We start from the raw sequence: 57,671 nt of genomic DNA on the forward strand, positions 1-57,671 counted from the left end.
TCCTCAATCAGCGCGATCTGTTTTTCCATTTTAAGAATCACGCGTCCTGCATCGGCTTGTCCCATTGCCTGCAGCATCAGCGTTAACATGGCTTTCAGGCAGGTGACTTCATTAGCCAGTTCTTGATTATTCTCGGCAGTGGAAAAATCAGGCGTACTCATTTATTTTCCTCGTTATGTTTCAATGAAAAAGTGCGATGGCAAATCTTAAGGCGCCGGAGTATACCATAAGCTTTGCTAAAAATATCAGAGGTTGTTTTTTGCGCAAACGTCCGCTGGCGATATTAAAATAAACAATATGTTGCAGTGCATATATTTTCTCCATTCTTTGTATATTGCGAGTATTCGACTCGTTAATTATTGTTACAAGCTTGCTTTGCTATTTATCATTCAGCGTAAGAATATGAATTTTTTGTCACTATTCTGAAACAGCCAGACCGATATAACTGTCTCTGAAGGTTGTCCGCTGTGGAAGTTTCCACTCTTCGTACAATCTAATTTCCAAAAACGAGAGCAAAATCGAAAGTCGGGTGTTTTTTACATTTCAAAGTTGAGATAAAACCCGTTAACATAGGACCGATTAACTATCGGTAGCGTTATCCCTATTCTGGAGATATTCCTTTGATCAACGTTTTTCTTGTTGATGACCACGAACTGGTGCGCGCAGGGATACGACGCATTCTTGAAGATATAAAAGGCATAAAAGTTGTCGGCGAAGCGTGCTGCGGCGAGGATGCGGTGAAATGGTGCCGTTCAAACTCCGTCGACGTTGTGCTGATGGACATGAATATGCCCGGTATTGGCGGTCTTGAAGCAACCCGCAAAATTGCACGTTCAACAGCTGACATCAAAGTGATTATGCTGACAGTCCATACCGAAAACCCGTTGCCGGCAAAAGTCATGCAGGCTGGTGCCGCGGGGTATCTTAGCAAGGGGGCCGCGCCTCAGGAAGTTGTTAGTGCGATTCGTTCGGTTTTTTCCGGGCAGCGCTATATTGCCTCCGATATCGCTCAACAGATGGCACTTAGCCAGATTGAGCCTGAGAAAACGGAGACACCGTTTGCCAGTTTGTCTGAACGCGAGTTGCAGATTATGCTGATGATCACCAAAGGCCAGAAGGTCAATGAGATCTCAGAGCAGCTGAATCTCAGTCCTAAAACGGTGAACAGTTACCGCTATCGAATGTTCAGTAAATTAAACATTCACGGCGATGTAGAACTGACTCACCTGGCAATTCGCCATGGCCTGTGTAATGCGGAGACATTAACAAGCCAGTGACCGATCAGTTTGATGCAAAAGCGTTTCTGAAAACCGTGACCAGTCAGCCCGGTGTTTATCGTATGTACGATAGCGCCGGGACGGTTATCTATGTCGGTAAAGCGAAAGACCTGAAAAAGCGGCTTTCCAGCTATTTCCGCAGCAATCTCGCTTCACGTAAAACTGAAGCGCTGGTCGCGCAAATCCAGCAGATTGATGTTACGGTGACGCATACCGAGACCGAAGCATTATTGCTCGAACACAACTACATCAAGTTGTATCAGCCACGCTACAACGTGCTGCTGCGTGACGATAAATCCTATCCTTTTATTTTCCTTAGTGGTGACACTCATCCACGCCTGGCGATGCATCGTGGGGCCAAGCATGCAAAAGGTGAGTACTTTGGACCGTTCCCAAACGGTTATGCGGTACGTGAAACGCTGGCGCTATTGCAGAAAATATTCCCTATTCGCCAGTGTGAAAACAGTGTCTACCGCAACCGTTCGAGACCTTGCCTGCAATACCAGATTGGCCGCTGTCTTGGGCCGTGTGTGGCAGGTCTGGTGAGTGAAGAAGAGTATTCGCAGCAGGTTGATTACGTCCGGTTGTTCTTATCCGGCAAAGACGATCAGGTCCTGACACAATTGATCGCCCGGATGGAAAAAGCCAGCCAGAATCTGGAGTTTGAGGAAGCTGCTCGTATTCGTGACCAAATTCAGGCCGTACGCCGTGTGACCGAGAAACAGTTCGTTTCGAATACCGGTGATGATCTAGACGTCATCGGCGTAGCATTTGACGCCGGGATGGCTTGTGTACACGTTCTGTTTATTCGCCAGGGTAAGGTACTGGGCAGTCGCAGCTATTTCCCTAAAGTTCCGGGCGGAACAGAGTTGGGCGAAGTTGTTGAAACTTTTGTTGGGCAGTTCTATTTACAGGGCAGCCAGATGCGCACCTTACCCGGTGAGATCCTGCTCGACTTTAATCTTAGCGATAAGATGCTGTTGGCGGACTCCTTATCTGAGCTGGCCGGGCGACGAATTAATGTCCAGACGAAACCACGTGGAGATCGCGCGCGTTATCTGAAGCTGGCTCGTACCAATGCGGCAACGGCGCTTACCACAAAGCTTTCTCAGCAGTCCACCATTACTCAGCGTCTGACGGCTCTTGCATCGGTGCTGAAGTTACCTGCGGTGAAACGCATGGAGTGTTTTGACATCAGCCACACGATGGGCGAGCAGACGGTGGCCTCCTGCGTGGTTTTTGATGCTAACGGACCGCTGCGTGCGGAATATCGTCGCTATAACATCACCGGTATCACGCCGGGCGATGATTATGCGGCGATGAACCAGGTGCTGCGTCGACGCTACGGCAAGGCAATTGAAGAAAGTAAAATCCCGGATGTCATTCTGATCGACGGCGGCAAAGGTCAACTGGGGCAGGCGAAAGCCGTTTTTGCTGAGCTGGATGTACCCTGGGATAAACAACATCCGCTGTTGCTCGGGGTGGCGAAGGGTGCCGATCGCAAAGCCGGTCTGGAAACGCTGTTTTTTGAACCGGAAGGAGAGGGGTTCAGTCTGCCGCCTGACTCGCCAGCACTACACGTTATTCAGCATATTCGTGATGAGTCTCACGATCATGCCATCAGCGGACACCGTAAAAAACGCGCGAAGGTGAAAAGCACCAGTACGCTTGAAACTATTGAGGGCGTCGGACCTAAACGTCGACAGATGCTGTTAAAGTATATGGGCGGGTTGCAAGGGCTTCGTAACGCAAGTGTCGAAGAAATTGCAAAAGTGCCGGGTATTTCGCAAGGTCTGGCAGAAAAGATCTTCTACTCGTTGAAACATTAGGCCCTCTGTAGCAACATAGGGGTAATTTCACTGACAACAGATAGTTATCCGTCATATGCAATTTAATATCCCTACATTGCTCACGCTGTTTCGCGTCATTCTGATCCCTTTCTTTGTATTGGCATTTTACCTGCCATTCACCTGGGCTCCGTTTGTTTGCGCACTTATCTTCTGTATCGCGGCGGTTACCGACTGGTTTGACGGTTTTCTGGCGCGCCGCTGGAACCAAAGCACGCGTTTTGGTGCTTTCCTGGATCCGGTCGCGGATAAAGTGCTGGTGGCTATCGCGATGGTGCTGGTGACGGAGCACTATCACAGCTGGTGGGTGACATTACCCGCCGCCACGATGATAGCGCGTGAGATTATCATTTCTGCGCTGCGCGAATGGATGGCCGAACTCGGCAAGCGTAGCAGCGTGGCCGTTTCCTGGATCGGTAAAGTTAAAACCACGTCGCAGATGGCGGCACTGGCCTGGTTACTGTGGCGTCCAAACATCTGGGTTGAGTACGCCGGGATCGCACTTTTCTTTGTTGCCGCGATCCTGACATTATGGTCAATGTTCCAGTATTTGAGCGCCGCACGCGGAGATTTGCTTGATCAGTGATCGTTTCGCCGCAAATTTCAGCAAACGATCGTCAGTGGTGAAAAATATCGTTGACTCAGTGCGTCAGGTAAGTAGAATGCAACGCATCGAACGGCAGCACTGATTGCCAGACGATAGCAAAATCAAGTGATTAACAAAGTTACTTGATGATGCGGGAATAGCTCAGTTGGTAGAGCACGACCTTGCCAAGGTCGGGGTCGCGAGTTCGAGTCTCGTTTCCCGCTCCAAATTTTAAACATCGGCATTTGCGGATGTTGGCTGAAAAGCCTGAAGATTTCGGCGCGTTAGCAAAGCGGTTATGTAGCGGATTGCAAATCCGTCTAGTCCGGTTCGACTCCGGAACGCGCCTCCAATTTCTTCCCGAGCCCGGATGGTGGAATCGGTAGACACAAGGGATTTAAAATCCCTCGGCGTTCGCGCTGTGTGGGTTCAAGTCCCACTCCGGGTACCATGGGAAAGAACAGAATAATCAAAGCAATAAGCAGTGTCGTGAAACCACCTACGGGTGGTTTTTTTGTGCCTGAAATTTGATTTCCTAACATCTTTCCTAAGATGACTTTGTTACATGTGGGATTATTATTTTAATTTTGCACACCCAGAAATACAGACAACCGATCTACAGTTTAATTTTAACTGCGCAAATCTGAACATAACGAGAACCCCGCCTGCGCGGGGTTTTGGCTTTCCAGTGATACGGCAGGGGGGGCGCTACGGTGCATTGCAACAGTACCCCTGCCATAGCGCCAAATTGTAGGGGCTGTTTGTTTTACTGATTATCAGCAACCTGTATCACCGGGGGCGCAGGTGTCGATAATGCTTTTCAGCGTATCGCTGCTCTTTGTTACCGTACCTTTTGTAATATCAGCTCTGACATTTAGCTGTGCCTTGGGTTGCCCATCACCTCCTTCCACTTTCATCAGGTTATCCGACGGGATAGTCAACGCAATATTCTGGCCTACCTCTGAACTGGATACGATATGAATGGGTGAGGTATATGGGAGTGTTTTTCCAAATTCATCCCCTGAAATAACTGAGCTTACTGTTATTTGATCACCTGCTGCCATGTTGTTGTAGGCAGCCACCACAACATCAACCCCATCCAAAGCCAGGTTAACACTCACAATCGACGGATTACCGGCTTCAGGTATTGATATGGTTATTGGCCCAAAGTCTGTTGGTGTAAAGGTTGTTTGCACTGAGGTGCTGTTACTACCGTTCACCGTTGCTGTCACGGTGAATTGTTCTGCTGTCAGATCAGTCAACGAGAGTGTCGCGACACCCTGGGCATTCGTAGATGTTGCGGTCGCTGAAGCATATTGTGCATTCGCAGAAGATTTACTCCATTGTACGGATGCCCCTTCTACAGGATTGCCTGCACGGGTTACCGTGATTTGCGCGACGTTTTGTGTGCTACCGTCAGCTGGCGAATTATCTGGGCTCATTGTAATCGCCAGAATGGACGGCACCTCTGCAAATGTCGCAGTAGTATTGCCTGTTTTATCTCCAGCGCTTGCGGCCACATGAATATCCTGAGCCACCGTATCAGTGAGGTTTAACGTGGCAATTCCACTGGAATTGGTTATAACCGTCAGTGGCGAAACCGGTTTTGCGCTACCGACGCCAAGACTCCATGTCACACTGACGCCAGCCATTGGCTGGCCGTTAGAGTCTGTTACCACAGCCTGAGCTACGTTCGCAGTGTTGCCGTCAGCCGGGGCATTATTATTGTTCATACTGACAGTAACATTTGAAACAGCCTGGTTAATAAAGGCTGAGTTAACCGACTCTGTTTTTCCTCCTGCCGTAGCGCTTAATTTTACAGGGCCGACGGTTTTACTGGTGAAATTTATGGTTGCCTCACCGTCGCTGTCAGTAGCGCTTTCGCTACTGACGATAGTGGCTCCACTGTCTACCTGCCATGCAACTGCAACGCCGGAAAGAACTTTACCACTGGCATCTTTCAATACTACCTGGCCAATATTTTGATCATTACCGTCAGCCTGGCTGTTATTTTTAGTCAGGTTGAGATTTAGTGATGCCACTGACAGCGAAAATGAACTTGGCATTGTGCGCGTCAATGTTCCAGATGAAGCTGAGACGATAACCTGTTCGGCAGTTGTACTGGTCAGATTGACTGAGGCATTGCCATTGGCGTCGGTCATCGATGTGGTCGTACTAAGTTTTGCACTACCAGTGACGGCCCAGGTAATAGATGCATTTGATGCAGCTTTATTATCAGATGTAATAGCGTGAAGCGTCACTGTATTAGTAGCAATACCGTCTGCTGGGCTGTTGTCTTTAACGCTCGTTAGAGTCATGTCTGTGAGAACTGCGGTGTCATCTTTTTTCTTATACTGCAGGATGATTTCATTGTTACGTTCTACAAGGTCATAGCGGCTGCCAGCGAGACTACGGCGCAGGGCAACCTGGTCTGAGGACATCTGCGACTGCCAGGACTGACCTAAAGTGTAATGGAAGTTCAGACTGAAGCGGGTTTCATCCATAGAATCCTGACCGTGCTTATAATCAATACCAGCAGTAACCAGCGGAACTGGCGTGTAGTTCAGACCGACGGTTATAGCGGAAGGGTTGCTCTGCAGGTGGTCTTTGTCGAATAAGGCAACATCATTTCCATAATATTGTTCATACATAGCCCGGGCACCCAGCAGTGGATATGTAGGGAGATAGCCTTCGGCACGGATATCATAGCCGTCAGCCGGTTTTTCATTATAGTCCTCGAAGTCACGTGAACTATGCCATTCAGTTGTACCGATATAGGTGTTGGCGGAAAGCTTCAGATAATCTGTCCAGGCTTCTGCACCAATACCGACGCGGCGGTTTTTGCCTGTGAAATCGTCATCAAAAAAGACATTTCCGCCAAACATCCATTTGTCGGTGTAGAAAGTTCGTACACCCATGCCGATATTGCCGGTCGTGCGCCCGTCGGGAGCTCGCAGACCAAGCTGGGTAAACAGCACTGCGTTTTTATTGTCATACAGAGGGGCAAGGAAATCGACGGCGCTTTCGTCCCAGTTGCCGCTGTCGTCAATGTTGAGCTGAACGCGCGCGGTACCGAACTGGCTGAGCCACTGCTGAGTCGTTGAAGAGGTATAACCGGAGGCGGCTGATTTGGCACTGTTGACTACGCCGTTTTTTCCGCTGGAAGAGAGCGAACTGGCGACGGTGTTTAATGTTCCGGCATAAGGCAGCGTAGAGTCGGTTGATGTCGTGCTATGTACAGTCGAAAATGGAGAAGACGTAGCCGAAGAAAGAGATAAGCTGTCCGCCAGAACACTGTGGGGCATGATTGGAACCAGGGGAAATAATACTTGTACAAAAATTTGTAACCATGCAAAGAAGCAAAAGTGTCTGCTTCTTTCAGTACCCGAGATTTTATGCATTATCATTTCTTCTTTAATTAGTTGAACCTGATGAGCTCAGTTCAATGTAGTTCTTGTGTATTAAATGTTGCTTCCGTATGTTCACCATATTGAAAACAAGAACGCTCCCATTGCTCATAGTCAGAGTTTGAAGGGGCTGAATCATTTTCTTTTATTTGTTGTTTCAGTATGACAAACGGAAGATCACATTTCTTGAAATTTCAAAACTCCCAAACCACAGCGCAACTCAGTCTTGTCGAGTTGATAAGAAAGTTGCATGCATTTCGGTTTTTTTTACCTGTGCTGTTTCTGCTTATAGTTTTTCAATCCATTTTTGTAGTAATTCCATATGAGGCAGGATTAAGGGTGATTTTTTTATGATTACATTTGTTAAAATGATACATGTACGTAAATAATCATCCCCGTGAATGATTTGATTGAAAGTGATGTGGTTACTGATGCCTGTATCGCTATATACAAGACGTATATGCAGATTTCAGGTTCAGTATAATTTTGTATGAGTTCGTACAAATTATATAAGATCTAATTGAAAGTTGTTAATCCCATAACTAACTGTCATTAGGTTTTGTCCGCTCGCTAAGTACACTCAAACAACCTTTTTTATATCAGGAAGTTATCTCGGAATTTGCTCATTGCTTTCACCATTGGTTTTTATGCGACTACGCACTTACCAAATGGCATATATAAAATCGTGTAAACCGAACGGCAGGTACTGAGCAATAAAACAGGCCGATCGCCAGGTTGAACGGGCACAAACGGTTCTGGCGGCATTGACAGTGACGCCCGTAGCAGCGCATATTGCCGCTCCGGCATTAAGCTTAGATTGTTTTTCTATGGTTTTATGTAAACCCGATGAACTGTATGTACCCGCAGATTTCTTCACCGGCTTTTCCTTGCCTCTGGCAAAGTTATAAAGAATCAATAATAACGCAGATAAGAGCCCCAAAATTAATGATGGCGCTGGTGGGAAATTAACAGCAGCAATAGAGCCAGCTATTGAAAAATATTCTCTGTTTACAAAACAGCAATACATGATAAGTGTCAATATCACTGATTATTAATTATAAAGATGCTTCCGGCAGGGGGGAAGAACCATGTGGGATACGAGTCGCGGGGAACGACTCGTTTTCAGACTGTAAAAATTCGCCTAATGAATGTTAACCGCTGGCGGTAACTAGTTAAAAATCCTCCCGATCATAACTCGCTTCGGCGGTTTTTTTGTGCGTGTTTTCGCGAACTGTTCATTCTCATGCAGCACATGACCCGTTAATACAAAACCACCAGCAATCCCTCCTCGCTAGTGACTCGCCATGTATATCGCACTTAGCGACGAACAGGTGCGTTCAACATAAAACGTCCCCGGGCAGGATTATTCATAAATCCATCCCGTGCAGGGTTATAGTTGTGGTCCTGAAAACCGTTAATCATCACGGGATCGCCAATACCATCCTGGATAGCAAATGGTCTGTGGATCCTGTTTCTGGCTCTGAGCGTGAAACCGAAATTCTCCGTTCCACCAATAATAATGACGCTGTGTCCGGTTGCTAAAGCGGCACTTAACTCTCGCTCCAGTTCAGCCTGGTCTTGCAAAGTGCTGGCAGTGAGATGGGAGGAGGTCATTAACAGGATGGCGAGGGCAGCGCAGGAAAGCGCCCATGGCAGTTTCATGATTAGTACTCATAAAAAGTATGGCTATTAAAGTATAGCTTTTGGTTGCGACGATACCCGGTGCAGGACGAACAATTTAGCTGTTATGTCCCTGTTCATGATGACGGTACAGGAAGGTTAAAGGGGGGCATTAAGCACTATAATTGAACAGGTAACAGGCGATCACCCCTGTTTGCTCACCATGCAGATGCAGGAGGTTACATCAGAGACTTACTTTCTCCGACGGTAATGTTTGCAGCATTACTTGTCCTTAGCTGCATTATGTATCCGGTGGACAAAAGTTTGGCCGTTGCATCACTGCTGTCACAACGTTCCACAACTACAGACCACATCGTTATCGCCCGGCAGCATTTTGATAAGCTCCAGTCTTATCAGGTTCTTATTCGTTCCTCTTCCGTCCAGGCCGAAAGTAAAATCATTCGATATAGCTATAAAAAGCCAGGCTTTATAAGGATGGATTTTACTCAGCCGCATCCTGGGGCCGTTCTTACCTATAACCCGGTCAGTAATAACGTGAAGCTTTGGCCGTTTGGGTTGGGAACTTTGCCAGTATTAAACCTCTCCCCAACAAATTCTTTAATAAAAGACGAGCGTGGCCATCGGGTCGATCAGTCTGACATTGGCGCATTGTTGGACAATATTCGTCACCTGCAGCGAGAGGGGAAAACGGCGATAATCGGGGAGGAGAACGTATCGGGGCGTTCGACCACGCACGTCTGCGTGACTGGGCCGGGGACGATGGCCGTTGATGGTGTTCACCGGTATGACGTTTGGTTCGATAACTACCATCGACTACCCGTGAAAGTGCTCAGTTACGATGCTGGTGGAAAGTGGCTGGAAACCGTACTTATGGATGCCATGATCATCAATATTCGTTTCCCCGTGGATTTTTTCACACCTTAAGGGCGCGGAGTTTATGGCCGAATATCAGTTTTCCACCGTCTGGCGGGTTGAAGCTTCGATCCAGGATGTATGGGATGTTTTCTCTCACCCGGATCAGTGGCCTGAATGGTGGGGAAGCCTGGAGCGAATTATTGAAATAAAGAAAGGGGATATACAGGGCATTGGCGCGTTGCACCGCTATACCTGGAAAGGGGCGCTGCCTTATCGTCTAACCTTTGATATTAACGTACTGAATATACTGCCTTGTTGTCTGCTGGAAGGGGAGGCGAGTGGTGAAGTTGAAGGGCGAGGAGTATGGTCTTTTTCCGACAACGGCAAGGAAACTATCGTCAGGTATGACTGGCATGTACGGACCACTATTCGCTGGATGAACTACCTTGCTCCACTGGCAGCGCCCGTCTTTCGCTGGAATCACGATACGGTAATGCGTGAGGGAGCAAAAGGGTTAGCCCGTAAACTAGGAACCAACGTGTACATATTTTGATGTGGCCGGTTTTTAAGGATATGGAGCCTACCTGTTATTATGCGTTTTTCGTCTTTTTTAATGCTGCGCCTGTACTCTTGTGGTTGAAAATGGCTTAATTGTTTCTCTTTTCATTCACAGTTAACAGGTCTGTTATTGATGAATAAACTCCATCGACTCGCCTTTTTATGTCAGCGTCTGTCTGCTGTGATGATCGTGTACGGTCTCTGCTCGTTTAGCCGTCGCTCAACTCATACAACATGGACAGACAGCAATGCAACGTCGACAATTTCTTAAAAATAGTGTTCTCCTTTCTGCGGCCGGTTTAGTCGGTCCTTCCGTCGTTAGCCAGACGGTACAAGCCGCAGAGCCATTAGTTGCGCCTGTAGTACGTCGGCGCTTTGCCTTATCGCAAACCTATAAACTGAATCCGCCACAAGGGTCAAGCGGTGTGGTGAAGCTGTGGATCCCGTTGCCGGTAGATACAGCATTTCAGCAGATGACCGACCTTGTTTTTAGCGGCAACTATAAGCAGGCATATGTCACTACCAATAATGTTTATGGCGCGAAAACGTTGTTTGCCAGTTGGCCCAATTCACAAGGAGAGTTGTTAATTAAGGTTGATATTGACATTGAAACCGCCGATTGGGAGCCGCTGAAGCAGGATGCGCTAAAAACCTGGCAGGCGCCGGAGCAGATCGTTTATCCGTTGGATGTGAAACCCTATTTATTGCCGACTGCGCATACTCCCGTTGACGGGCTTGTGCAGGAAACTGCGCGTAGAATCACCGGCAACGAGCAGGACCCATTGAAAAAAGCACGCCTAATCTATGAGTGGGTCAGTAGCCATATGGAGCGTGATAATGACGTTATCGGCTGCGGAACGGGTGATGTGGCGGAGATTCTGAAGAGTGGCAAACTCAAAGGGAAATGCACCGATATGAGTTCCGTTTTCGTCGCTCTGGCACGTGCCAGCGGCATTCCGGCGCGTGAATTATTCGGGATTCGTCTGGGGAAAGCCAATAATCTTGAACGCTACTCGAAAAGCGCCTTTGGTAAAGCCGACGGTGCCGGGGTTGCTGATGTGAGTGGCGGTCAGCACTGTCGCGCAGAGTTTTATCTGGCTGGTTACGGCTGGTTGCCTTGCGACCCGGCGGACGTGACGAAAATGCGTCTGGCCGAGAAAAAAACGCATCAGGATGCTGATGTGCAGGCCGTTAACACCTACCTGTTCGGTAACTGGGAAATGAACTGGGTAGGGTTCAACTACGGACGTGATTTTGAACTGTACCCGGCCACAGAACAGGGGGCGATGAACAATTTTGGTTACCCCTATGCGGAAGTAGACGGCGATCCGATCAACTTCTATGACCCTAAAGCGTTCTCCTACAGCTATGTCGCAACAGAACAACGCTAAAGGTGCTGGCCTCACTCTGCTGACGGCCGCTGTGGCTGCCGTCACCGCAGGATTATGCTGCGTAGGGCCACTGTTATATCTGCTGTTTGGCATTTCGGCGGCAAGTTTTACGGTATTCGCTCGTTTCGAGTTTTTGCGTCTCCCCTTGATTCTGCTGACGCTTGGGCTGCTGTTGCGCCTCTTTTGGCGGCTCTATTTTTCCAAAAGGTTGTGGTGTACCGGCTGGCTGACCCTGAAACAGACGCGTATTCTCTACTGGTGTGCGCTGATAGTGATTTTACCGGTGTTATTTTATCCAACGCTGGTTGCCTGGTTTTATGAGGTATTTGAATGAAAATAGTCACTCTGATCGCTTGCTTATTGCTGCCGTTGTGGGCTCAGGCTGCTCATCAAAAAGTGGTGCTGGATATACAAAATATGACCTGCTCGCTGTGCGTCATTTCTGTTAATCAGGCGCTGCGTGAAACTGACGGCGTGATCAAGGCTAAATCGTCGCTGAAGACGCGCCAGGCTGAAGTGATCGTGCCTGAAGATTTCTCTACTGATACGCTACTCAAGGCGGTAGCAAAAACAGGATATACGGCCACGCTCAACCATATTGAACAACAATAAACCACCTGCGGGTGGTTTTCTGGCTATCAGAAGATGATGCCAGGTTTTTTGTGACCTCTTTTGTGCGTTAACTACCGGAATTACCCTCGTTTCCTGTTAACCTGAACAGGCGGTGTCAGTGAACCGCTCATGCCCATTTGTATCTGTTATCCCACCAGCCATGTAAGATAATCACAGGCAAGAATTTTTACTAAGGAAAAGCGTTATGAAAACGGGACCACTAAACGAAAGCGAACTGGAATGGCTGGATGATGTACTGACTAAGTACAATACGGACAAGGCAATTCTGGATGTGTCAGAGCTGGATGGCTTATTGACGGCGGTGCTCAGTTCACCTTATGAAATTGAGCCGGAGCAGTGGCTGGTCGCTATATGGGGAGGCGCGCAGTATGTCCCTCGCTGGTCCTCTGAGAAAGAAATGACGCGTTTCATGAACCTGACGTTTCAGCATATGGCTGATACAGCCGATCGCCTTGACGAATTTCCTGAGCAGTTTGAACCGCTGTTTGGCCTGCGCGAAATTGAAGAGCATGAGCTGACTATTGTTGAAGAGTGGTGCTTTGGCTATATGCGAGGTGTCGCGCTGTCTGACTGGTCTTCATTACCGGATTCGTTAAAGCCGGCGCTTGAAGCAATTGCGTTGCACGGTACGGAAGAGAACTTCGAGGTCGTTGAGAAACTGACTCCTGAAGCATTTGACGAGAGCGTGGATGCGATCCGCCTGGCGGCTCTGGATCTGCATGCCTACTGGATGGCGCATCCACAGGAAGCGCCGGTGAAGGTTCCGTTAAAAACGGATGCCAAAATTGGGCGTAACGATCCGTGCCCATGTGGTAGTGGTAAAAAGTATAAGCAGTGCTGTCTGCATTAAGAAAAAGGGGCGTTTAGCCCCTTTGTCTTACTAACAACTTTAATGCGACTCTAAAGCTATTGTTTTAACCGACTTCAGGTAGCAGTCCTGCTGCGATAGAAAATTGCACGCCTATCACGATGATCCCGCAAATGAAAACCAGCGCCAGTGCTGGTGTACCACCCGCTACGCGCCAGGTTGTCTGTGGATTGTGTTTTCTGCTTTGCCAGACCAGCATTGACGGGATGAGCAGAGCCAGCACCGCCAGGGCAACGCCTGCATAGCCTAATGCCATCACAAAACCACGCGGATAGAAGAGAGCGAACGCCAGCGGCGGCAGGAACGTCACCACACCGGTTTGTATTCTGCCTGTTACGGTATTACGGCGCTGGAAGAGATCGGCCAGATAGTCGAATAATCCCAGTGCAACGCCAAGGAAGGATGTTGCCAGCGCGAGGTCGGCAAACAGATGCACCGCCAGCTCTACGTGTGGCGAGGCAACTACTTCACGTAACGCCTGTAACAAACCGTTTAAGCCAGCATGGTTGGCGAGCAGCCCCATAAACGTCGATGAATTGATACTGCCGAGTGTAGCGAGTTGCCAGAAAATATAGGCGACCAGTGGAATAGCGCTACCCGTGATAAACACCCAGCGCAGTTTACGGATATTACCGTTCATATAGCTGACGATGCTGGGAACGCTGCCATGAAAACCGAACGAGGTGAAAATCACCGGAATTGCGGAGAGTGCGAGGCCTTGTTGTAGCGGCAGAGTGAGAAGATTCACTTTATGGATATGCGGCATCAGCAGGGCGAGCATGACGACAAGGAAGATAATCTTGGCGCTGAATAACAGGCGATTGAACAGATCGACCAGTGACGTCCCGACACATACCACACCCCCGGCAACAAAGGTGAACAGCAGTACACCCGCCGTAGAGGATATGCTGGCACCGGTCCAGTCGCTGATGCTTGACGCCAGTAATTCACCTGCGCCACTGATGTATGCAGCCGTTAGCGCGTACATTAAAAACATCATGCTAAAGCCTGTCACCCACTGCCCGTAGCGACCAAGATAGCGTTTAGCCAGCGTGCCAAGTCCGGTGTCCGCTGGTACATGCTGATACACTTCAAGCAGCAACAGCGCGGTGTAACACATGAGTGCCCATAGCCCAACCAACAACGCCAGCGTGACGCTAAACCCCACGCCCGCCGCAGCCAACGGCATCGCCAACATACCGGCGCCAATCGTGGTTCCCGCCACGATAAAAATACTACCCAGAGTTCTATTCTTCACGCTTTCCTCTGTCCCAGAGATAATCAACGGTTATATCTGCGGCGCAGGTTAAGGCATAACGATATTTTCGTCAAATCACCGTTACAATCTGTGTACAGATTAATTTACGAATATTTGGCGGTTAAGATGTATTACAGATGATATTTTTTGTGTCCTGCCAGCATAAACCTGCGTTAGCGCAAAGCAGTGCAATATGGTTCACATTAGGCTACGGGGTTTATTAAGGAGGGAGTATGGATTCTATTCACGGTCACGAAGTGCTCAACATGATGATTGAGTCTGGCGAGCAGTATTCAAATGCCAGTCTTGAAGCGGCGATTACGTCCCGTTTTGGTGAGCAGGCGCGTTTTCATACCTGTTCTGCTGAAGGCATGACGGCGGCTGAGCTGGTGGCGTTTTTGGCGGCGAAGGGGAAATTCATTGCCAGCGATGACGGTTTTTCTACTCACGAAAGCAAGATCTGCCGCCATTAAGATCCTCGAATAACGGTGGCGGTCAGCCACCGTAATCCAACAGAATTAATTCTGTGTATCAAGCGTAGCCAGTTCTTTATCGATGAAATAAAGACCTTCACCGCTTTTTCCTGCCAGTGATAACTTATCAATAACAGATTTAAATAATTTCTCTTCTTCATGCTGCTCGGCAACATACCACTGCAGGAAATTAAATGTTGGATAATCCTGGTGAGTCATTGCCGCATGAGCCAGCTCATTAATTTTTTGCGTGATCAACTGCTCATGTTCATAGGTGACACGGAACAGTTCATCCAGAGAAGCATATTCAGCAAACGGTGACGGCACAGTATTAATGCACGGCAAGCTGCCGGTATCTGTCAGGTAATCGAACAGACGCTGCATGTGCGTCATCTCTTCCTGGGCGTGGCGACGCAGAAACGCAGCGGCACCTTCGAAGCTGTGGTAGCTGCACCACGCGCTCATCTGTTGATAGAGCAGAGATGAATAAAGTTCAAGATTCATTTGCTCATTCAGTTTGTCGATCATTTCTGTTTTCAGCATGGTTCTGCTCCACGAACATTAATTATATATTTACGTGGCGCCACTATAATTTGTTATTTAATTATTTGCAAAAGGTAAAATAATAAATTTATTTATTAAAAATGAGAATGGGAATAAAACGCATTAATACTATTAAAAGAGCGATATATTCTAAATAATTTGAGTTGCAGGACAAAATGCAGCAGGTATTTTGAACAGCGCTTGCGCAGGCCCCAAAGGGGCGAGGCCGTAGGCCGAGTCACCCGGCAAGGGAGGAAATCCCCAGGAGCATAAATAACTATGTGACTGGGGTTTCTGAGTGTAGTCAACGCACCTGCAGTTTGAAGTATGACGGGTATATAAGTAATAAAAGACCAGCAAAACAATGCAGGTCAGAAAGGTTAATAGCCGAAAGGTTGTGTCTGCGACACGGCCACACCATGACACTGCCAGGCAAGCGTAATCCTGGTATTCATACACAGGGAACCTGCGTAAACGCTACAAGTTGCCACTGGCTGACCAAATGCTACAGCGCTGGCGTATCCCATCCGCTGACACTCTTTTGTTGCCGTACTCTGGGCAATATAGTTGTCTGTGCGCGCTGTTTGTAGCATTGCCTGGTTGTAAGTAAGACGAACCACGCCAGTGATGGGGCTGGCTTCGCTGACCTGCGCCTGTTTTGTGATAGTGCATCCCGTTAGCACGAGCGGCAAGAGTGCAAGAATAAGAGGCTTCATGATATCGCTCTGAAAATTCGGTGATACGTTATCCTGACTGATACAGCGACGAGTCAATGGGTTGAATAACGTGAAGATCACCTGCGATTAATCACAACGACGCTTTTGTTGTAAGGAATTCTGCCGTTTAACGGGGGAAATGTGAGCATCTCATTATTTCTTAAAACTAAATTTCATTAAATTTGAAAGTGTGTTTGAGAGATAGTAATGTGACCTGAATGTTATGACTCATAGCGGAATCCCCGCGACGCATTCAGGAGAATACAGAATGAAAATTGCATTGATGATGGAAAACAGCCAGGCAAGCAAAAACGCGATCATTCATAACGAGCTTAAGGCTGTCGCGGATGAGAAAGGATTTCCTGTCTTCAACGTTGGAATGAGTGACGAAAACGACCATCATTTGACCTATATTCACCTCGGTATTATGGCCAGCATTCTGCTCAATTCCAAAGCGGTCGATTTTGTGGTGACAGGCTGTGGCACTGGACAAGGTGCCATGATGTCGCTGAATATCCATCCTGGTGTGGTGTGTGGCTATTGTCTCGATCCGGCAGATGCCTTCCTGTTTGCGCAGATCAATAATGGTAATGCGCTCTCCCTGGCGTTCGCCAAAGGCTTTGGCTGGGGCGCTGAGCTGAACGTGCGCTACATGTTTGAAAAAGCATTTACAGGTCGTAATGGCGAAGGTTACCCGCCGGAGCGCAAAGAACCGCAGGTGCGTAACGCAGGTATTTTGAATCAGGTGAAAGCGGCAGTGGTAAAAGAAAACTATCTTGATACCCTGCGCGCTATCGATCCTGAGCTGGTGAAAACCGCCGTGTCGGGCCCGCGTTTCCAACAGTGTTTCTTTGAAAATTGCCAGGACAAAGCGATCGAAGCGTTTGTCCGTAAGATCATTGGCTAAATCCTGTTGCCCGGTGGTAGCGGTCTGCCGGGCTTAACGATTTTTGTTTGATACCGCGCTTCCTGCATCGCGGGTCAGACGCAATGTATCAACCATACCAATCAGGCAAATGATGGCGATAGCCACAAATGCCAGACGAAAACTGATCCCCGGAATATTGTCCAGCGCCAACCATTCACTGATTTTATCGCCAATTCGGATCCCGATAGCCGCCAGTGATATCCCCAACCCTACCGCTAATTGTGTTGCCGTACTGAACAACGTATTGGCATAGCTCATCTGTGGTGCAGGGACATCCGCGAAGGCAAGCGTGCTGACGCCGGTAAACTGTATCGAGCGGAAAACGCCGCCCAGATATAGCACCAGTAAAATCACCCATACCGGAGTTTGTGGAGTAATCAGTGCGCAGGCCAGCAGCGCCAGAACATTCAGAACTCCGTTAATCAACAGCAGTTTCTTAAAGCCCAGCCAGCGTATCAATGGTGTGGTGGCTGGTTTAATCGTCAGGTTTCCCACAAACACTGCCAGCACCAGGGATCCGGCATGAAAGGCGTTCATGCCAAAGCCGACCTGAAACATTAACGGCAGCAGAAAAGGTACGGCGCTGATAGATGCACGAAACAGTGAGCCGCCGTACATTGTGACGCGGAATGTTGGTACCTGCATAGCCTCCAGACGAATCATCGGCCAGGCGGCATGATGAAAGTGGCGCAGAGCGAATATGAAGGTGGCAATCCCGAGAGTGAGCAGCCCGGCGGTGAGCCAGCCCTGAGGCTGTTGTGAACCCAGTAACTCCATGGCGTACACCAGACTGACCATAGCGACAGACATTGCCATAAAACCGGGGAAGTCAAACGGACGGCGCTCGTCGTCATGAATATCCGGAATAATACGTAACGCAAGAGCTATCGCCAGCAGTCCCAACGGTAAATTGATAAAAAAGATCCAGCGCCAGTTGGCATAGCTGGTGATAAACCCGCCGAGCGGCGGGCCGATGATCGGGGCAACCAGTGCAGGCCAGGTCAGAGTGGCAATGGCGGTGATTAATTGATGCTTTGGCGTTGTACGCAGGACGGCGAGACGACCGACCGGAACCATCAGTGCGCCGCCCACACCCTGTAATATACGCATCGCCACAAAGCCTTCGAGGCTGGTGGATAATCCGCAAAAGACGGATGCGAGGGTAAATATTGCCAGCGCCAGGGTAAATACCTTACGTGCGCCAAAACGATCGGCTATCCAGCCGCTGGCGGGGATCAGGACCGCCAGCGTAATCAAATAGGCACTGATGCCGATGTTCAGGTCAACCGCCTGCACACCAAAGCTTTTTGCCATATCGGGCAGGGCGGTGGCAATGACCGTGCCATCGATAAATTCCATAAAGAAGGCCCCGGCAACGAGCAGTGCTGCCGGCGAAAGGCCACGTAATTTCTCAACCGCTAAATGTTCACTCATGTCGTGCTTGCCATCTCAAAGAAATTGACTGTTTTTTTTATTTTCAGCGCAGCTACACTGCTTGCGCCGCTATCGTTTCGACAGCTGAATGGGTACTATGACGACCTTTCTATAAGGAGCTCACTATGTCCCAAACACTGAATGCCGATCAGGAACTGCTCTCGGATGTTGTTGCCTGCCAACTGGTTATCAAGCAAATTCTGGATATCATTGATGTCATTGCCCCGGTTGAAGTCCGGGAGAAAATGTCCAGCCAGCTTAAAAACATCGATTTTTCCAGTCACCCGGCGGGTGCCGATCCAGTGACTATGCGTGCAATTCAAAAAGCGGTTGCATTGATCGAACTGAAATTCACTCCGCAGAATGAGTCTCACTAAAATAAACCGTTGTTTCAGGTTTTAGAAAGGTTTTTTTGCGCCTCCCGGAACGGGAGGCGTGAACGTATAGATGGCCGAGTGTAAGCCGGGTAAGGTGAATCGCATCACCATCCGGCATGAAAGCAGAGTGAATCAAAGATTAGTGCTGCTGGTAGTTAACGACGTTTAGCAGGTGCTTATCCATTTGCGCCATACACAGGCCTGCCTGTTTGGCGCTACGAACTTCATCGAGAATCGTTTGTAACAGCATGCCATCCTGTTGCTGCTCTTTTTCCAGATCGTTCAGAAAATCAATGGTAGGAGCATCGTTCAATGCTTCAGCTTCGATCGCTAAGCGCGACAGCGTGCTGGAGCGCTGCTGATATTCATCAAGCGTTTTTTGAAACAACTCTTCAAGGGATGTCAGCTCATCTCCGGGAACATCGATGGCTTTCACGATAGGATTAGCGCCTGCTTTTTTCATAAAATTAAACACCCGCATCATTTGCGTCACGTTCGCCTGCGCCTGAGTACGCAGAAACGTTGCGGTGCCTGTCAGGCTATGCTCATAGCACCATTCACTAAAGTGAAGGTAGAGATTCGATGCGTAAAACTCAAGATTCATTTGCGCGTTGAGTTTGTGAACAATTCCAACTGCAGCCATATCAATATCCTTATTTCCAGAAAGAAAGCTGTACGTTACTAACGGCAGTACAACGGGCTGTCGCTGCACTTCACATCAACGTACAAGTCATACTGTTAGCAGAATAATTCCGTTCCGCCGGTCCTTTAGGTGACCAAAGAGTGATCTCTTTACCGATCACAAATAATCATAACGCCAGCCTGGTCATAAGAAAATCCTTAAAACTACATATTTATATTTTTTTACATATCGTCATAAAAATATTTGTGCATCTGTCGCTGCTGCATAGTGTGGTGTGTTTAACTGATTGATGTATCAATAATTAATGGTAAATAAAAATAATGAAATGCTATTTCATGTCACAAAAATAAATTCTACAACAAGATAATCTGGTTCTACAGGCGATTTTCAATCATTACGCTAATGGAATTTTTCTGTTCTCAGCGACGCTGATGGAAATTATCTGGTGGTTAATTTTATGCGTCAGATCAGTTTTAACGAATTTAATTACTCTGACGGCATAAATAATTCGGTATTTGTTGTGGTGTTTATGTGGGTTAAACGAGGAGTTGTATATGAAGAAGGTTGCGGTGCTGCTGGCTCCCGGTTTTGAAGAGGCTGAAGCCATTGTTACCATCGATATTTTGCGTCGTCTTAATATTGATGTTGAGACCCTGGCCTGCGCCGAGTCTCGAGCGGTAGTGAGCTATCACGATATCCCGATGGTGACCGACAGTACTTTGATGGCCCGACTGGAGACCGTTTATGACGCAGTTGTGCTGCCAGGCGGTCCACAGGGAAGCGTTAACCTTGCTGCCAGTGATGCGGTAGTTCAGTTTGTTGCTCGTCATGATGAAGCCGGGAAACTTATCTGCCCGGTTTGTTCTGCCGCAGCCCGGGTGCTGGGCGGTAACGGTTTGTTGAAAGGACGCCGCTATGTGTGCTCTGGTGAACTGTGGGCAAATGTTACTGACGGGGAATATGTTGATGCGCCCGTCGTGGAAGATGGGAATCTTCTCAGTGGTAAAGGTTTAGGGCATATTTTTGATTTTGCTTTCACGCTCTCAGCTCGTCTGTTAGATGATGACGCTTCTGTTCGCGATCACGCCGAACACATTTATTACGCATGGTAATCTCTGGATCCCCGAATGCTTCGGTATTCGGGAACAAGGATTCGCTGGCTGATGTTATGGATTAATCTGCTACTCCTTATTATTCCCTTCAGAAATGCAGCGCTTTTTTATGTCATTTCCCACTGAATTTATGTACGCAATTACTGTAATTCTGTGGTGTGATGCCGCTCTCTTATGGAGAATCAATTTCCCGCTACAACTACTCTCAGCACTGGCGTTGATCTTGTCAATCAAAGTAATGCCTTGTTTTATGTCTGAATTACAAAAAATCGTTTGATTTTACCCTACATAAAAGAACGTTAAAGCTGGAGTTTACCATGCACAAATTCACTAAAGCGCTGGCGGCCATCGGTCTGGCTGCCGTTATGTCACAATCCGCTATCGCTGAATCCATGAAGCTCGGTTTCCTGGTGAAACAACCGGAGGAACCCTGGTTCCAGACAGAATGGAATTTTGCGGATAAAGCCGGTAAAGATCTTGGCTTTGAGGTAATTAAAATTGCTGTCCCGGACGGTGAAAAAACCCTTAATGCTATCGACAGCCTGGCGGCAAGTGGCGCAAAAGGGTTCGTGATTTGTACCCCTGACCCGAAACTTGGGCCAGCCATTATGGCCAAGGCACGTGGCTATGATATGAAAGTCATCGCTGTGGATGACCAGTTCGCCAACGCCAAAGGTAAGCCAATGGATACCGTACCGTTGGTAATGATGGCGGCAACAAAAATTGGTGAGCGTCAGGGACAGGAGTTGTACAACGAAATGCAGAAACGCGGCTGGGATGTGAAATCTTCTGCCGTGATGGCCATTACCGCTAATGAACTGGATACCGCACGTCGTCGTACTTCCGGATCAATGGAAGCACTCAAAGCTGCGGGCTTCCCGGAAAAACAGATCTACCAGGTTCCGACCAAATCCAATGATATCCCAGGCGCATTCGACGCCGCCAACTCCATGCTGGTTCAGCACCCAGAGGTTAAACACTGGCTGATTGTCGGTATGAACGACAACACCGTACTGGGTGGCGTTCGTGCTACTGAAGGACAAGGCTTTAAAGCTCCGAACGTGATTGGTATCGGCATTAACGGCGTTGATGCGATTAGTGAACTCTCCAAGGGTGAAGCGACCGGGTTCTATGGCTCACTGCTGCCAAGCCCGGACGTCCACGGCTATAAATCCAGCGAGATGCTCTACAACTGGGTGACTAAAGGCGCAGAACCCCCGGTCTTCACCGAAGTCACAGATGTGGTGTTGATCACCCGCGAAAACTTCAAAGAAGAACTGGCGAAGAAAGGGCTGGGCGGTAAGTAACACGACAATTGTGAAACGTCTGTCCGACCTGCTAACTCCAGGTCGGACAAGGCAACGCCGCCATCCGGCAACAGGTTAGAACGATACTGACTCACGGAGACGTTATGCAACAGTCTACCCCGTATCTCTCATTTCGTGGCATTGGCAAAACCTTTCCTGGCGTTAAGGCGCTAACGGATATCAGCTTTGACTGCTATGCCGGTCAGGTGCATGCGCTGATGGGTGAAAATGGCGCCGGGAAATCAACATTATTAAAAATTCTCAGCGGTAACTATGCGCCAACGACGGGTTCTTTGGTGATCCGCGGACAGGAGGTTTCCTTTGCGGATACAACCACCGCGCTGAACGCCGGTGTCGCCATAATTTATCAGGAGCTGCATCTGGTGCCGGAAATGACCGTCGCCGAGAACATCTATTTAGGCCAGCTTCCGCACAAGGGTGGAATTGTTAATCGCTCGCTACTGAACTACGAAGCGGGTCTGCAGTTAAAACATTTAGGGATGGATATCGATCCATCCACCCCATTGAAATATCTCTCTATTGGTCAGTGGCAAATGGTGGAGATTGCGAAAGCGTTGGCGCGCAATGCCAAAATTATCGCCTTTGATGAACCAACCAGCTCCCTTTCCGCCAGGGAGATTGAGAATCTGTTTCGCGTCATTCGTGAACTGCGTAATGAGGGGCGCGTCATTCTGTATGTTTCGCACCGAATGGAAGAGATTTTCGCCCTCAGTGATGCCATCACCGTGTTTAAAGATGGTCAGTACGTTAAAACCTTTACGGATATGCAGCAGGTTGATCACGAGGCGCTGGTACAGGCAATGGTGGGGCGTGACCTCGGAGATATCTACGGCTGGAAATCCAGACCTTATGGTGCAGAACGTCTGCGTCTGCATGAGGTGAAGGCGCCCGGTGTACGTACGCCGATCAGTTTATCGGTACGCAGTGGCGAAATCGTCGGGTTATTCGGGCTGGTTGGAGCCGGACGTAGCGAACTGATGAAAGGGCTGTTTGGAGGGACGCGGATCACCGCCGGTCAGGTGTTTATTGATGAAAAGCCAATCAACATCCGTAAACCCAGCCACGCTATCGAGGCGGGGATGATGCTGTGTCCTGAGGATCGAAAAGCCGAAGGGATTATTCCTGTGCATTCGGTACGTAACAACATCAATATCAGCGCGCGTCGTAAACATGTACTTGGTGGTTGCCTGATCAACAACAACTGGGAAGAAACGAATGCCGACCACCATATTCGCGCACTGAACATTAAAACGCCGGGTGCAGAGCAATTAATCATGAACCTTTCCGGCGGTAATCAGCAGAAGGCCATTCTGGGGCGTTGGTTATCGGAAGAGATGAAAGTGATTCTGCTCGACGAACCTACGCGCGGCATTGATGTGGGTGCGAAACATGAGATTTATAACGTGATCTATGCGCTGGCGGCGCGCGGCGTTGCCGTGCTGTTTGCGTCCAGTGACCTGCCGGAGGTTCTCGGTGTCGCCGACCGTATCGTAGTGATGAGGGAAGGGGAGATTGCGGGGGTGTTACTTCATGAACAGGCGGATGAACGGCAGGCGCTAAGCCTTGCTATGCCTAAAGTCAGCCAGGCTGTAGCCTGAATAAGGAGAGTATAATGTCTTCGGTTTCTACATCGGGTTCTGGCGCATCAAAATCGGCGCTAAATCTTGGCAGAATTTGGGATCAATATGGGATGCTGGTGGTTTTCGCCGCATTGTTCCTGGTTTGCGCCATCTTCGTACCTAACTTTGCCACTTTTATTAATATGAAGGGGCTGGGGCTGGCTGTTTCCATGTCGGGTATGGTCGCCTGCGGGATGCTGTTTTGCCTGGCATCCGGTGACTTTGACCTCTCGGTCGCTTCGGTAATTGCCTGCGCCGGGGTTACAACCGCTGTGGTCATCAATATGACGGAAAGCCTGTGGATTGGCGTTGCCGCAGGACTGTTGTTAGGCGTTCTGTGCGGCCTGGTGAATGGGTTCGTAATTGCACGTTTAAAAATTAATGCGCTGATCACCACGCTTGCAACTATGCAGATTGTTCGCGGTCTGGCCTACATTATCTCCGACGGTAAAGCGGTAGGGATTGAAGACGAGCGCTTTTTTGCACTCGGCTATGCCAACTGGTTAGGGTTGCCGGCACCCATCTGGTTGACGGTAGGCTGCTTTATTATTTTTGGCCTACTGCTGAATAAAACCACCTTTGGACGTAATACGCTGGCAATTGGTGGTAATGAGGAGGCTGCGCGTCTGGCGGGGGTTCCGGTAGTACGCACCAAGATAATTATCTTTATTCTTTCCGGCCTGGTATCCGCCGTTGCGGGGATTATTCTGGCATCACGCATGACCAGCGGCCAGCCAATGACCTCTATCGGTTATGAGCTTATTGTGATTTCAGCCTGTGTTTTAGGGGGCGTTTCACTCAAAGGCGGCATCGGAAAAATCTCATATGTAGTCGCCGGGGTGCTGATTCTTGGAACCGTTGAAAACGCGATGAACCTGCTGAACATTTCTCCGTTTGCACAATATGTGGTTCGAGGCTTAATCCTGCTGGCGGCGGTGATCTTCGACCGTTACAAACAAAAAGCGAAGCGTACTGTTTGATAATTTCATTGCCAACTTTTTAGTCTAGCTTCTCCTCATCGCCAGCCGCTATACCGGCTGGCGATTGTTTTTCCAAATGGCGAGCCTGGTCACACTGTCTATACTTATATCCGTCATACATCACATATACGGCGCGATCCGCGCGTCGCACAGACAATGATGAGGAGGAGATTCGGGTGACAGCATCGCTAACCGTAACCCCTGAGCTATCTGCAAACTGTGCTTATTTTTTCGATCTTGATGGAACCCTGGCAGAGATTAAACCGCATCCTGATCAGGTAGTTGTCCCTAAGACAGTCCTGCATTTGTTACATCGCCTGGCGGCGCAAAATGCGGGAGCACTGGCATTGATTTCAGGGCGCTCAATGGCTGAGCTTGACGTACTCACTACTCCCTTTCGCTTTCCGCTCGCCGGAGTGCATGGGGCAGAACGCCGCGACATCAATGGCCATGCCCATATTGTGAGTCTACCTCAGGATGTTGAACGTGAAATTGGTGTGCTACTAAATGCGGCGATGGCAGAACTGCCAGGCACCACGCTTGAAGCAAAAGGCATGGCTTTTGCCCTGCATTATCGACAGGCTCCTGAGCATGAGGCGGCGCTGTTGGCACTGGCTCAGCACATCATCCATAAATGGCCGCAGCTTGCGCTACAGCCTGGGAAATGCGTCGTGGAGATTAAACCAAAAGGTACGAATAAAGGAGAAGCTATAGATGCATTTATGCAGGAAGCCCCTTTTGCCGGAAGAGTACCCGTTTTTATTGGTGATGACCTGACGGATGAGGCCGGTTTTAGAGTAGTGAACCGCGCCGGCGGTATTTCCGTAAAGGTGGGAAGCGGGGTGACTCAGGCGACATGGCGTCTAGCAGGCGTAACAGATGTTTGGCGCTGGCTGGAGCAAATCAACTGTCCGCAGCAAGAACAAAAAACAACGAATGACAGGAGAGATAGCTATGAGCCGTTTAGTCGTAGTATCTAATCGAATTGCCTCACCGGATGATAAAGGGAACGCAGGTGGTCTTGCAGTCGGTGTACTGGGCGCTCTTAAGGCCGCAGGCGGGCTATGGTTTGGCTGGAGCGGTGAAACAGGCAATGAAGATAAACCGCTAAAAAAAGTTACCCGCGGCAATATTACCTGGGCATCGTTTAATCTGAGCGAACAGGATTACGAAGAGTATTACTGTCAGTTTTCGAACGCCGTTTTATGGCCTGCATTTCACTACCGGCTGGATCTGGTGCAGTTTCAGCGTCCTGCATGGGAAGGCTATCAGCGGGTGAATGCCTTACTGGTTGATAAACTGCTGCCACTGCTTAGTGATGACGACATCATCTGGGTTCACGACTACCATTTACTCCCGTTTGCCAGTGAACTGCGTAAGCGTGGTGTGAATAACCGTATTGGTTTTTTCCTGCATATTCCTTTTCCGACGCCGGAAATTTTCACCGCGCTACCGCCACACAAAGTATTGCTTGAGCAGTTGTGTGATTTTGATTTACTCGGATTCCAGACCGAAAATGATCGTCAGGCTTTTCTCGATTGTCTGAGCGCTCAAACCAGAGTGACCACACGCGACAAACATCACCATGCCTGGAATAAAGCGTTTCGCACTGAGGTGTATCCTATCGGTATTGCGCCGGATGAAATCGCCAAACAGGCGGCAGGGCCGCTTCCGCCGAAAATGGCGCAGTTAAAGGCTGAATTAAAGAATGTGAAGAATATATTTTCCGTCGAGCGGCTGGATTACTCCAAAGGCCTGCCGGAGCGATTTCAGGCCTATGAGTCTTTGTTAGAAAATTACCCTCAGCACCACGGTAAGATTCGTTATACACAGATAGCGCCGACATCGCGCGAAGAAGTTCAGGCTTATCAGGATATTCGTCATCAGCTAGAGACCGAAGCCGGGCGAATTAACGGCAAATATGGTCAACTGGGCTGGACGCCTCTCTACTACCTGAACCAGTACTTTGACCGCAAATTGCTGATGAAGATTTTCCGTTACTCGGATGTTGGGCTGGTTACGCCATTACGGGACGGCATGAATCTGGTGGCAAAAGAGTTTGTCGCCGCACAGGATCCTGCCAATCCCGGCGTACTGGTGTTATCACAGTTTGCCGGGGCGGCGAATGAGCTGGCCTCCGCGCTGATCGTTAACCCTTACGATCGGGATGACGTTGCCAGCGCGTTGAACAGAGCGTTAATCATGCCGCTTGATGAGCGTATTTCGCGTCACGCCGGGATGCTGGAGACGATTGTCAAAAACGATATCGACAACTGGCAGGCCAGTTTTATTCGTGACCTAAAAAAGGTCGCGCCACGTCATGCTGAAAGCCAGCCGCACGACAACGTGGCCTCATTGCCCAAACTGGCCTGAAATCCGATGCTCGGTGATTAGTCACCCGCCAGCGGAACCAGCAGCACATCCACCTGACTTGCGCTGACAACGCTTTTCGCTGAGCAGGATGCTCGCGAAAAGAAGCTCTGGTTATGGTTGCCATAAATGACAAGATCGACAGCGTGCTTGCGGCACACGTCGAGAATATGTTCGTTCAGTGCCCCATAGGTGATGAAGGTGTTCTCAATGGGGTACTGAGCCTCTTTACTGAGCCTCTCAATAAAATCCTGTGTCTCTTCTTGCATCACTTCACGCAGGTCTTCCAGCATTGGTGCAGCGAATTGATTATACAGTTCAGGGTCCGAGACAAGGGTTATCAGGCTAATACGGGCATTTACAGGGCGAGCGATAGAAACGGCCTTCGCTAACAGCTGGTGGCTTTCGGGGGTGGCTGCAACAGCAACAAGAATGTGCGCATAGCTCATAACTCGCTCCTTTATATAAGAATTATGAGAGAACTTTCATGTTTACTCGGGTTAGCTCAATACTGCATCGTTTCACCTGACAATAGTGTGAATGCCATCATGATTATTCATTAATTATTCTTATAAATAGAATAATCACGTCAAATGAGCCTGAAATGCATTCAGGTGATTTAAGTGAAATCAACTGCTAATGAAAACAATGTGTTAATAAAAATTAAACATTAATTAACATTTAAGATGTCGTCACCATGCGGTATTAATTAATTGACCTTAATATTTAAGTTGTTGTTTATAAAGCATTTAATGAAATAACGTTTCATAGTGAATAAGTTATTCAGCATGTTATTTCAGTGCGTGATATTAACGCAGGTAAATAGGACGCTATTCGGTTTCATTGCAATAATATTCGTACGCATGGAATTGAAATGAAGAACGATAGTTCAAAAAACAAGCAAAGTAAAAGCCGCGCTGATGGATTTATGTTAATCCTTTAGCTGCTTTATGTGATCTGTGTCACATATTCTTTAAATTCGCAGCATCGCTCCGTTGTATGTGTAACGGGTGGCGGGTAGAGTTGCGTCGAATTAGGAAAAATCTTAGACATTTGTAAGAATTGATGTGAGCTTGTAAGGAACGCGGCCTTCTTAAAAGGGAATGTTTACACAACGCGTAAGTGCCGTAACGCTGCTATGTATTTGACCTTTTGTTTTTTTTTACCGGGCCTTCCCGGCGACATCACGGGGTGCGGTTTTACCGCATAAAAATCATGTTGGTTATTATGGATGCAAATAATGCATACATCCGAGTTGCTGAAACACATTTATGACATCAATTTGTCATATTTATTGCTTGCACAGCGTTTGATCGTTCAGGATAAAGCATCCGCGATGTTCCGCCTTGGTATCAGCGAAGAGATGGCGGACACGTTGGCAACACTAACACTTCCTCAAATGGTCAAACTGGCTGAAACAAATCAACTGGTATGTCATTTCCGTTTCGATGATCACCAAACTGTTACTCGACTGACGCAAGATTCTCGCGTTGACGATCTTCAGCAAATTCACACCGGTATCATGCTTTCAACGCGTCTGTTAAGCGACATTGATGATGCGGCGCGTAAGAAAAGGGCTTGATGATGAGCGAAAAAAGCATTGTTCAGGAAGCGCGTGATATCCAGCTAGCGATGGAATTAATCACATTGGGCGCCCGTTTGCAAATGCTGGAAAGCGAAACGCAGTTAAGCCGTGGCCGACTCATTAAGCTCTACAAAGAATTACGCGGTAGCCCTCCGCCAAAAGGGATGCTCCCTTTCTCAACCGACTGGTTTATGACGTGGGAGCAAAATATACATGCTTCTATGTTTTGCAACGCCTGGCAGTTTCTTCTTAAAACGGGTCTGTGCAGCGGCGTGGATGCCGTAATTAAAGCCTACCGTTTATATCTTGAACAGTGTCCGCAGCCTGAGGAAGGACCCTTGCTGGCGTTAACACGCGCATGGACTCTTGTGCGCTTTGTCGACAGTGGCTTGCTGGAACTGTCCACCTGCAACTGCTGCGGCGGGAATTTTATTACTCACGCGCATCAACCTGTGGGCAGCTTTGCATGTAGTTTATGCCAGCCGCCATCGCGGGCCGTAAAAAGACGTAAACTTTCCCAGAATGCTGCCGATATTATTCCACAACTGCTGGATGAACAGATCGAACAGGCTGTTTAACTGATACGGTGTGGATAAACACTCCAGCAGCGGTAAGAGATTACCGCTGCTTTTTTTTGTCCTGACCTCTGAGTTAACTGCCCGACTGCGCATCCTGTCATAGTCAATTGCGAAAGGATGATGTCGTGCTTATCTTATTAGGTTACCTGGTTGTTATTGGTACAGTTTTCGGCGGTTATATGATGACCGGCGGACACCTTGGGGCACTCTATCAACCGGCTGAGCTGGTGATCATCGGTGGTGCGGGTATTGGGGCATTCATCGTCGGCAATAACGGCAAAGCCATCAAAGGGACGATGAAAGCGATCCCGTTGCTTTTTCGTCGCTCGAAATACACCAAAGCCATGTATATGGATCTGCTGGCACTGCTTTATCGCCTGATGGCCAAGTCTCGTCAGCAGGGCATGTTCTCGCTCGAGCGTGATATTGAAAACCCAAAAGAAAGTGAAATTTTCGCCAGTTATCCGCGCATCCTCGCGGATGCCATCATGCTTGATTTTATCGTCGATTACCTGCGCCTGATTATCAGCGGCAATATGAATACGTTTGAAATTGAAGCGCTGATGGACGAAGAAATTGAGACTCATGAGAGTGAAGCTGAAGTCCCGGCCAACAGCCTGGCGATGGTCGGTGATTCTTTACCCGCATTCGGTATCGTGGCGGCAGTTATGGGCGTTGTGCATGCACTTGCCTCAGCCGATCGTCCGGCGGCTGAACTGGGTGCGCTGATTGCGCACGCCATGGTAGGAACCTTCCTCGGTATTTTACTGGCCTATGGATTCATTTCTCCGCTTGCCAGCGTACTGCGCCAGAAGAGTGCTGAAACGACCAAAATGATGCAGTGCGTGAAGATCACTCTGCTCTCAAACCTGAATGGCTATGCCCCTCCTATTGCCGTCGAATTTGGTCGTAAAACGCTGTATTCCAGTGAGCGTCCTTCGTTTATCGAACTGGAAGAACATGTTCGTGCGGTGAGAAACCCGACTCCGCAGCAAACGACCGAGGACGCATGAAAAATCAGGCCCATCCTATTATCGTCGTAAAACGACGAAAACATAAAAATCACAGCGGTGGGGCGCATGGTTCATGGAAAATTGCCTACGCCGATTTTATGACTGCGATGATGGCCTTCTTTCTGGTGATGTGGCTGATTTCCATTTCCAGCCCGAAAGAGTTGATCCAGATTGCAGAGTATTTTCGTACCCCTCTGGCCACTGCGGTGACCGGTGGAAATCGTATTTCGAATAGCCAAAGCCCAATACCTGGCGGCGGGGACGATTACACCCAGCAACAGGGTGAAGTGAATAAGCAGCCGAATATCGATGACCTGAGAAAGCGCATGGAGCAGAGTCGCTTGAGTAAATTACGCGGTGATCTGGACCAGTTAATCGAGTCCGATCCTAAACTGCGTGCGCTACGTCCGCATTTGAAGATTGATTTAGTTCAGGAAGGGCTGCGGATTCAGATTATCGACAGCCAGAACCGCCCGATGTTTAAGACTGGCAGCGCCGAGGTTGAGCCTTACATGCGCGATATCCTGCGAGCCATTGCACCTGTCCTGAATGGGATCCCTAACCGCATCAGTCTCTCCGGCCATACGGATGATTATCCTTATGCCAACGGTGAGAAAGGGTACAGCAACTGGGAATTGTCAGCCGATCGCGCCAATGCATCGCGTCGCGAGCTGGTCAGCGGAGGCCTGGACACGGGAAAAGTATTACGGGTGGTAGGCATGGCCGCCACGATGCGTCTGAGCGATCGCGGTCCTGAGGACGCCATCAACCGCCGTATAAGTCTGCTGGTACTCAATAAGCAGGCGGAAGAGGCCATTTTGCATGAAAACGCTGAAAGCCAGAATGAGCCGGTAAGTGTATTACAACAGCCTGCGGCAATGCCGTCGGCAAGCGTTCCCACATCGCCACCAGCCAATCCGAGGTGATAGCGTGAGCATGGATATTAGCGATTTTTATCAGACCTTTTTTGATGAAGCTGACGAACTGTTGGCCGACATGGAGCAGCACCTGCTTGATTTGGTTCCTGAAGCCCCGGATTCCGAACAACTGAATGCCATTTTTCGTGCAGCGCACTCGATTAAAGGCGGCGCGGGCACTTTCGGCTTTACTATTTTGCAGGAAACGACCCATTTAATGGAAAACCTGCTGGATGAAGCGCGGCGTGGCGAGATGCAGCTCAATGCCGACATTATCAACCTGTTTTTGGAAACGAAAGATATTATGCAGGAACAGCTCGACGCCTATAAAAACTCAGAGGAGCCGGATGCCGCCAGCTTTGAGTACATTTGTAATGCGTTACGACAGTTAGCGCTCGAAGCCAAAGGCGAAACCGCACCGGCGGTCGTCAACTCCGCCAAACTGAGCGTTGTTGACAGTGCGGCGATGCAGGAAGAGGCGATGGCACCAGACGCCCCGACAGCAGGTGAAGAGGTCAAAAAACGTATTGTTCTCTCGCGTCTGAAAGCCAGTGAAGTAGATTTACTGGAAGAGGAACTGGGGAATCTGGCGACCTTGACGGATGTGGTAAAGGGAAGCGATTCGCTGTCGGCAACGCTCGATGGTGACCTCGCAGAAGATGACATTATCGCCGTGCTCTGCTTCGTGATCGAAGCCGATCAGATTGAATTTGAAACCGTCACCTCAGCACCTGCTGAAGCGGAAGTTGCAGCAGTTGCCGTCGTCGACGAGCCGCAGCCGGTTGCCCCGGTGCCAGCGGTTAAAGCGGCCGCCAGTGAACCACAACATGGACGTGCGGAACGTGAAAAACCTGCTCGTGCGAGTGAGTCAACCAGCATTCGCGTAGCGGTAGAGAAAGTCGATCAGTTGATTAACCTGGTCGGTGAATTGGTGATTACGCAGTCGATGCTGGCCCAACGTTCTAACGAATTGGATCCGGTAAATCACGGCGATCTCATCACCAGCATGGGTCAGTTACAACGTAACGCCCGCGATTTGCAAGAATCGGTGATGTCAATTCGTATGATGCCTATGGAGTACGTCTTCAGCCGTTTCCCTCGTCTGGTTCGCGATCTGGCGGGCAAACTGGGTAAACAGGTCGAGCTGACGCAGATTGGTAGCTCTACTGAACTCGACAAGAGTCTGATTGAACGCATTATCGATCCGCTGACGCACCTGGTGCGTAACAGCCTTGATCACGGTATTGAACTGCCGGAAAAACGCCTCGAGTCCGGGAAAAGTCCGATCGGTAATTTGACGCTTTCTGCTGAACACCAGGGCGGGAATATCTGTATCGAAGTTACCGACGACGGCGCAGGCTTGAACCGTGAGCGTATCCTGGCGAAAGCTATCTCCCAGGGGATGCCAATCCACGACAACATGAGCGATGACGAAGTCGGCATGCTGATCTTCGCGCCTGGTTTCTCGACCGCCGAACAGGTAACGGATGTTTCCGGCCGTGGTGTCGGTATGGATGTGGTGAAGCGTAATATCCAGGAGATGGGAGGACATGTTGAGATCCAGTCAAAACAAGGCCAGGGTACGACTATCAGGATTTTGCTGCCGCTAACGCTGGCTATCCTTGATGGCATGTCCGTCCGCGTGGCGGATGAGGTGTTTATTCTGCCGCTGAATGCCGTCATGGAATCACTGCAACCCCGCGAAGAAGATCTCCATCCCCTGGCCGGGGGAGAACGTGTTCTGGAAGTGCGCGGCGAATATCTACCGCTGGTTGAGTTGTGGAAAGTCTTTGAAGTCGAAGGTGCAAAAACCGAAGCGACTCAGGGCATCGTGGTGATTTTGCAAAGCGCGGGGCGTCGATACGCGCTGTTGGTTGATCAGTTAATTGGTCAACACCAGGTAGTGGTAAAAAACCTGGAAAGCAACTACCGCAAAGTGCCAGGCATCTCTGCTGCAACGATCCTCGGTGACGGTAGCGTCGCGCTGATTGTCGATGTTTCTGCATTGCAGGGGTTAAACCGCGAACAACGTGTGGCGATCACAGCCGCCTGATTGAGTAAGAAAGGGAATAATATGACCGGTATGAGTAATGTAACTAAACTGGCCGGCGAACCGTCAGGTCAGGAATTCCTCGTGTTCACGCTGGGGGATGAAGAGTACGGTATCGATATCCTGAAAGTGCAGGAAATTCGTGGCTACGATCAGGTCACGCGTATCGCCAATACACCTTCTTTTATTAAAGGGGTCACTAACCTGCGCGGTGTGATTGTGCCGATCGTTGACCTGCGTGTGAAGTTCAGCCAGAGCGATGTTGATTACAACGAGAACACCGTAGTGATTGTACTGAATCTGGGACAACGTGTGGTGGGTATTGTGGTTGATGGTGTTTCTGATGTGTTGTCGCTGACTACAGATCAAATCCGTCCTGCGCCGGAATTTGCGGTCACGCTGTCAACGGAATACCTGACCGGACTGGGCGCGCTGGGAGATCGGATGCTGATTCTGGTAAATATTGAGAAGTTGCTTAACAGCGAAGAGATGGCGTTGTTGGATATTGCGGCTAATCACGTGGCATAAATAAAGCCGGAACACAGTGGCATATTTCAAAGGGCCGGGTAAGCGTTAGCGATACCCGGCTTTTTTACACCTTACACTTTCTGCTCAACCAGTTCGGGTTCTTCCTGTAGCAAACCTTCATCCTTCGCCAGCATTGCCGTAGCGATCCCGTTGCCTAAAACGTTAATCGCCGAACGTCCCATATCGAGGAAGTGGTCAATACCCATCAGTAACAGGATCCCTGCAACCGGAATATTGAAGTTCGGAATGGTCGCAGCCAGTACCACCAGCGCTGAGCGTGGCACACCTGCAATCCCTTTTGAAGCCAACATCAGCGTTAGCATCAGTACGGTAATTTCCGCGAATGAGAGGTGGATGTTATAGGCCTGAGCGATAAACATTGAGGCAAATGAGCAATACACCATCGAGCCGACCAGGTTAAACGAATATCCGATGGGTAGCACAAACGACACAATATTGCGGGAGCAGCCAAACGTCGTTAACTGTTCCAGTGTTTTCGGATAGGCTGCCTCTGAGCTGCTGGTAGTGAAGGCGACTAACACCGGATCTTTCAGCATGCTGACCAGCCGGAACACCTCTTTCTTCAGCACGATATAACCTACAGCCAGCAATACCAGACAGGTCAGCAGGATGGCGACGTAATAGCCGCCAATAAATGAGGCGTAGTTGAGCAGAATACCCAATCCCTGCGTGGCAATGACGGAAGAGATAGCGGCGAAGATAGCCAGCGGCGCGACGTACATAACATAACCCGTCACCTTCAACATAATGTGGGAAACCACGTCCAGCGCAGCGACCAGCGGTGCGTTAAATTTCTCACCCAGTGATGCCCCACCGATACCGAAGAACATTGAGAACACGACGATTTGCAGGATCTCATTGTTTGCCATGGCGTCGGCAATGCTGGTTGGGATGGTATGAGACAGAAAACCTTTCAGGCTCATACCACCGACGGCCAGACCGGTATCCGTTGCTTCCAGCGGAATCGCCAGGTTCAGCCCGCTTCCCGGTTGCTCAAGGGAGACAACGAAAAGGCCTACCAGAATAGACAGTACAGAGGAACTGATAAACCAGATCATCGCTTTACCGCCAACGCGTCCGATAGTCGACGTTTCTCCCAGGCGCATGATACCGACAGTCAGCGTGCTAAAGACTAAAGGTGCGATGACCATTTTAATCAGCCGCAAGAAGATGTCGGTAAGCAGTGTAATATTATCAGCCCAGGTGGTAACGACTCCTGGGGAGGCATAGGAGTGGATCACCGCGCCCGACAGGATCCCCGCCAGCATGAAGATCACGATAAACAACGTGAGTTTGTTTGCACTTGCCACTAAAAAGCCCTCTCAGGATTTAACATTTATTGATCGGTTACTCATTTTTTATACTTATTAAGTGGTAACGAAATATTCATCATATAAATTGAATTAAAGCGTACTCGGATACAACTTTTTTTAATTTTTTATCCATTTTGTTGTGGTATTTGAGGCGTGATTATGTGATCTAAATCACATAGTGGCATTCAGTGATGGTCAGTTAGTCGTCGTAATAACCGTTTTCTCGTGTTATACACATGATAATTATGGTGTTTATTTGTTGGCGATTTGTGGCGTCAGCACGTTAATGTCTTCACATCAGCCTCAGCCGTTCATTTCCCCCAGGTTTTCCTTTTCGCAAACGTAAAGTTATCTCAGTGAGTGCCGATAACGTTGATAACTCGTTTTCAGGAAGGTGCCTTATGTTTAACCGTATCCGCGTTGTAACAATGCTGATGATGGTGCTGGGGGTTTTCGCACTGCTACAGCTTGTTTCCGGTGGTCTGTTGTTCTCGTCATTGCAACAGAACCAGCAAAGTTTTGTTATTTCAAACGATCTTCGACAGCAGCAAAGTGAACTCACCTCAACATGGGACTTAATGCTGCAAACGCGCATTAACCTGAGCCGTTCATCGGCGCGCATGATGATGGACGCATCTAATCAGCAGAGCAGCGCGAAAAACGAACTGCTGAAGAATGCGAAAGGCACATTGGCGCAAGCAGAAGCGCATTACGCAAACTTTAAAAACATCACGCCTTTGCCTGATATGGCAGAAGCCAGCGGCAACGTTGATGAGAAATATCAGCAGTATCATGCGGCGTTAGTGGAGCTGGTTCAGTTCCTGGAAAGCGGCAATATGGATGCATATTTCGCTCAGCCTACTCAGGGGATGCAAAACGCCCTCGGTGAAGCGTTAGGAAAATATGCCAGCGTTAGCGAAAAACTCTACCTGCATGCTTTTGATGAAAGCGCACGGGATTACCACTTTGCCCAGTGGCAGCTCGGTATTCTGGCCGTGGTACTGGTGCTGATTCTGGTGGTGGTCTGGTACGGCATACGTCATACCTTGCTCAACCCGTTGTCCCGCGTTATTGCCCATATTCGTGAGATTGCCAGCGGTAATTTAACAACATCGCTGACCGTCAGCGGGCGTAATGAAATCGGCGAACTGGCAAGCACAGTCGATCATATGCAGCGTTCGCTGATTGAAACGGTAACGCTGGTGCGTGAAGGATCCGATGCGATTTATTCCGGCACCAGTGAAATTGCCAGTGGCAACACTGACCTTTCATCCCGTACTGAGCAGCAGGCCTCTGCGCTGGAAGAAACCGCAGCCAGCATGGAGCAGCTTACGGCAACTGTTAAGCAAAACGCGGATAACGCGCGTCAGGCATCTCAACTGGCGAAAAGCGCCTCCGATACGGCCCAACATGGCGGCAAAGTGGTTGATGGTGTGGTTAACACCATGCACGAAATAGCCGACAGTTCGAAGAAAATTGCCGACATCATCAGCGTCATTGACGGTATCGCATTCCAGACCAACATTCTTGCGCTGAACGCAGCGGTAGAAGCTGCCCGTGCAGGTGAGCAGGGCCGTGGTTTTGCGGTGGTTGCGGGAGAAGTGCGTAACCTGGCGAGCCGTAGCGCGCAGGCGGCGAAAGAGATTAAAGCCTTAATTGAAGATTCTGTCTCGCGGGTCGATACCGGTTCTGTTCTGGTAGAAAGCGCCGGAGAAACCATGAATGACATCGTCAATGCAGTGACGCGCGTCACTGACATTATGGGTGAAATTGCTTCGGCTTCTGATGAACAAAGTCGCGGGATAGACCAGGTTGCGCTTGCCGTATCTGAGATGGACCGCGTGACGCAACAGAACGCCTCGCTGGTGCAGGAGTCCGCCGCCGCTGCAGCAGCACTGGAAGAACAGGCCAGTCGCTTAACCCAGTCCGTATCTACCTTCCGCCTGGCATCACGTCCAGTGTCGGCTAAATTGCGTGATACCCGGCCTTCTGCAACAACGGCTCCGGCGTCGCATCCGCGACAGACGGCCACCGAACAAGACACTAATTGGGAAACATTTTGACTGATAGTTGAACCGCGGCCCGCGCCGCCTGATGGGAGCGTTGATGTTTAATCGTATTCGAATTTCGACCACGCTGTTTTTGATTTTAATCCTCTGCGGTGTTTTGCAGATTGGCAGTAATGGCTTGTCTTTCTGGGCATTTCGGGACGGTTTTCAGAGTCTCAATCAGGTCGAACAGAGTAATCAGCAACGCGCTGCGTTGGCGCAAACCCGCGCTGTGTTATTACAGGCCAGTACAGCGTTAAACAAGGCCGGGACGCTAACTGCTCTTAGCTATCCGCCAGAGGAGATTAAAACGCTGATGATCCTTGCGCGAGATAGCCTGGCGCAGTCTGGATTGCTGTTTAAACGTTTTATGGCGACGACTCAGAATGCGGGAGAAGGGAACGCGCTACAAAACGCGACGGAGAAAAGTTTCATCCAGTGGCATAGCGATCTGGAGCATCAGGCGACCTGGCTTGAAAGTAATCAGTTGTCAGATTTTTTGACTGCGCCAGTGCAGGCGTCTCAGGACGATTTTGATAAGAACGTTAACGCATGGCAGAGCAACATTGACCGTGTTTTGCAGACGGCAGGGGAACATAGCCAACGTAATTACCATATGTCGGCGGTGATTTTCGCCAGCATGCTGGTGCTGGCAGTACTGTTAACAACTGCGGGATTGTTCTGGTCACGCAAAATGATTGTGCAGCCGCTGGCTATTATTGGTAGTCATTTCGACAGCATCGCGGCGGGGAACCTCGCACGACCGGTTGCTGTGTATGGCCGTAATGAAATATCAGCTATTTTTGCCAGCCTGAAGTCGATGCAACAGGCGCTGCGCACAACGGTGAATGATGTTCGCCAGGGCAGTTCCGCGATGCATACCGGGATCTCGGAGATAGCGATGGGCAATAACGATTTGTCTTCGCGTACCGAGCAGCAGGCTGCATCGCTGGCACAAACAGCAGCCAGTATGGAACAGCTTACCGCCACTGTTGGACAGAATGCCGATAATGCGCGCCAGGCATCCGGAATAGCGAAAAGTGCCGCAGACACTGCGCACAAAGGCGGTGAACAGACGGCTAAAGTCGCCAGTACGATGCATGAGATTACAGCCAGTTCGCAAAAGATAGGCGATATTATCGGCGTGATTGACAGCATTGCTTTTCAGACCAACATTCTGGCACTCAACGCCGCAGTAGAAGCCGCCCGTGCAGGTGAACAGGGGCGTGGCTTTGCCGTGGTGGCTGGGGAAGTTCGTAATCTGGCCAGCCGCAGCGCGCAGGCTGCGAAAGAAATCAAAGGACTGATTGAGGAGTCCGTCACCCGTGTGCATCAGGGATCGCAACTGGTGGATATGGCAGCGCGCACTATGACAGAGATTGTCAGCTCGGTTACCCGGGTTAACGACATTATGGGGGAGATTGCCTCGGCCTCCGATGAACAACGTAGAGGAATTGAGCAGGTGGCGCAGGCCGTCAGCCAAATGGACTCGGTGACGCAGCAAAACGCCGGACTGGTCGAAGAGGCAGCCGCTGCTACCGGGCAACTGGCCGATCAGGCCGATCATCTCTCAGCTTGCGTCGCGTTTTTTAAGCTTGAAGAGCAAACCGTAGTACAACGAGAACTGGCGCAGCCAAAGGTTGTACCTGTTGTATCCTGAATGTGATTGAGAAGGCGCTATGACATCATCTCTGCCCTCCGGGCAAACGTCATTATTGTTACAGATGACACAGCGCCTCGCGCTGTCTGACGCGCATTTTCGTCGGATATGTCAATTAATCTACCAGCGCGCGGGAATCGTGTTGGCCGACCACAAGCGGGACATGGTTTATAACCGCCTGGTTCGTCGGTTGCGTACCCTGGAACTGGATGATTTTGGTCGTTATCTCAGCATGCTGGAAGCTAACCAGAACAGTGCTGAGTGGCAGGCCTTTATTAACTCCCTGACCACCAATCTGACCGCTTTTTTTCGCGAAGGGCATCATTTTCCGGTGCTGTCTGACCACGCTCGTCGACGCAACGGTGAATACCGCGTCTGGAGCGCGGCGGCGTCTACAGGGGAAGAACCCTACAGTATTGCAATTACGCTGGCTGATGCCTTAGGTATGGCGCCGGGGCGCTGGCGCGTTTTTGCCAGCGATATTGATACTGAAGTGCTGGAAAAGGCCAGAAACGGAATTTACCGCCTTGATGAACTGAAAACCCTGTCGCCACAGCAGCTGCAGCGTTATTTCATGCGCGGTACCGGGCCACATGAAGGACTGGTCCGAGTACGACAAGAACTGGCGAGTCATGTTGAATTTTCCAGTGTGAATTTGTTGGATAAAAAATACAACGTGCCCGGTCCATTCGACGCCATATTTTGTCGTAACGTCATGATCTATTTTGATAAAACGACTCAACAGGACATTTTGCACCGTTTTGTTCCACTCCTTAAACCTGACGGACTGTTATTTGCCGGTCATTCAGAAAACTTTAGCAACCTCGTGCGCGAGTTTAGCCTGCGCGGACAGACGGTGTATGCGCTAGGTAAGGATAAAGCATGAGTAAAATCAGGGTATTGTCGGTCGATGACTCCGCATTGATGCGTCAAATCATGACCGAGATTATTAACAGCCACAGTGATATGGAAATGGTCGCAACTGCGCCGGATCCGCTGGTAGCCCGGGATTTGATCAAAAAATTCAATCCCGATGTCCTGACCCTGGATGTGGAAATGCCGCGCATGGACGGTCTCGATTTTCTCGAGAAACTCATGCGTTTGCGTCCGATGCCGGTGGTGATGGTCTCTTCTTTGACCGGAAAAGGCTCTGAAGTGACGCTGCGGGCGCTGGAGCTGGGTGCTATTGATTTTGTCACCAAGCCACAGTTGGGGATCCGTGAAGGGATGCTGGCCTATAGCGAGATGATTGCGGAGAAAGTTCGTACCGCATCGCGCGCGCGTCTGGCGGCGCATAAGCCGATTTCTGCACCGGCGACGCTGAAAGCTGTGCCGCTGCTCAGTTCTGAAAAACTGATCGCCATTGGCGCATCGACCGGGGGAACGGAAGCTATACGCCATGTACTGCAACCACTGCCGCTTTCCAGTCCGGCGGTGATTATCACGCAGCATATGCCGCCTGGGTTTACCCGGTCGTTTGCCGAACGTCTGAACAAGTTGTGTCAGATCAGCGTGAAAGAGGCAGAAGACGGGGAGCGCGTCTTACCCGGGCATGCGTATATCGCACCTGGCGACAAACATATGGAGCTGGCCCGCAGCGGAGCCAACTATCAGATCAAAATTCATGATGGCCCGCCGGTGAACCGGCACCGGCCTTCTGTGGATGTGCTGTTTCATTCGGTAGCAAAACACGCGGGGCGCAATGCCGTGGGAGTGATCCTCACGGGGATGGGTAACGATGGCGCTGCCGGAATGTTAGCGATGCACCAGGCTGGCGCCTGGACTATCGCGCAAAACGAAGCAAGTTGTGTGGTGTTCGGCATGCCGCGCGAGGCCATCAATATGGGTGGCGTGAGCGAAGTGGTCGATCTTAGCCAGGTAAGCCAGCAGATGCTGGCGAAAATCAGTGCCGGACAGGCAATACGTATTTAATGAGGAGCAGTATTTTATGGCGGATAAAGAGCTGAGATTTTTGGTTGTGGATGACTTTTCCACCATGCGTCGCATCGTGCGTAACCTGCTTAAAGAGCTGGGATTCAACAATGTTGAAGAAGCTGAGGACGGCGTGGATGCGCTGAACAAGCTGCAGGCGGGTGGGTTTGGTTTTGTCATTTCCGACTGGAATATGCCCAATATGGACGGTCTGGAACTGCTGAAAACTATTCGTGCAGATGGTGGCATGTCCTCCCTGCCGGTGCTGATGGTGACAGCTGAAGCGAAGAAAGAAAACATCATTGCGGCAGCACAGGCTGGCGCCAGTGGTTATGTTGTGAAGCCTTTCACGGCAGCGACGCTGGAAGAGAAACTCAATAAAATCTTTGAGAAACTGGGCATGTGAGGGTGTGATGATGATGCAACCACAAATTAAACCTGTTGATGAACATTCAGCAGGGGATATCATCGCGCGCATCGGTAGTTTAACCCGAATGCTGCGTGACAGCCTGCGTGAACTGGGGCTGGATCAGGCGATTGCAGAAGCGGCGGAAGCGATTCCCGATGCGCGCGATCGTCTGGATTATGTTGTACAGATGACCGCGCAAGCGGCAGAGCGCGCACTGAACAGCGTGGAAGCCTCGCAGCCGCACCAGGATGCGATGGAAAAAGGGGCCAAAGCCCTGACCAAACGCTGGGATGAATGGTTCGAAAATCCTATTGAGCTGTCCGATGCCCGTGAACTGGTCACTGACACCCGACAGTTCCTGGGCGATGTCCCCGGTCATACCAGCTTTACCAACGCCCAATTGCTGGACATCATGATGGCGCAGGATTTCCAGGATCTGACCGGTCAGGTTATCAAGCGTATGATGGATGTTATTCAGGAAATTGAGCGTCAACTGCTGATGGTGCTGCTGGAGAATATTCCGGAGCAGGGCGCTCGTCCAAAACGCGAAAACGAAAGCTTGCTCAACGGCCCACAGGTTGATACTTCGAAAGCCGGCGTGGTGGCAAGCCAGGATCAGGTGGACGACCTGCTGGATAGTCTCGGATTCTGATACGTATTTGCCGGATGGAGATGTCCGTGCATCTTATCCGGCCTACACTTGCATGTAGGCCGGAGCTGCCAATTGGCGTTAAAGCTATAAATCCCATCTTTTTTACCGCTTACTCTTCCCATTGCTGGATTACTGTTCTGGCATCATTCTCGCCTATCTCTCGATCCAGGGTCTGATGCGTGGCAGAAGAAAGCGACGACGACAAAACAGAAGCCCCCACACCCCACCGACTTGAAAAAGCGCGGGAAGAGGGGCAGATCCCCCGTTCCAAAGAGCTTACCTCACTGCTTATTTTGCTGGTGGGCGTGTGCATTATCTGGATCGGTGGGGAGTCGCTTGCCCGTAAACTGGCCGGAATGTTGTCTGCCGGTCTGCGCTTTGATCACAGTATGGTCAATGACCCTAACCTGATCCTCAGCCAAATCATCCTGCTGATTAAAGATGCCATGGTTGCGTTGTTACCGCTGATTACCGGCGTGGTTCTGGTGGCTTTGATCTCTCCGGTGATGCTGGGAGGCTTGATCTTCAGTGGTAAATCGCTGCAACCCAAATTCTCGAAGTTAAATCCGCTGCCGGGTATTAAGCGTATGTTTTCAGCGCAAACCGGGGCGGAGTTGTTAAAAGCGATATTGAAATCCACGCTGGTTGGCAGCGTAACCGGATTTTATCTCTGGCATAACTGGCCGGAGATGATGCGTCTGATGGCCGAGTCGCCGGTGACGGCGATGGGTAATGCCCTGGATTTAGTCGGTATGTGCGCGCTCCTGGTGGTGCTTGGGGTCATTCCGATGGTGGGATTTGACGTCTTTTTCCAGATCTATAGCCACATTAAAAAGCTGCGGATGTCACGCCAGGATATTCGCGATGAGTTTAAAGAAAGTGAAGGTGATCCGCATGTGAAGGGAAAAATTCGCCAAATGCAGCGTGCCGCAGCGCAGCGTCGCATGATGGCGGATGTGCCGAAAGCGGATGTTATCGTGACCAACCCCACGCACTACTCGGTCGCCTTGCAGTATGACGAAAATAAAATGAGTGCGCCAAGAGTCATTGCCAAAGGCGCAGGGCTGGTGGCCTTGCGTATTCGTGAAATTGGCGCTGAGCATCGTATTCCCACTTTAGAAGCACCGCCGCTGGCGCGTGCGCTATATCGCCATGCTGATATTGGTCAGCAAATACCTGGCCAATTGTATGCGGCCGTCGCGGAAGTACTGGCCTGGGTATGGCAGCTAAAACGCTGGCGTCTGGCCGGCGGAACGCGTCCACCACAACCTGGAAATCTTCCAGTGCCAGAAGCACTGGATTTCATGAACGAGAAGAATACTGATGGCTAATCTGGTCGCGATGCTGCGTCTGCCCAACAATCTGAAATCCACGCAATGGCAAATTCTTGCCGGGCCGATCCTCATCCTGCTGATCCTGTCGATGATGGTGCTGCCGCTGCCGGCTTTCATCCTCGACTTATTGTTTACCTTTAACATTGCGCTGTCGATCATGGTACTGCTGGTGGCTATGTTTACCCAGCGTACGCTGGAATTTGCCGCCTTCCCGACGATTTTGCTGTTCACTACATTGTTACGCCTTGCGCTGAACGTTGCATCTACACGTATTATTTTGATGGAAGGTCATACCGGCTCGGCAGCGGCGGGAAAGGTAGTGGAGGCCTTTGGTCACTTTCTGGTTGGCGGTAACTTTGCTATCGGTATCGTGGTCTTCGTTATTCTCGTCATTATCAACTTTATGGTTATCACCAAAGGTGCCGGGCGTATTGCCGAGGTCGGCGCGCGCTTTGTGCTGGACGGGATGCCGGGCAAACAGATGGCAATTGACGCCGATCTGAATGCCGGACTTATTGGTGAAGACGAGGCTAAAAAACGTCGTTCAGAAGTGACGCAGGAAGCGGATTTTTACGGCTCAATGGACGGTGCGAGTAAATTCGTGCGCGGAGATGCCATCGCCGGTATTTTGATCATGGTTATCAACGTGATCGGCGGTTTGCTGGTAGGGGTATTGCAGCATGGCATGAGCATGGGAAGCGCGGCAGAAAGTTATACCCTGTTGACTATCGGTGACGGGCTGGTTGCGCAAATCCCTGCTCTGGTTATCTCTACGGCGGCGGGCGTTATCGTAACCCGCGTGAGTACCGATCAGGACGTCGGTGAACAGATGGTTACCCAGCTGTTCAGTAACCCCAGCGTCATGTTGCTCAGTGCTGCGGTACTCGGCTTATTGGGTCTGGTTCCGGGGATGCCCAACCTGGTATTTCTGATGTTTACCGCAGCGTTGCTGGGCCTTGCCTGGTGGTTGCGCGGTCGTGAGAAAAAAGCGCCAGAGGAACCTCAGTCGGTGAAGATGCCGGAAAATAACTCGGTAGTGGAAGCCACATGGAACGATGTGCAACTGGAAGATTCTCTGGGAATGGAGGTTGGTTATCGCCTGATCCCGATGGTGGACTTTCAGCAGGATGGCGAGCTACTGGGGCGAATTCGCAGCATTCGCAAGAAGTTTGCCCAGGATATGGGCTTCCTGCCGCCGGTGGTACACATCCGCGACAATATGGATCTGCAACCCGCCCGCTATCGCATTCTGATGAAAGGCGTTGAGATTGGCAGCGGTGACGCCTATCCGGGGCGCTGGCTGGCAATCAACCCTGGTACGGCAGCCGGGTCGCTGCCAGGCGAAAAAACGGTCGACCCGGCCTTCGGTCTGGATGCTATCTGGATTGAAAGCGCGCTAAAAGAACAGGCACAAATTCAGGGCTTTACGGTTGTGGAAGCCAGTACCGTCGTCGCCACCCACCTTAATCACTTGATTGGTCAGTTCGCCGCCGAGCTGTTTGGTCGTCAGGAGGCGCAACAGCTGCTGGATCGCGTTTCGCAGGAGATGCCAAAACTGACTGAAGATTTAGTGCCAGGCGTCGTGACGCTGACCACGCTGCATAAAGTTCTGCAGAATTTGTTGGATGAAAAAGTGCCCATTCGAGATATGCGCACCATTCTCGAAACGCTGGCAGAGCACGCGCCTTTACAGAACGATCCGCATGAACTTACCGCTGTGGTGCGTGTTGCGCTGGGGCGGGCGATCACTCAGCAGTGGTTCCCGGGTAACGAAGAAGTTCAGGTTATTGGCCTTGATACGCCACTTGAGCGTTTGCTGTTGCAAGCACTGCAGGGCGGTGGTGGTCTGGAGCCTGGGCTGGCAGACCGACTTCTGGCGCAGACTCAGGAAGCATTATCACGTCAGGAGATGCTGGGGGCGCCGCCGGTACTGCTGGTTAATCATGCATTGCGTCCGTTACTGGCCCGCTTTCTACGTCGCAGCATACCGCAACTGGTGGTGCTGTCGAACATGGAGCTGTCCGATAACCGCCATATCCGCATGACTGCGACCATTGGGGGTAAATAATGCGCAAGTTTCTTTGGCTGTTACTCTTTCCTCTGGCGGTGCAGGCCGCCGGAGAAGGCGCCTGGCAGGCAAGCGGTATGGGCATTACCTTAAATTATCGTGGTGAGTCAGCCTCATCAGCACCGCTTGTCTCCAGCCAGCCAGTTTCCGGGTTGATGACTCTGGTAGCCTGGCGTTACGAGCTGAATGGTCCAACACCTGCGGGATTACGGGTACGTTTATGTTCTCAGTCCCGCTGTGTCGAGCTTGACGGGCAAAGCGGGACGACTCACGGGTTTAACAATGTTCCCGCCGTTGAGCCGATGCATTTTGTCTGGGAAGTCCCCGGTGGCGGACGTCTGATCCCGGCTTTGCAGGTTCAAAGTAACCAGGTGATTGTGAACTACCGTTAATTCCCTTCGTTATATCAGCCAGCAGATGAAACTGCTGGCTTCCTCGCAATTTTGACCTACCTCTTTGATTAAAAAGAAACGCTGTTTTATAAAATAGGTGACGTACGTTGCCGGACTCTTTGTGTTGTTGCCATTTCGTCAGAATTGCTGGCAGAAATAGAAAGGTTTCACTTGCTGTTAGCTTTTACTGTGATCCTGTAAGGATGCCCAATGTCAAAACGAGGATTGCGGGGCCTCCCATTAATTTGCAGGGGTAACGGCAATGAACACGCGTAAAATTAGTCTGGTAAATTATTTTGCTTACGGTTCAGGTGACTTTTTAGGAGCGGGGACAACGGCGCTAACCGCCGCATGGTTACTCTATTTCTACACTACCTTCTGTGGACTGACACCTATCGAGGCGACGTTTATTTTTGCCACCGCCAGGGTGCTGGATGCGGTGGTTAGCCCGTTAATGGGTTTTTTAACGGATAATTTTGGTTCGACCTGGCTTGGCAAGCGTTTTGGCCGCCGTAAATTCTTTATTCTTCTGGGTATTCCCTGTGTTTTTAGCTACTCACTAATGTGGGTTGGCGATATGGGGTTCTGGTATTACCTGCTGACTTATCTGCTGTTTGATGTGGTTTACACCATGATTCTGGTGCCTTATGAAACACTGGTACCGGAAATGACGGATGACTTTAAACAGAAAACCAAGTTTTCTGGTGCACGTATTTCAATGGCGCAAATGTCAGCCATTCTTGCCTCGTTCTTACCGGGAGTGCTGCTTACTCTGTTTGGTAAAGACAACCCAGTTTCATTTTTCTATGCGAGTCTGGTGTTTTCGGTGCTGTGTGCGCTGATGCTAACCTTCGTATGGTTTTTTACCTGGGAGCGCCCGCGTGAGGAATGGACTGAAGCAGCGCTTCGGGCTGAAGAAGAGAAGAAAAGCCTGAACTTTGGTCAGAGTATGAACCGTCTGTTTGTCGAGCTAAGTTCGACGCTGCGGGTCAGGATTTTCCGCCAACATTTGGGCATGTATCTGGGTGGCTACATCGCGCAGGACGTCTTTAATGCAGTCTTTACTTATTACGTTGTTTTCGTGCTGATGCAGGATGCCTCAATGGCCTCGAATCTGCTGGGGACGATGGCTATCTTCCAGTTTATTGCGGTTATCGCCATGATACCGCTGTGCATCCGCTTTGGACCTGCGCCGTCTTACCGAATGGTGGTTGTGCTGTTTGGTTTGAGTTCACTCTCTTACGCAGTGCTGTATTACGCCGGGTTGAGCGATATTTATACCTTATTGTTGCTGGTTTCCGCCATGGCTGGTCTGGGGCGTGGCGGCATCAATTACGTACCGTGGAATACCTACACTTATATTGCCGATGTTGATGAGGTGATTACGGGTCAGCGTCGCGAAGGGATCTTCGCGGGCATTATGACGCTAACGCGCAAAGCCTCACAGGCGGGAGCCGTCATGCTGGTGGGGATTGTCATGCAGATGTCTGGATTTGTATCAGGTCAAAGCACGCAACCTGCGGCGGTCAGCCATACCATCTTGTTAATCCTGAGTTGCGGGACGCTAATTGTTCTGGCGCTTGGATTTCTCGTTTCCCTGCGTTTCAAGCTAAACCTGCAAACGCATAGCATCCTGCGTGAAGAGACTGCGAAAATGCGTGAGTCGGGGCGGGCGATGCCGGAAACGCTCACGCCACAGGTTCGCGCTACCGTAGAGATGCTGTCGGGCATGCCGTATGAATCGCTTTGGGGTAATAACAATATTGGTTACCTGAATCGTAATAAACCTGCTGCGTCACGGCTGGAACATGGCACAGCATTGAATTCGACATTGCACAGAGGTTAAGTAGATGATTGTTTACCCGGTGAAACACAGTCCGTTGTTGCGTCAGCCAGAACACTTTATTGCTAGAGATGAATTAAAAAACCTTATTAAGAAGGTGACCCATAACCTTGTCAATATCAATGATCAAACGGGTGAGTTCTTGTTGCGACTGGACGATGGACGCGTCATTGATACCAAAGGATGGGCTGGATGGGAGTGGACGCACGGTCTCGGCTTGTACGGAATGTATCAGTATTATCAGCAAACTGGCGATGAAACGATGCGCGATACCATCGACAGCTGGTTTGCCGACCGCTTTGCTGAAGGGGCTACCACCAAAAACGTCAACACCATGGCACCGTTTTTGACGCTGGCGTATCGCTATGAAGAAACGCGTAATCCCGCTTATTTACCGTGGCTTGATTCCTGGGCTGAGTGGGCAATGTATGAAATGCCGCGAACTGACTTCGGCGGCATGCAGCACATTACGCTGGCGGAAGAGAATCATCAGCAGATGTGGGATGACACGCTGATGATGACGGTTTTACCGTTGGCGAAGATTGGTCAATTGCTCAATCGACCAGAATATGTCGAAGAAGCAACGTATCAGTTCCTGTTGCATGTACAAAACCTGATGGATAAAGAAACGGGGCTGTGGTTTCACGGTTGGAACTATGAAGGGCATCATAACTTCGCCAACGCGCGCTGGGCGCGCGGGAACAGCTGGTTAACTATCGTTATTCCTGACTTCCTTGAACTGGTAGATTTACCGGAAAATAATGCGGTTCGCCGCTATCTGGTACAGGTGTTGAACGCGCAGATTGCAGCTCTGGCGAAATGTCAGGATGAGAGTGGTTTATGGCATACGTTGTTGGACGATCCGCACTCTTATCTGGAAGCCTCGGCCACTGCGGGGTTTGCTTATGGGATCCTGAAAGCAGTGCGTAAACGCTATGTCGGTCAGGAATACGCGGCTGTGGCGGAGAAGGCCATCAGAGGCATTGTGAAACATATTTCGCCGGAAGGTGAACTGCTGCAAACCTCCTTTGGTACCGGGATGGGGCACAACCTCGATTTTTATCGCCATATCCCGCTGACCTCGATGCCTTATGGACAGGCGATGGCGATGTTGTGTCTTACCGAATACTTGCGTAAGTATTTTTGATGGCGAGGCCCGATGACGCCGCAATTATCGGGCCTGGTGTTGCTGTGGCATCTGATGGTGTGTTGCTCTCCTGCGGCGCAAACAGATGATCCATGATTTGACGCATTATCGGTGCGGCGGTAACACCGTCGCTGCCGCCGTTCTCGAGAATCAACGCCACTGCGACTTTCGGGTTTTTATACGGAGCAAAAGCGGTATAGAACACATGATCCCGCAAGCGGATGGGGATCATCTTCGCATTGTAGGTCTGGTTTTCCTTCAAACTAAAAACCTGTGATGTGCCACTTTTAGCGGCAATACCATAGTGCGCGGTGTGGAAGAATTTGTAACCCGTGCCGTTCGGTTCATTCGCCATGCCAAACATCGCCTGACGCACCAGCCCCCAATAGGGAGATGCGGCAGAGGCAATTTGTGTTGACGTTTTTGGTGCCTGATAAGGTGTGACGGATTTGCCGCTTTCTTCATCTTGTAACAGGTGAGGGGAGATCACTTTCCCATTGTTAATCAGCGCCACCATGGCTTTCACCATCTGGATCGGCGTGGCTATCCAGTAACCCTGACCAATGCCGACTGAAATCGTATCACCCTGATACCAGGCTTTTTTATGTACCCGTTGTTTCCAGTCGCGGCTTGGTAATAGACCGTCGTACTCTTCATCGAGATCGATGCCGGTGGGTTTACCGTAGCCAAACTGACTGAGCGTGTTGTGTATCCGGTCTATGCCCATCATATATGCCACCTGATAGAAGAATGTATCGGCAGATTCTTCTATTGCTTTGGTCACATCCAGCATACCGTGACCGGTTTTTTTCCAGTCACGGTAATGGCGTTCAGTGCCGGGTAGCGTCCAGGTCGGGGCGCCGAAGAAGCTGGTTTGTGGCGTGATTACTCCGCTCAATAAGGCTGACATTGCCATGTATGGTTTTACGGTTGAGGCGGGGGGATACAACCCTTGCGTGACGCGGTTTATCAGCGGCAGGTCTTTATCCTGTAGTAGCTTGTTATAGTCCTGGTAGCTAATGCCTTTTACAAACGGATTCGGGTCGTAGCTGGGATTCGACACCATGGCCAGCACTGAACCGTCGTGCGGATCTTCAACCAGTACGGCAGCACGCTGACCTGCCAACAGGCTCTCAATATATTCCTGTAAGTGTAAATCCAGCGTCAGATGAACATCCTTACCGGCGACAGGCGGTACATCTTTTAGCAAGCGCACGATGCGTCCGTGGTTATCCACTTCCACTTCCTGATACCCGGTTTTACCGTGCAGATCGTTTTCGTAGTAGTGCTCAATTCCCTGTTTGCCGATGTTATGGTCGGCGGCATAATTTTCTGCCAGCCCTTTTTTATCCAGCGCTTTTAGATCGCTGTCGTTGATTTTAGAGACATAGCCGAGTACATGCGCCAGCTCTGCACCATAAGGGTACTGGCGATCTTCATAGCTGTTGATGGTGACGCCGCTGAAATGAAACTGGTTAACCGAGAAGCGGGCGATCTCCACATCGGTCAGCGCATTTTTAAGCACCACAGGGCGATAGCGGCTGCTGGATTTCAGATCATGGCGAAACTGGTCAATATCATCCGCAGTAAGGTCAACAATTGGCGTTAACTGTTTTAGCAGTGTATCCATGTCGTTGATCTTATAAGGGGTAACTGAAATATCGTACCAGGTGACGTTGCGTACCAGTGGGATACCGTTGCGATCGTAAATGATGCCGCGTGTTGGGGCGACAGGCAGCATTTTGATGTCATTGGCATTCGAGCGGGTGGTGTAATACTGGTGCTCGCGAATTTGTAAGTTGTAGAGGTTATAGACAAGGATGCCAAAACAGATGACCACCAGGCCAAAGGCCACCATTACCCGTCGCTGAAAGAGTTTCTCTTCCGCTGCAAAATCTCTGAATGTCATTGACCCGTACCCGATTAATTCGCCGCCTAATGATACGGAGGCTGAAACGGGATAACAGACAAAAGATGTTCCATCTCTCGATGGAAATGTGTCATTCCTTGTGAATTGTTTCAGACCAGCATGTCCGGAAATAAAAAAGGCCTGAGTCCGGATTACGAACTCAGGCCTGGTATATTTTAATATGCTTACATGCGTTCTACGGTTTCGATACCCAGTGTATCCAGACCCAGTTTCAGCGTTTTCGCCGTTAACTGTGCCAGTTTCAGGCGGCTGTTACGGATCTCTTCGTTTTCAGCGCTGAGGATTGGACAATGTTCGTAAAAGCCAGAGAACAGACCGGCAACGTCGTACAGGTAGGCACACATCACGTGCGGCGTACCTTCGCGCGCAACAACGGTCAGTGTTTCTTCAAACTGCAGCAGGCGGGCCGCCAACTGGGCTTCGCGATCTTCGCTGATAATGACCTGCGCACTGGCAAGCGCGCTTTCATCGATATCCGCTTTACGGAAAACTGACAGCACACGGGTGTAGGCATACTGCATATACGGTGCGGTATTGCCTTCAAAGGCGAGCATGTTGTCCCAGTCGAAGATGTAGTCGGTAGTACGGTTTTTTGACAGATCTGCATATTTCACCGCGCCGATACCGACCGCATTCGCCAGTTTTTCCAGTTCGTCGGCAGGCATGTCCGGGTTCTTTTCAGCCACCAGGCGACGTGCGCGCTCCAGCGCTTCATCCAGCAGATCGGCCAGTTTTACCGTACCGCCGGCACGCGTTTTAAACGGCTTCCCGTCTTTACCGAGCATCATACCGAACATGTGGTGTTCCAGTGGTACGGAGTCTGGCACGTAACCTGCTTTACGCACGATAGTCCATGCCTGCATTAAATGCTGATGCTGGCGGGAGTCGATGTAATACAGTACACGATCGGCGTGCAGCGTTTCATAACGATACTTCGCACAGGCGATGTCAGTCGTGGTGTAGAGATAGCCGCCATCTTTCTTCTGAATGATAACGCCCATCGGTTCGCCTTCCTTGTTTTTATACTCATCAAGGAATACAACGGTTGCGCCTTCACTCTCAACGGCCAGGCCTTTGGCTTTCAGGTCAGCAACAATGCTAGGCAGCATTGGGTTGTACAGGCTTTCACCCATCACGTCATCGCGCGTCAGAGTGACGTTCAGACGATCGTAGGTTAACTGGTTCTGCGACATGGTGATGTCCACCAGCTTGCGCCACATCTCGCGGAAATAGGCATCGCCACCTTGCAACTTCACCACATAGCTACGGGCGCGCTCGGCGAATTCTTCATCTTCGTCGTAATGTTTTTTTGCATCGCGGTAGAAACCTTCAAGATCGGCCAGCGCCATCTCTCCGGCATTTTCCTGCTGTTGTTTTTCCAGCCACGCGATGAGCATACCGAACTGCGTACCCCAGTCACCGACGTGGTTTGCGCGAATCACATTATGACCAAGGAACTCCAGTGTACGTACCGCCGCGTCACCGATGATGGTAGAGCGCAGGTGACCAACGTGCATCTCTTTCGCCACGTTAGGCGCAGAGTAGTCGACGACAACGGTTTGTTTAGCGGGCTGGGTGACGCCCAAACGCTCGGAAGTCAGCGCCTGCTGGACGTGTTGCGCCAGAAATGCCGGATCGAGAAAAATGTTGATAAAGCCCGGGCCAGCGATTTCAACTTTGCTGGCAATCCCGTTGAGATCCAGATGAGTCAGCACCTGCTCTGCAAGTTGTCGCGGCGCCATACCCAGTTTTTTAGCAACTGCCATCATGCCGTTGGCCTGATAGTCGCCGAACTGTACTTTTGCTGACTGACGAACCTGTGGTTCGCAATCTGCAGGCGCGCCTGCAGCAATCATGGCCTGACTGACTTTTTCTGAGAGAAGAGCCTGAATATTCACCGGAATACCTTACATTTATGAAGCGGGTTGATGTACACCGCACCAGTTTAAGAATTTAGGGCGGGAGTATACTGCAAATGGCCGTTGCCGTCAGCATTGCGAGTGTCGCCGGCTGACTGAAATATAAACAATGTAATTACGTATAATTATTCATGTTGTATCTGAAAAAATCAGCAGTTGGATGGGGCTGCGCAACAGAGTAAATTAGCGGCTTTGAATATGGATATGAGCATTCAATATGGCTAACTGGCAGACTGTTGAAGAACTGCATGATATTTCCGCAGATTTACCGCATTTCACTCAGGCGTTAACGGAGCTTTCCACCCGTCTTGGTCTGGATATCTCATCGCTTGAAGCCGATCACATTTCTCTGCGCTGTCATCAAAATACTACCGCAGAGCGCTGGCACCGCGGATTCGAACAGTGTGGCGAACTGCTGTCGGAAAATATCATTAACGGCAGACCCATTTGCCTGTTCAAACTGAATGAGCCGGTTTGTGTAGCACACTGGCAGTTTACAGTTGTCGAGTTGCCATGGCCGGGTGAGAAGCGTTACCCGCACGAGGGTTGGGAGCATATTGAAATCGTTCTGCCTGGCGACCCGGAATTACTTAATACCCGGGCACTGGCACTGCTGTGTGATGAGGGATTAAGTCAGCCGGGAATATTCGTCAAGACCAGTTCGCCGAAAGGAGAGCGTGAGCGTTTACCGAATCCGACGCTGGCGGTTAGCGATGGTAATGTGACCATCAAGTTTCATCCGTGGTCAATTGAAGCGATTGTGGCAAGCGAACAACAGGAGTGAGTATGGCATTGCTGGAAATCTGCTGTTACAGCATGGAGTGTGCGCGCACAGCGCAGCAATATGGCGCGGATCGCATAGAACTTTGCTCTGCCCCCAAGGAGGGAGGCTTAACGCCGTCTCTGGGCGTATTACGGTCAGTACGTCAGCACGTTTCCATCCCTGTTAACCCAATTATCCGTCCGCGTGGGGGGGATTTTTGTTATACCGATGGGGAATTTGCCGCGATGCTTGATGATATCGCTATGGTCAAAGAGTTGGGGTTCTCAGGGGTGGTGACCGGCGTATTAGATGTCGATGGCAATATCGATATGCCGCGTATGGAAAAAATAATGGCTGCCGCCGGCCCGTTAAGCGTCACCTTTCACCGGGCCTTTGATATGTGTTCTAACCCATTAAATGCACTGAAAAATTTATCTCAATTGGGCATCGCAAGAGTACTGACTTCTGGTCAAAAATCAGACGCACAGCAAGGTTTAACAAAAATAATGGAACTTATTGCGCAGGAGGGTGCTCCAATCATTATGGCCGGAGCGGGGGTTCGCGCCGCGAATTTGTCGCAGTTCCTCGACGCCGGAGTGCAGGAAGTCCACAGTTCTGCCGGAGTATGGCTGGCTTCACCCATGCGTTATCGCAATTCGGGGTTGTCGATGTCTTCGGATGCACAAGCGGATGAATATTCCCGCTATGCGGTAGACGGGGCGGCGGTTGCTGAAATGAAAGCAATCATTGCATGCCATCAGGCCAGCTGATTTTTACCGTTGCATCATGTCGCCCAATATGATGCTTGCTCGTACCAGGCCCCTGCAATTTCAACAGGGGCCTTTTTTTCTCCTTCATATTCCAAGCCGCAGCGGTGTTGGCTGCCTTGCTGCAACTTGAACTATTTTGGAGAAGTGGTGCTATACGTAACAGCTATCTGGCAATCCATTACGGTTTACGCGCAATCAAAACCGCACGTAATGGGGCGGGGTAGCCTTCAACCGTTTTGCTGTGGTCGTTCGGGTCAAGGAAGTCGGCCAGTGATTCGGTAATCATCCACTCGGTACGGCGCTGTTCTTCTGTGCTGGTAACACTCACGTCAGCGATACGCACATCGACAAATCCACATTTTTCCAGCCAGTTTTTAAGCGCCAGCGCAGAAGGAATAAAATAGACGTTACGCATTTGCGCGTAGCGGTCACCCGGCACCAGCACGGTGTTTTCGTCACCTTCGACCACCAGCGTTTCCAGCACCAGTTCACCATCTTGTACCAGTTGATCTTTCAACTGCCAGAGATGTTCCAGCGGAGAACGGCGGTGATAAAGCACGCCCATCGAGAAAACGGTATCAAATGCTTTTAGCGCCGGAAGCTGCTCAATACCCAGCGGCAGCAGGTGTGCGCGTTGGTCGTTGCCTAAAAGCTTACGTACCGCTTCAAACTGACACAGGAACAGCTGCGTAGGATCAATCCCCACCGCCAGATGCGCACCTGCGCCAATCATGCGCCACATGTGGTATCCGCTGCCACAGCCAACATCAAGAATGGTTCGCCCGGTTAGATCAGACAGATGCGGCAAAACGCGATCCCATTTCCAGTCAGAGCGCCATTCGGTATCGATATTCACACCGTACAGCGAGTAGGGCCCTTTACGCCACGGCATCAAGTTACGCATCAGGGTATCGATGCGTTTGCGCTGCCCTTCACTCAGTGGCTCTGCACTTTCGGCGGTCACGCTGTGCAGTAAATCCAGACGATGTGGCGTCAGCTCCGGTAAAAACTCGACCGCGTTCGACCACTGCTTAAACAAGCCATGTTGATCTCGCTGCCAGGCGGCAATTTGCGCCGGTAGTGTTTCCAGCCAATGAGAAAGATGATTCTTGGCGATTAGCTGATAAAAGTTACCAAAGTCGATCATGCAGAAACCTCAGCTTTCAGCGCTACCAGAGAACCAAAATTGAAGCACTGGAACCACAGTTCGCTGTGTTCAAAGCCGGCCTTGCGCAGACGCGCTTTGTGAGTTTCAACAGAGTCGGTCAGCATCACGTTTTCCAGCATGCTGCGCTTCTGGCTGATCTCCAGTTCGCTGTAGCCATTTGCCCGTTTGAAGTCGTGGTGCATGTTGAACAGCAGTTCGCCAACGTGGGTATCTTCGAAGCTGAATTTCTCTGACAGCACTAGTGCGCCGCCGGGATTAAGCCCCTGATAAATCTTATCCAACAATGCCTGGCGCTCAGCCGGCTCAAGGAATTGCAGGGTAAAATTCAGCACCACCATAGAGGCGTTTTCAATAGTGATGTTGCGAATATCTCCCTCGACAATCTCGACCGGAGTCGGTGCTTTATAGGCATCAATATGGCGGCGGCAACGTTCGACCATCGCCGGGGAATTATCGACGGCGATAATTTTGCAATTATCATGATGAATATTGCGACGCACCGAGAGCGTCGCAGCGCCCAGAGAGCAGCCCAGATCATAGATCTGTGAGTGGGGTTGCACGAAACGTTCGGCCAGCATACCAATCATTGAAATGATGTTTGAGTAGCCGGGAACGGAACGCTGGATCATGTCCGGGAAGACTTCAGCTACCCGTTCATCAAAGGTCCAGTCACCCAGACTGGCGATAGGCGCAGAAAAAAGCGTGTCGCGGTGAGACATAACGTAAAAATCCGGGAAAAATAAAGTGGCGTATTGTGCGCTAATGCAGGGAGAAAACCAACTCCCAGGGCATATACCAAAGATTCGCCAGCACCATCAGCAACAGTGAACACCAGGTGGCGCTCATGCCAGAACGACGCCAGCGAAACAGGCGGTGGTGGAATCCGTAATAATGCATCAGTCGACCGGCAATCAAAATAAGCCCGCAAATATGCACCATCCACGTTTCTGCGCCGTTCATTTCCATAAATAACAGCAGCACTAATGCGACAGGAATATATTCCACTGCATTACCATGAATGCGGATAGCACTTTGCAGTTCACTAAAGCCGCCGTCGCCATAGGCAACGCGATACTGCATACGCAGGCGAACGACGTCAAAGGAGAACTTTATCAACAATAACGCACCTAATACGGCATAAAGCGCGCTTACCATACAAACTCCCTTTAAAATGGCTTATGGCACTGTCTATGATAGGTGGCATTTTCAGAAAAGAGAAGATTGCTGTGGAATAGATGGCGCTGATCCGATCTCTGGCAGCACGGTGCGCAGATCGCTCCATAGCGTATCCACCAGTTGTGGCGCTTGTGCGATGTCGGGCGTATGCAAGAACAGATATGGCGTTGAGGTCTGCCGCCAGAGCGATAGCTTTGCCAGCCAGACGGCAAAAAATTGCCGATTTTGCGCCATATCATCGCTACCGATAAACCGTACCATCGGATTGTTTGCTGTCACTACGGCATGAACCGGCACCTTCGGTTTCTTACGTTGCGCATCGCGTATGGCTTCAGTATGAGGGATTGCCGCGTGTACCGGGCGGCTATCTAAAACGACCTGATTGACCCCACGCTCATGCAGACCGCGATTAAGTTGTTTCTCTTCCTCGCCTTTGGCAAAAAACGCGGGATGACGCACTTCAACGCCGTAGGTAAAGGTTGCGGGAAGCGTATCGAGAAAATGCCACAGAGCATTGATGTCACTCGGGCCAAAAGTCGCGGGTAACTGTAGCCAGTATTGCCCAATCCGTGCTTCCAGCGGGGACATCCGCGTTAAAAATTCCTGCACTAAATCGTCGCAGTTACGCAGCGCGGCCTGATGCGAAATTGTGGCTGGAAACTTAAAGCAGAACCGAAATGCGTCTGTGGTTTGAGCATGCCAGCGAGAAACGATATCGACTTTCGGCAGCGCGTACAGAGTAGTATTGCCTTCCACACAGTTAAAGTGGCGGGCATACTCTTCCAGACTGGTGATACCCAGGCGCACCCATTTCGGGTGCGACCACTGCGGTAAGCCGATATAGATCATAGCGCTTGCAGGATCTCGTTAACGCTGCGCACGCGAGCAATACGCGGGAAAATATGCGTCATGCTGCCCTGATGTTGATCGGCACTGGCGGCGCTACAGGCGTCTTCCGCAATGATAAGGCTGAAACCCAGTTCCCAGGCGTTACGAGCCGTTGACTCGACGCCGATATTGGTGGAGATGCCGCACAGGACGATGGTGTCGATGCCGCGACGGCGCAATTGTAGCTCAAGGTCAGTGCCGTAGAATGCTCCCCACTGGCGTTTGGTAACTTCCAGATCGCTGGCACATTTGCCCAGAGCGTGCGGGTAATCCCACCAGTTGTCGGGTAATGCTTTTGCCGGGATCTGTGCATCAACCGGCTGTTTCAACGCTTCGGCATAATTATCAGACCAGCCGACGCGAACCCACACTACTGGCGAACCGTGAGCACGAAATTTTTCCGCGAGGCTTGCCGCACGGGCCACAACGTCGTTAGCTGTGTGAGGACCACCGGCAAAGGGCAAAATCCCTTCCTGTAGGTCAATTGCGACAAGGGCGGTAGTTTTAGGGTTCAGTTCCAGCATGGTGACTCCAGTAAAAAAAGAATTCCGTTACACCTTAATCGCGATTCTGTGTGAAAGGGGCGACAATTTTTGTTATTTTTTGTGAGATTACGCAATACCCGCGTAGGAAACACGCGTACAGTCAGTACCGGACTTATCGTGCGGCAGAATTTCCAGTATAATAGCCGCCTTTTTTCATTCAGTTGTGACATTCAGCTAA

At 50.2% G+C, this 57,671-nt stretch carries 55 protein-coding genes, 3 tRNA genes and 2 pseudogenes (1 of these 60 only partly in view); 40 read left to right on the top strand and 20 right to left on the bottom strand.

The window, feature by feature from the left end; all coding sequences use genetic code 11:
- The 3 genes and pseudogenes from OH663_RS03885 to OH663_RS26050 all read right to left on the bottom strand — a co-directional run.
- Positions 1-161: the 5' portion of a DUF2594 family protein gene (locus OH663_RS03885; RefSeq protein WP_045444275.1), read on the bottom strand. The gene continues 64 nt to the left of window position 1, outside the view; 161 of the gene's 225 nt are visible here — the first part of the coding sequence; its start codon is at positions 159-161; its stop codon lies beyond the left edge, outside the window.
- Positions 158-268: pseudogene (locus OH663_RS03890) on the bottom strand (hypothetical protein); the annotation flags it as partial. The gene OH663_RS03885 and the pseudogene OH663_RS03890, both read right to left, overlap by 4 nt.
- Positions 244-324: pseudogene (locus OH663_RS26050) on the bottom strand (hypothetical protein); the annotation flags it as partial. The pseudogenes OH663_RS03890 and OH663_RS26050, both read right to left, overlap by 25 nt.
- 296 nt (positions 325-620) lie before the next feature.
- Here OH663_RS26050 and uvrY point away from each other — a divergent pair.
- The 6 genes from uvrY (at position 621) to OH663_RS03920 (ending at position 4,161) form a co-directional block, all read left to right on the top strand.
- The gene (uvrY, locus tag OH663_RS03895) at positions 621-1,277 is read left to right on the top strand and encodes a UvrY/SirA/GacA family response regulator transcription factor (protein ID WP_003834023.1); all 657 of its coding nucleotides are present in this window, start codon (positions 621-623) and stop codon (positions 1,275-1,277) included.
- Entirely contained in the window at positions 1,274-3,106 is a 1,833-nt protein-coding gene (uvrC, locus tag OH663_RS03900) for an excinuclease ABC subunit UvrC (protein ID WP_200012809.1), read from the top strand. The genes uvrY and uvrC overlap by 4 nt, the downstream gene beginning before the upstream one ends.
- A 55-nt stretch (positions 3,107-3,161) precedes the next feature.
- Positions 3,162-3,710, top strand: a complete 549-nt coding sequence (gene pgsA / locus OH663_RS03905; protein WP_003030490.1) for a CDP-diacylglycerol--glycerol-3-phosphate 3-phosphatidyltransferase — start codon at positions 3,162-3,164, stop codon at positions 3,708-3,710.
- Between the two features lie 151 nt (positions 3,711-3,861).
- Positions 3,862-3,937 (top strand) — tRNA-Gly (locus tag OH663_RS03910).
- Positions 3,938-3,988: 51 nt separating this feature from the next.
- Positions 3,989-4,062 (top strand) — tRNA-Cys (locus tag OH663_RS03915).
- A gap of 12 nt (positions 4,063-4,074) precedes the next feature.
- Positions 4,075-4,161, top strand: a tRNA-Leu gene (locus tag OH663_RS03920).
- A 325-nt stretch (positions 4,162-4,486) separates the two neighbouring features.
- On the opposite strand, the gene OH663_RS03925 is transcribed toward OH663_RS03920, so the two are convergent.
- From OH663_RS03925 to OH663_RS03935, 3 genes are all read right to left on the bottom strand, one after another.
- Positions 4,487-7,015 carry an inverse autotransporter beta domain-containing protein gene (locus tag OH663_RS03925; RefSeq protein WP_233617260.1) on the bottom strand — a complete coding sequence of 843 codons (2,529 nt, stop codon included), beginning with the start codon at positions 7,013-7,015 and terminating at the stop codon, positions 4,487-4,489.
- Positions 7,016-7,778: 763 nt separating this feature from the next.
- Positions 7,779-8,156, bottom strand: a complete 378-nt coding sequence (locus OH663_RS03930) for a hypothetical protein (RefSeq protein ID WP_200012813.1) — start codon at positions 8,154-8,156, stop codon at positions 7,779-7,781.
- 278 nt (positions 8,157-8,434) lie between these two features.
- The gene (locus tag OH663_RS03935) at positions 8,435-8,779 is read right to left on the bottom strand and encodes a hypothetical protein (protein ID WP_200012814.1); all 345 of its coding nucleotides are present in this window, start codon (positions 8,777-8,779) and stop codon (positions 8,435-8,437) included.
- A 453-nt stretch (positions 8,780-9,232) separates the two neighbouring features.
- On the opposite strand from OH663_RS03935, the gene OH663_RS03940 reads away from it, so the two are divergent.
- From OH663_RS03940 to OH663_RS03965, 6 genes are all read left to right on the top strand, one after another.
- Positions 9,233-9,682 carry a DUF1571 domain-containing protein gene (locus OH663_RS03940; protein ID WP_233617261.1) on the top strand — a complete coding sequence of 150 codons (450 nt, stop codon included), beginning with the start codon at positions 9,233-9,235 and terminating at the stop codon, positions 9,680-9,682.
- Between the two features lie 13 nt (positions 9,683-9,695).
- Positions 9,696-10,166, top strand: coding sequence for an SRPBCC family protein (locus OH663_RS03945; RefSeq protein WP_200012818.1), 471 nt, complete (start codon positions 9,696-9,698; stop codon positions 10,164-10,166).
- Between the two features lie 253 nt (positions 10,167-10,419).
- Complete coding sequence (locus OH663_RS03950; protein WP_200012820.1) at positions 10,420-11,562, top strand: transglutaminase-like domain-containing protein; 1,143 nt, start codon at positions 10,420-10,422, stop codon at positions 11,560-11,562.
- On the top strand, positions 11,540-11,896 hold the full coding sequence (locus tag OH663_RS03955; protein WP_200012821.1) for a mercuric transporter MerT family protein: 357 nt from the start codon (positions 11,540-11,542) through the stop codon (positions 11,894-11,896). Before OH663_RS03950 ends, OH663_RS03955 begins: the two co-directional genes overlap by 23 nt.
- Positions 11,893-12,174 (top strand): heavy-metal-associated domain-containing protein, encoded by a 282-nt coding sequence (locus OH663_RS03960; protein ID WP_045444251.1) that lies wholly within the window; start codon positions 11,893-11,895, stop codon positions 12,172-12,174. The genes OH663_RS03955 and OH663_RS03960 overlap by 4 nt, the downstream gene beginning before the upstream one ends.
- A 205-nt stretch (positions 12,175-12,379) precedes the next feature.
- The gene (locus OH663_RS03965) at positions 12,380-13,045 is read left to right on the top strand and encodes a YecA/YgfB family protein (RefSeq protein WP_045444248.1); all 666 of its coding nucleotides are present in this window, start codon (positions 12,380-12,382) and stop codon (positions 13,043-13,045) included.
- A 64-nt stretch (positions 13,046-13,109) separates the two neighbouring features.
- Here the strand turns inward: OH663_RS03965 and tyrP are convergent, their stop codons facing one another.
- Positions 13,110-14,321 carry a tyrosine transporter TyrP gene (tyrP, locus tag OH663_RS03970; RefSeq protein WP_200012823.1) on the bottom strand — a complete coding sequence of 404 codons (1,212 nt, stop codon included), beginning with the start codon at positions 14,319-14,321 and terminating at the stop codon, positions 13,110-13,112.
- 233 nt (positions 14,322-14,554) lie between these two features.
- Here tyrP and OH663_RS03975 point away from each other — a divergent pair, with 233 nt between their 5' ends.
- Complete coding sequence (locus OH663_RS03975) at positions 14,555-14,794, top strand: YecH family metal-binding protein (RefSeq protein WP_200012825.1); 240 nt, start codon at positions 14,555-14,557, stop codon at positions 14,792-14,794.
- Positions 14,795-14,839: 45 nt separating this feature from the next.
- Here OH663_RS03975 and ftnA read toward each other — a convergent pair whose 3' ends face one another.
- Together ftnA and yecR are read right to left on the bottom strand one after the other, a co-directional pair.
- The gene (ftnA, locus tag OH663_RS03980; RefSeq protein ID WP_045444240.1) at positions 14,840-15,337 is read right to left on the bottom strand and encodes a non-heme ferritin; all 498 of its coding nucleotides are present in this window, start codon (positions 15,335-15,337) and stop codon (positions 14,840-14,842) included.
- A 380-nt stretch (positions 15,338-15,717) separates the two neighbouring features.
- A complete protein-coding gene (yecR, locus tag OH663_RS03985) occupies positions 15,718-16,053 on the bottom strand; it encodes a YecR family lipoprotein (protein ID WP_045444238.1) in 336 nt (111 codons plus the stop codon).
- Positions 16,054-16,321: 268 nt separating this feature from the next.
- Between yecR and OH663_RS03990 the strand changes: the two genes are divergently transcribed.
- Positions 16,322-16,960 (top strand): RpiB/LacA/LacB family sugar-phosphate isomerase, encoded by a 639-nt coding sequence (locus OH663_RS03990; RefSeq protein WP_045444237.1) that lies wholly within the window; start codon positions 16,322-16,324, stop codon positions 16,958-16,960.
- Between the two features lie 33 nt (positions 16,961-16,993).
- Here OH663_RS03990 and OH663_RS03995 read toward each other — a convergent pair whose 3' ends face one another.
- Positions 16,994-18,415 (bottom strand): MFS transporter, encoded by a 1,422-nt coding sequence (locus OH663_RS03995; RefSeq protein ID WP_200012826.1) that lies wholly within the window; start codon positions 18,413-18,415, stop codon positions 16,994-16,996.
- A 125-nt stretch (positions 18,416-18,540) separates the two neighbouring features.
- Here OH663_RS03995 and OH663_RS04000 point away from each other — a divergent pair, with 125 nt between their 5' ends.
- The gene (locus tag OH663_RS04000) at positions 18,541-18,792 is read left to right on the top strand and encodes a DUF2766 family protein (protein ID WP_045444231.1); all 252 of its coding nucleotides are present in this window, start codon (positions 18,541-18,543) and stop codon (positions 18,790-18,792) included.
- Between the two features lie 139 nt (positions 18,793-18,931).
- Here OH663_RS04000 and OH663_RS04005 read toward each other — a convergent pair whose 3' ends face one another.
- The gene (locus OH663_RS04005; RefSeq protein WP_045444228.1) at positions 18,932-19,435 is read right to left on the bottom strand and encodes a non-heme ferritin-like protein; all 504 of its coding nucleotides are present in this window, start codon (positions 19,433-19,435) and stop codon (positions 18,932-18,934) included.
- Between the two features lie 554 nt (positions 19,436-19,989).
- On the opposite strand from OH663_RS04005, the gene OH663_RS04010 reads away from it, so the two are divergent.
- The 6 genes from OH663_RS04010 (at position 19,990) to otsA (ending at position 26,847) form a co-directional block, all read left to right on the top strand.
- On the top strand, positions 19,990-20,547 hold the full coding sequence (locus OH663_RS04010) for a DJ-1/PfpI family protein (RefSeq protein ID WP_045444225.1): 558 nt from the start codon (positions 19,990-19,992) through the stop codon (positions 20,545-20,547).
- A 317-nt stretch (positions 20,548-20,864) separates the two neighbouring features.
- The gene (locus OH663_RS04015; RefSeq protein WP_045444221.1) at positions 20,865-21,854 is read left to right on the top strand and encodes an arabinose ABC transporter substrate-binding protein; all 990 of its coding nucleotides are present in this window, start codon (positions 20,865-20,867) and stop codon (positions 21,852-21,854) included.
- A gap of 104 nt (positions 21,855-21,958) precedes the next feature.
- Positions 21,959-23,473, top strand: a complete 1,515-nt coding sequence (gene araG, locus OH663_RS04020; protein ID WP_048221246.1) for an L-arabinose ABC transporter ATP-binding protein AraG — start codon at positions 21,959-21,961, stop codon at positions 23,471-23,473.
- 14 nt (positions 23,474-23,487) lie between these two features.
- Positions 23,488-24,474, top strand: coding sequence for an arabinose ABC transporter permease AraH (araH, locus tag OH663_RS04025; RefSeq protein ID WP_045444215.1), 987 nt, complete (start codon positions 23,488-23,490; stop codon positions 24,472-24,474).
- Between the two features lie 176 nt (positions 24,475-24,650).
- Positions 24,651-25,454 carry a trehalose-phosphatase gene (gene otsB / locus OH663_RS04030; RefSeq protein ID WP_200012827.1) on the top strand — a complete coding sequence of 268 codons (804 nt, stop codon included), beginning with the start codon at positions 24,651-24,653 and terminating at the stop codon, positions 25,452-25,454.
- Positions 25,429-26,847 carry an alpha,alpha-trehalose-phosphate synthase gene (otsA, locus tag OH663_RS04035; protein ID WP_045444208.1) on the top strand — a complete coding sequence of 473 codons (1,419 nt, stop codon included), beginning with the start codon at positions 25,429-25,431 and terminating at the stop codon, positions 26,845-26,847. The genes otsB and otsA overlap by 26 nt, the downstream gene beginning before the upstream one ends.
- A 17-nt stretch (positions 26,848-26,864) precedes the next feature.
- On the opposite strand, the gene uspC is transcribed toward otsA, so the two are convergent.
- Positions 26,865-27,293, bottom strand: coding sequence for a universal stress protein UspC (uspC, locus tag OH663_RS04040; protein ID WP_200012828.1), 429 nt, complete (start codon positions 27,291-27,293; stop codon positions 26,865-26,867).
- Positions 27,294-28,084: 791 nt separating this feature from the next.
- Here uspC and flhD point away from each other — a divergent pair.
- The 6 genes from flhD (at position 28,085) to cheW (ending at position 33,515) form a co-directional block, all read left to right on the top strand.
- The gene (gene flhD / locus OH663_RS04045) at positions 28,085-28,426 is read left to right on the top strand and encodes a flagellar transcriptional regulator FlhD (RefSeq protein ID WP_003034622.1); all 342 of its coding nucleotides are present in this window, start codon (positions 28,085-28,087) and stop codon (positions 28,424-28,426) included.
- Between the two features lie 2 nt (positions 28,427-28,428).
- A complete protein-coding gene (flhC, locus tag OH663_RS04050; RefSeq protein WP_045449675.1) occupies positions 28,429-29,007 on the top strand; it encodes a flagellar transcriptional regulator FlhC in 579 nt (192 codons plus the stop codon).
- A 125-nt stretch (positions 29,008-29,132) separates the two neighbouring features.
- Positions 29,133-30,020: a flagellar motor stator protein MotA gene (gene motA, locus OH663_RS04055; RefSeq protein WP_045444201.1), complete on the top strand. Its 888-nt coding sequence runs from the start codon at positions 29,133-29,135 to the stop codon at positions 30,018-30,020.
- Positions 30,017-30,946, top strand: coding sequence for a flagellar motor protein MotB (motB, locus tag OH663_RS04060; protein WP_200012829.1), 930 nt, complete (start codon positions 30,017-30,019; stop codon positions 30,944-30,946). The genes motA and motB overlap by 4 nt, the downstream gene beginning before the upstream one ends.
- Before the next feature lie 10 nt (positions 30,947-30,956).
- A complete protein-coding gene (cheA, locus tag OH663_RS04065; protein ID WP_200012867.1) occupies positions 30,957-32,990 on the top strand; it encodes a chemotaxis protein CheA in 2,034 nt (677 codons plus the stop codon).
- Between the two features lie 21 nt (positions 32,991-33,011).
- Positions 33,012-33,515, top strand: coding sequence for a chemotaxis protein CheW (gene cheW / locus OH663_RS04070; protein ID WP_045444189.1), 504 nt, complete (start codon positions 33,012-33,014; stop codon positions 33,513-33,515).
- A 71-nt stretch (positions 33,516-33,586) separates the two neighbouring features.
- Here the strand turns inward: cheW and OH663_RS04075 are convergent, their stop codons facing one another.
- Complete coding sequence (locus OH663_RS04075; RefSeq protein ID WP_045444186.1) at positions 33,587-34,846, bottom strand: dicarboxylate/amino acid:cation symporter; 1,260 nt, start codon at positions 34,844-34,846, stop codon at positions 33,587-33,589.
- Between the two features lie 404 nt (positions 34,847-35,250).
- On the opposite strand from OH663_RS04075, the gene tar reads away from it, so the two are divergent.
- From tar to bglB, 11 genes are all read left to right on the top strand, one after another.
- Positions 35,251-36,912 (top strand): methyl-accepting chemotaxis protein II, encoded by a 1,662-nt coding sequence (tar, locus tag OH663_RS04080; protein WP_200012832.1) that lies wholly within the window; start codon positions 35,251-35,253, stop codon positions 36,910-36,912.
- A 43-nt stretch (positions 36,913-36,955) separates the two neighbouring features.
- Positions 36,956-38,557: a methyl-accepting chemotaxis protein IV gene (tap, locus tag OH663_RS04085; protein WP_200012833.1), complete on the top strand. Its 1,602-nt coding sequence runs from the start codon at positions 36,956-36,958 to the stop codon at positions 38,555-38,557.
- 19 nt (positions 38,558-38,576) lie between these two features.
- On the top strand, positions 38,577-39,443 hold the full coding sequence (cheR, locus tag OH663_RS04090) for a protein-glutamate O-methyltransferase CheR (RefSeq protein ID WP_200012835.1): 867 nt from the start codon (positions 38,577-38,579) through the stop codon (positions 39,441-39,443).
- Complete coding sequence (cheB, locus tag OH663_RS04095; protein WP_045444175.1) at positions 39,440-40,489, top strand: protein-glutamate methylesterase/protein glutamine deamidase; 1,050 nt, start codon at positions 39,440-39,442, stop codon at positions 40,487-40,489. Before cheR ends, cheB begins: the two co-directional genes overlap by 4 nt.
- A 16-nt stretch (positions 40,490-40,505) precedes the next feature.
- Positions 40,506-40,895: a chemotaxis response regulator CheY gene (cheY, locus tag OH663_RS04100; RefSeq protein ID WP_045444172.1), complete on the top strand. Its 390-nt coding sequence runs from the start codon at positions 40,506-40,508 to the stop codon at positions 40,893-40,895.
- A 10-nt stretch (positions 40,896-40,905) separates the two neighbouring features.
- Positions 40,906-41,550 (top strand): protein phosphatase CheZ, encoded by a 645-nt coding sequence (gene cheZ / locus OH663_RS04105; protein ID WP_045444169.1) that lies wholly within the window; start codon positions 40,906-40,908, stop codon positions 41,548-41,550.
- Between the two features lie 179 nt (positions 41,551-41,729).
- Entirely contained in the window at positions 41,730-42,881 is a 1,152-nt protein-coding gene (flhB, locus tag OH663_RS04110; protein ID WP_045444166.1) for a flagellar biosynthesis protein FlhB, read from the top strand.
- The gene (flhA, locus tag OH663_RS04115; RefSeq protein ID WP_045444164.1) at positions 42,874-44,952 is read left to right on the top strand and encodes a flagellar biosynthesis protein FlhA; all 2,079 of its coding nucleotides are present in this window, start codon (positions 42,874-42,876) and stop codon (positions 44,950-44,952) included. Before flhB ends, flhA begins: the two co-directional genes overlap by 8 nt.
- Positions 44,952-45,344, top strand: coding sequence for a flagellar protein FlhE (flhE, locus tag OH663_RS04120; RefSeq protein WP_045444162.1), 393 nt, complete (start codon positions 44,952-44,954; stop codon positions 45,342-45,344). The genes flhA and flhE overlap by 1 nt, the downstream gene beginning before the upstream one ends.
- Positions 45,345-45,606: 262 nt before the next feature.
- The gene (locus OH663_RS04125) at positions 45,607-47,190 is read left to right on the top strand and encodes an MFS transporter (RefSeq protein WP_200012836.1); all 1,584 of its coding nucleotides are present in this window, start codon (positions 45,607-45,609) and stop codon (positions 47,188-47,190) included.
- Positions 47,191-47,194: 4 nt separating this feature from the next.
- Positions 47,195-48,334: a beta-galactosidase BglB gene (gene bglB, locus OH663_RS04130; RefSeq protein ID WP_200012838.1), complete on the top strand. Its 1,140-nt coding sequence runs from the start codon at positions 47,195-47,197 to the stop codon at positions 48,332-48,334.
- Here the strand turns inward: bglB and mrdA are convergent.
- Both mrdA and argS read right to left on the bottom strand, forming a co-directional pair.
- Positions 48,306-50,243 carry a penicillin-binding protein 2 gene (gene mrdA, locus OH663_RS04135; RefSeq protein WP_200012840.1) on the bottom strand — a complete coding sequence of 646 codons (1,938 nt, stop codon included), beginning with the start codon at positions 50,241-50,243 and terminating at the stop codon, positions 48,306-48,308. The genes bglB and mrdA overlap by 29 nt on opposite strands.
- A gap of 185 nt (positions 50,244-50,428) precedes the next feature.
- Positions 50,429-52,162: an arginine--tRNA ligase gene (gene argS, locus OH663_RS04140; RefSeq protein WP_263525687.1), complete on the bottom strand. Its 1,734-nt coding sequence runs from the start codon at positions 52,160-52,162 to the stop codon at positions 50,429-50,431.
- 238 nt (positions 52,163-52,400) lie between these two features.
- Between argS and OH663_RS04145 the strand changes: the two genes are divergently transcribed.
- Together OH663_RS04145 and cutC are read left to right on the top strand one after the other, a co-directional pair.
- Positions 52,401-52,967, top strand: coding sequence for a VOC family protein (locus OH663_RS04145; RefSeq protein WP_200012842.1), 567 nt, complete (start codon positions 52,401-52,403; stop codon positions 52,965-52,967).
- A gap of 2 nt (positions 52,968-52,969) precedes the next feature.
- Positions 52,970-53,716 carry a copper homeostasis protein CutC gene (gene cutC / locus OH663_RS04150; RefSeq protein ID WP_045444147.1) on the top strand — a complete coding sequence of 249 codons (747 nt, stop codon included), beginning with the start codon at positions 52,970-52,972 and terminating at the stop codon, positions 53,714-53,716.
- Positions 53,717-53,894: 178 nt separating this feature from the next.
- Here the strand turns inward: cutC and cmoB are convergent, their stop codons facing one another.
- The 5 genes from cmoB to OH663_RS04175 are packed head-to-tail and all read right to left on the bottom strand — an operon-like array spanning position 53,895 to position 57,472.
- Complete coding sequence (gene cmoB / locus OH663_RS04155) at positions 53,895-54,863, bottom strand: tRNA 5-methoxyuridine(34)/uridine 5-oxyacetic acid(34) synthase CmoB (protein ID WP_045444145.1); 969 nt, start codon at positions 54,861-54,863, stop codon at positions 53,895-53,897.
- Positions 54,860-55,603, bottom strand: coding sequence for a carboxy-S-adenosyl-L-methionine synthase CmoA (gene cmoA / locus OH663_RS04160; RefSeq protein WP_045444142.1), 744 nt, complete (start codon positions 55,601-55,603; stop codon positions 54,860-54,862). Before cmoA ends, cmoB begins: the two co-directional genes overlap by 4 nt.
- A gap of 40 nt (positions 55,604-55,643) precedes the next feature.
- Entirely contained in the window at positions 55,644-56,039 is a 396-nt protein-coding gene (locus OH663_RS04165) for an MAPEG family protein (RefSeq protein WP_016153418.1), read from the bottom strand.
- Positions 56,040-56,090: 51 nt separating this feature from the next.
- Positions 56,091-56,909, bottom strand: a complete 819-nt coding sequence (locus OH663_RS04170) for a DUF72 domain-containing protein (protein WP_200012844.1) — start codon at positions 56,907-56,909, stop codon at positions 56,091-56,093.
- Positions 56,906-57,472, bottom strand: coding sequence for a hydrolase (locus OH663_RS04175; RefSeq protein WP_048221296.1), 567 nt, complete (start codon positions 57,470-57,472; stop codon positions 56,906-56,908). Before OH663_RS04175 ends, OH663_RS04170 begins: the two co-directional genes overlap by 4 nt.
- Positions 57,473-57,671: the final 199 nt, after the last annotated feature.

Source organism: Citrobacter sp. Marseille-Q5395, assembly GCF_947057495.1.
GTDB lineage: Bacteria > Pseudomonadota > Gammaproteobacteria > Enterobacterales > Enterobacteriaceae > Citrobacter > Citrobacter murliniae.

What these genes read in the sequence shown, in the direction of transcription:
- pgsA (WP_003030490.1), top strand. Translation starts at nt 3,162, where the DNA reads ATGCAATTTAATATCCCTACATTGCTCACGCTGTTTCGCGTCATTCTG.
- OH663_RS03925 (WP_233617260.1), bottom strand. Translation starts at nt 7,015, where the DNA reads ATGCCCCACAGTGTTCTGGCGGACAGCTTATCTCTTTCTTCGGCTACG.
- OH663_RS03935 (WP_200012814.1), bottom strand. Translation starts at nt 8,779, where the DNA reads ATGAAACTGCCATGGGCGCTTTCCTGCGCTGCCCTCGCCATCCTGTTA.
- OH663_RS03940 (WP_233617261.1), top strand. Translation starts at nt 9,233, where the DNA reads ATGGATTTTACTCAGCCGCATCCTGGGGCCGTTCTTACCTATAACCCG.
- OH663_RS03945 (WP_200012818.1), top strand. Translation starts at nt 9,696, where the DNA reads ATGGCCGAATATCAGTTTTCCACCGTCTGGCGGGTTGAAGCTTCGATC.
- OH663_RS03950 (WP_200012820.1), top strand. Translation starts at nt 10,420, where the DNA reads ATGCAACGTCGACAATTTCTTAAAAATAGTGTTCTCCTTTCTGCGGCC.
- OH663_RS03955 (WP_200012821.1), top strand. Translation starts at nt 11,540, where the DNA reads ATGTCGCAACAGAACAACGCTAAAGGTGCTGGCCTCACTCTGCTGACG.
- OH663_RS03960 (WP_045444251.1), top strand. Translation starts at nt 11,893, where the DNA reads ATGAAAATAGTCACTCTGATCGCTTGCTTATTGCTGCCGTTGTGGGCT.
- OH663_RS03965 (WP_045444248.1), top strand. Translation starts at nt 12,380, where the DNA reads ATGAAAACGGGACCACTAAACGAAAGCGAACTGGAATGGCTGGATGAT.
- OH663_RS03975 (WP_200012825.1), top strand. Translation starts at nt 14,555, where the DNA reads ATGGATTCTATTCACGGTCACGAAGTGCTCAACATGATGATTGAGTCT.
- ftnA (WP_045444240.1), bottom strand. Translation starts at nt 15,337, where the DNA reads ATGCTGAAAACAGAAATGATCGACAAACTGAATGAGCAAATGAATCTT.
- yecR (WP_045444238.1), bottom strand. Translation starts at nt 16,053, where the DNA reads ATGAAGCCTCTTATTCTTGCACTCTTGCCGCTCGTGCTAACGGGATGC.
- OH663_RS03990 (WP_045444237.1), top strand. Translation starts at nt 16,322, where the DNA reads ATGAAAATTGCATTGATGATGGAAAACAGCCAGGCAAGCAAAAACGCG.
- OH663_RS03995 (WP_200012826.1), bottom strand. Translation starts at nt 18,415, where the DNA reads ATGAGTGAACATTTAGCGGTTGAGAAATTACGTGGCCTTTCGCCGGCA.
- OH663_RS04000 (WP_045444231.1), top strand. Translation starts at nt 18,541, where the DNA reads ATGTCCCAAACACTGAATGCCGATCAGGAACTGCTCTCGGATGTTGTT.
- OH663_RS04005 (WP_045444228.1), bottom strand. Translation starts at nt 19,435, where the DNA reads ATGGCTGCAGTTGGAATTGTTCACAAACTCAACGCGCAAATGAATCTT.
- OH663_RS04010 (WP_045444225.1), top strand. Translation starts at nt 19,990, where the DNA reads ATGAAGAAGGTTGCGGTGCTGCTGGCTCCCGGTTTTGAAGAGGCTGAA.
- OH663_RS04015 (WP_045444221.1), top strand. Translation starts at nt 20,865, where the DNA reads ATGCACAAATTCACTAAAGCGCTGGCGGCCATCGGTCTGGCTGCCGTT.
- araG (WP_048221246.1), top strand. Translation starts at nt 21,959, where the DNA reads ATGCAACAGTCTACCCCGTATCTCTCATTTCGTGGCATTGGCAAAACC.
- araH (WP_045444215.1), top strand. Translation starts at nt 23,488, where the DNA reads ATGTCTTCGGTTTCTACATCGGGTTCTGGCGCATCAAAATCGGCGCTA.
- otsA (WP_045444208.1), top strand. Translation starts at nt 25,429, where the DNA reads ATGAGCCGTTTAGTCGTAGTATCTAATCGAATTGCCTCACCGGATGAT.
- uspC (WP_200012828.1), bottom strand. Translation starts at nt 27,293, where the DNA reads ATGAGCTATGCGCACATTCTTGTTGCTGTTGCAGCCACCCCCGAAAGC.
- flhD (WP_003034622.1), top strand. Translation starts at nt 28,085, where the DNA reads ATGCATACATCCGAGTTGCTGAAACACATTTATGACATCAATTTGTCA.
- flhC (WP_045449675.1), top strand. Translation starts at nt 28,429, where the DNA reads ATGAGCGAAAAAAGCATTGTTCAGGAAGCGCGTGATATCCAGCTAGCG.
- motB (WP_200012829.1), top strand. Translation starts at nt 30,017, where the DNA reads ATGAAAAATCAGGCCCATCCTATTATCGTCGTAAAACGACGAAAACAT.
- cheA (WP_200012867.1), top strand. Translation starts at nt 30,957, where the DNA reads ATGGATATTAGCGATTTTTATCAGACCTTTTTTGATGAAGCTGACGAA.
- cheW (WP_045444189.1), top strand. Translation starts at nt 33,012, where the DNA reads ATGACCGGTATGAGTAATGTAACTAAACTGGCCGGCGAACCGTCAGGT.
- tar (WP_200012832.1), top strand. Translation starts at nt 35,251, where the DNA reads ATGTTTAACCGTATCCGCGTTGTAACAATGCTGATGATGGTGCTGGGG.
- tap (WP_200012833.1), top strand. Translation starts at nt 36,956, where the DNA reads ATGTTTAATCGTATTCGAATTTCGACCACGCTGTTTTTGATTTTAATC.
- cheR (WP_200012835.1), top strand. Translation starts at nt 38,577, where the DNA reads ATGACATCATCTCTGCCCTCCGGGCAAACGTCATTATTGTTACAGATG.
- cheB (WP_045444175.1), top strand. Translation starts at nt 39,440, where the DNA reads ATGAGTAAAATCAGGGTATTGTCGGTCGATGACTCCGCATTGATGCGT.
- cheY (WP_045444172.1), top strand. Translation starts at nt 40,506, where the DNA reads ATGGCGGATAAAGAGCTGAGATTTTTGGTTGTGGATGACTTTTCCACC.
- cheZ (WP_045444169.1), top strand. Translation starts at nt 40,906, where the DNA reads ATGATGCAACCACAAATTAAACCTGTTGATGAACATTCAGCAGGGGAT.
- flhA (WP_045444164.1), top strand. Translation starts at nt 42,874, where the DNA reads ATGGCTAATCTGGTCGCGATGCTGCGTCTGCCCAACAATCTGAAATCC.
- flhE (WP_045444162.1), top strand. Translation starts at nt 44,952, where the DNA reads ATGCGCAAGTTTCTTTGGCTGTTACTCTTTCCTCTGGCGGTGCAGGCC.
- OH663_RS04125 (WP_200012836.1), top strand. Translation starts at nt 45,607, where the DNA reads ATGAACACGCGTAAAATTAGTCTGGTAAATTATTTTGCTTACGGTTCA.
- bglB (WP_200012838.1), top strand. Translation starts at nt 47,195, where the DNA reads ATGATTGTTTACCCGGTGAAACACAGTCCGTTGTTGCGTCAGCCAGAA.
- mrdA (WP_200012840.1), bottom strand. Translation starts at nt 50,243, where the DNA reads ATGACATTCAGAGATTTTGCAGCGGAAGAGAAACTCTTTCAGCGACGG.
- OH663_RS04145 (WP_200012842.1), top strand. Translation starts at nt 52,401, where the DNA reads ATGGCTAACTGGCAGACTGTTGAAGAACTGCATGATATTTCCGCAGAT.
- cutC (WP_045444147.1), top strand. Translation starts at nt 52,970, where the DNA reads ATGGCATTGCTGGAAATCTGCTGTTACAGCATGGAGTGTGCGCGCACA.
- cmoB (WP_045444145.1), bottom strand. Translation starts at nt 54,863, where the DNA reads ATGATCGACTTTGGTAACTTTTATCAGCTAATCGCCAAGAATCATCTT.
- cmoA (WP_045444142.1), bottom strand. Translation starts at nt 55,603, where the DNA reads ATGTCTCACCGCGACACGCTTTTTTCTGCGCCTATCGCCAGTCTGGGT.
- OH663_RS04165 (WP_016153418.1), bottom strand. Translation starts at nt 56,039, where the DNA reads ATGGTAAGCGCGCTTTATGCCGTATTAGGTGCGTTATTGTTGATAAAG.
- OH663_RS04170 (WP_200012844.1), bottom strand. Translation starts at nt 56,909, where the DNA reads ATGATCTATATCGGCTTACCGCAGTGGTCGCACCCGAAATGGGTGCGC.
- OH663_RS04175 (WP_048221296.1), bottom strand. Translation starts at nt 57,472, where the DNA reads ATGCTGGAACTGAACCCTAAAACTACCGCCCTTGTCGCAATTGACCTA.